Below are 57,671 nucleotides of genomic sequence, written 5' to 3'. Positions count from 1 at the left end.
TTAATATTGATGATGGTATTATTATTAATTTAGATATCGATAATTTAAAACTCAAGCTGAAAGAAATAAAGTCTAATACAGATTTGTTGAAACTAAAACTAGAGTCATTAACAGAACTCTCTTCATGTATTAGTCGGTGTAATAATAAATTTAAAAATAAAACCTCTTATTTAGAAAAGAATGATAAAAAAATAGTTTGTGATTCAATGATAAAGGTTAAGGAAAAAACAAATGAAAGCTTATCATTATTAGATGGTTTTATAAAAAGAAAGGAGACGGGTTTTTTATCTAAAGTGTATAAGTTATTTTTTCCTAAAAAACATAATGAATCTTTGAATATATTAATTAATTATAAGAGTAAAATTAATAAGATATCATCTTATCTTGATGTTTATAAAGAAAAAAATAAATATTTCACTATCGGTGATATTTGTTTAATGGTTACATCAAAGTTATCTGAAATAAATTATCCTGAAAGTTTATTAGGTTATTTATATGGAGAAAAGAGTAAGTGGGATAATTTTAAACAATCTCTTTTTAAAAAGGATGAGTGAATTTATTCTCATTGAGAATGAATTGACAATATTATATGTTTGATGTTTAGTTGGTGAATTATCAAATAATATTAAGTGGGCTAAACATTATGGCTAAAATCGGCATTTTTGTAGGTACAGTTTATGGTAATGCATTAGCAGTTGCTGAAGAGGCACAGCGTATTTTACTTGAACATAAACATCAAGCTAATGTTTACGAAGACGGTACACTCGCAGATTGGGAAAAATATTCAACAGTGCTTGTGATAACGTCAAGTACTGGGCAAGGTGATTTACCTGATACCATTGCCCCCCTATTTCATGAACTACGTGATAACGTAGGATATCAGCCAAACCTAAGTTATGGCTTGATTGCCTTAGGTGATAGTAGCTATGACTATTTTTGTGGTGCAGGGATGAAATTTGATGAGTTGTTACAAGAGCATCAAGCAAAGCGTATTGGCGAAATATTAAAAATAGACGGTATGGATGTCGCGGAGCCAGAAGTATTTGCAATCGAGTGGCTTGAGAACTGGGTTAACCTATTAGATTAAATAGAAAATAATTTAATAGTTAATTGGTTAATAAAATAGTGGATCATATTATGTATTTTAAAACACCGCTTATTTCTGTTTTATGCAGTAAGTAAGCGGTGCTTTTTATAAAACGGACATACGTATCAGCTAAAATGGCTTGTTATTAGCGGCGAGTCAGTTTTTCTAAATCAGCTTCAATCTCAGCAATTTTATTTGCTACAACATGCTCAAGGTGGCGCAAGTCGTCTAGGATCTTGTGTTTTAAATCGACTTCTACTTGATCTTGTTGGCAAATTTGATCTAATTCTTCAATAACATAACGTAAGTTAGTATTGATTTCATTTACTTCTTTAAAACCTTGTCCTGATTGACCATCAGAAATTGTTTTACGTTGGCGTGGATATTTAAATTTTACGCTTTTTGCAAAGAATTCACCTTTATCTTTGCGAAAATAGATTTTTAAAATATCGTTGTTAGCTTCTTGGCGTAGAGTATAGCGGTCAATATCTTCAGGATGCGGGATCCCTAAATTTTTTAAATTATCGTACATATATTGGCACCTGATAGAAAGATGAGTGAAAGAATAGCGAACAGAATTAATTCTATCCGCTGTTCTTATATTAGTCGATAGCTCTTAACAATTCATTAATACCAACTTTTCCACGCGTTTTTGCGTCAACTTTTTTCACGATCACGGCACAGTAAAGACTGTAGCGTCCATCTTTAGAAGGTAAATTGCCTGACACAACAACAGAGCCAGCAGGAACTCGGCCATAATGTACTTCGCCTGTTTCTCTGTCATAAATTTTGGTACTTTGACCAATATAAACGCCCATTGAAATAACCGCGCCTTCTTCGACAATAACACCCTCAACAATTTCAGAGCGAGCGCCAATAAAGCAATTATCTTCAATAATGGTTGGATTTGCTTGTAGTGGTTCTAAAACGCCACCAATACCAACACCACCAGAGAGATGGACATTTTTCCCGATCTGAGCGCATGAACCTACTGTTGCCCATGTATCAACCATGCTACCTTCATCAACGTAAGCACCAATGTTGACATAAGATGGCATTAAAATAGTGTTGCGAGCGATGTAAGCCCCTTGTCTAACTGCTGCGGGAGGAACAACACGAAAACCTTCTTTTTCAAAACGTGCTTGGTCATAATCAGCGAATTTCATAGGCACTTTGTCAAAATAGCGACTTTCATTGCCATCTATCACTTGATTGTGATTAATACGAAAAGAAAGTAGAACCGCTTTTTTTAACCATTGATGAGTTATCCACTGACCGTCAATTTTTTCCGCGACACGCATTTTTCCGCTGTCTAGTAGTGCAATAACGCTATTAATGGCATCACGAATATGTGGCTCTACGTTATTTGGAGTGATATCAGCACAATGTTCGAAGGCGTTATCAATAATAGATTGTAATGCTTGCATTAATAGTATTTCCTATATGTATTGTCGTGGGTTCCTATATTTTATCCTTTGAAACGAGGGCTTTTGTCAACCTTTCTACGACTTCATCCTTCATTTTTTGGTTTAACGCATTATTTTCGCTATCGGTTAATACGAAGAAATCCTCAACACGTTCACCTATTGTGGTTATTCTTGCGCCATGTAATGAAAGTGAAAGATCAGCAAAAACTTTACCTATAATGGCTAATAATCCCGGGCGATCTCGTGCAAATAGCTCCATATAAGTACGCTTATTATGGTTAGAAGCGATAAAGTTAATTTTCGTCGGAACATCAAAATGACGTAATTTGGCTGGTAATGAGCGTGTTTTTGCATTGGCATTATAAGGGGCTGATACAACTTGGATCAGTGCGTTACGGATTGCATTATATCTATCAATCGCCAAAGGTTTACCATTAGGCTCTAATACAATAAAGGTATCCATCGCCATATTATCGCGGTTAGTAAAAATTTGAGCGTTATGGATACTTAAATTACGTCTATCTAATTCACCTGCAACAGATGCAAAAAGGGAAGGTCTATCAGCACACCAAATAAAGATTTCAGTGCCGCCATGTTCAGTTTGTTGGCTGATTAACACCATAGGTTCAGCACTATTATGCTCAATTAATGCTAGCGCATGCCATGCAATTTGTTCGGGAGTGTGTCGTAAAAAATAGTCAGCATGGCAACGTCCCCAAATTGCTTGCAATTTATCTTCATCAACCTGTTCCATTCGTAAAATAGTTAGTGCTTGCAAACGATGATGGCGAATACGTTCACGTAAATCAGGAATAGAGTGCATACCTTGGCGTAACTGGTTTTCTGTTGATAGAAAAAGTTCACGTAATAGGCTCTGTTTCCAGCTATTCCATAGGCTGCTATTGGTTGCGCAGATATCCGCAACCGTTAAGCATAAAAGATAACGTAATCGGCTTTCGTTTTTTACTTCTGATGCAAACTGAAAAATAATGTCAGGATCTTGAATATCACGTCGTTGCGCTGTAACCGACATAAGTAAGTGATGACTAACAAGCCATTCAACTAATGCCGATTCTCTTTGGTTTAAGCCATGCTGCTGAGCAAAATGAGCAACATCTTTGGCTCCTAATATGGAGTGATCGCCATGGCGACCTTTGGCAATATCATGAAAAAGTGCAGCTAAACGTAGTAATTCAAGTTGAGGAAGTTTGGGATAAATATCAACACAAAGCGGATGTTGTTCGTGGTTTTCATAAGAATCAAAACTTTCAAGTTTTTGTAAAACACGAATGGTATGTTCATCAACGGTATAGGCATGGAATAAATCAAACTGCATTTGACCCACAATATTATTCCATTGTGGGAAGTAAGCCGCTAATACACTGTGTTTGTGCATGGGAACGAAAGCACCAGAAACTGCGCGAGGATGGCGCAAGATCTGCATAAAAACTTGACGAGCTAGTGGGTACTCACATAACGGCTGAACTAAATGCCGACGAGCGTAACGTAAATGGCGGAGAGTTGTTGAATAAATTCCTGTGATCTCTTTATGTTCTGCCATACGTAAAAAGAGGCGCATAATAGCGATAGGATCATCAAGGAAGCAACTGTCATCAACAACATCAATTAAGGAGCCTCTTAGTTGAAATTCATTGTCTAAAGGTCGTGGTTTTACATTAGGTTGCAGAGCAAGAATAGCTTCGTCAAAGAGTTGAAGTAACATATCGTTTAACTCACTCACGCGACGAGTTACGCGATAATAATCCTTCATCATTTTTTCAACGGGCTGATTGCCTTCACCTTCATAATTTAAAAGTTGAGCAACGCTGAGTTGTCTATCAAACAATAGGCGATTGTCATAACGAGAAAGTACAAGATGGAGAGCAAAACGAATTTTCCATAGCGTGTATTGGCACTCTAATAGCTCTTGTCCTTCTGCCGGTGTTAAAAAGCCAAAGTTGACCATTTCAGACACTGATGCGGCACCAAAATGGCGATGTGCGACCCAAATTAGGGTGTGAATATCGCGCAGTCCACCAGGGCTACTTTTAATGTCCGGCTCTAGATTATAACTAGTGCTATGATATCGCTGATGTCTTTGTTTTTGTTCTTCAATTTTTGCAGCAAAAAAATCAGGTGATGGCCAAAACCCTTGGCTAAAAATATGGTTAATTAATTGCTGATAAAGTGAATTATTCCCACAAATAAGACGCGCTTCTAGTAAGTTTGTTGCAACCGTTAAATCTGAAAGACCTTCTAAAAGACATTCTTCCATTGTTCTAACACTGGCACCAATTTCAAGGCGTACATCCCACAGTAATGTTATGAGTTTGCTGACTTTATCTTCTGCTTCTGGTGATAAAGGTGTCTCACTTAAAAAGAGAAGATCAATATCAGAAAGTGGATGTAACTCTTGCCTGCCATAACCACCGACAGCAATGATACTAAGGTCTGGATAATCGGATAGTTGTGTATAGCGCCACAATTGCGTTAAGAGTTGATCAATGAAATGGCTACGGGCTTGAAGTAATAAAGCGACATCAACATCATGATGGAAAGCATCTGTTAACCAAGACTGAAATTGCTCGATTGATTGCTTAAGTTCAGCACAATTTTGGGTATTTTCTGTCAGCAAAAAAGGGGAAGGGGGCGGAGTTTGAAATGCGTTTTTATGAGTCATTGTTCGTCTTCTTTCTCAATGTTTGCTTATGACATTAAGACTAATGTTAAAACGATAACCTGACTAGTGATTCTGCTGTTTCGTAGCAAATAAAATAAAAAAAGCGACACATCTCGAAAAAATATGTCGCTTTTACATTTTTAGCTAAAAAAGAAGTTTATTCGTTAACTAATACTGCAGAAATAAACGGTTCTTCTTCTTTACGTAATGTCATGATTTCACAGCCATTATCGGTAACGACTAACGTATGTTCGTATTGCGCAGACCAACCTCTGTCTTTCGTTTTAACAGTCCAGCCATCTTTCATTGTACGAATACGGTAATCACCTGTGTTTACCATTGGCTCAATGGTGAATGCCATGCCTTTTTGTAGCACAACACCGCTATCATCTGCATCGTAGTGTAAAACTTGAGGTTCTTCATGGAAGCCTTCACCAATACCGTGACCACAATATTCGCGGACAACAGAATAGTCATGATCTTCAACAAACTTTTGAATTGCTTTGCCAAGCTCACGTAAGCGAATACCCGGTTTAACCATTTTAATGGCAAGGTAGAGGCTTTCTTGGGTGATACGGCATAAACGTTCACCTTGTATTGTTGGTTTACCTACGATAAACATTTTTGAAGTATCGCCATGAAAACCATCTTTAATGACAGTGACATCAATATTAACGATATCGCCATCTTTAAGGATTTTCTCTTCGCTAGGAATGCCGTGGCAAATAACATCGTTAACCGAAATACAAACTGATTTAGGGAAACCATGATAGTTAAGACAAGCAGGAATAGCCTGTTGTGCGTTAACAATATGTTCATGGCAAATACGGTCTAATTCAGCGGTGTTTACGCCAGGTTTTACGAACGGTGCGATAATTTCAAGAACTTCTGCCGCAAGACGACCTGCGACGCGCATTTTTTGAATATCTTCTTCTGTCTTGATTACAATAGCCATTTGAGTTCTTCGTCTAGATTAAAAGCCACAATACGAATTAGATAACACACTTTGTTGCATTCATATTTTGTATTGCAGGTTAAATGAATGATGATGAGAAATAATTCTGATTACCATTTATGATATCAGCAGAAAGTAGGTGTGCCAATAAAGAGGATATGTGCAATCTGTCTGATATCGAGAATAATGACGAACATTACGCCTTCTTAATCTGATTGTCTTTACATATTGCGCTTTTCTATTTGGTGTTTTCTAGCAAATTGATATTAGAGTAATATTTGTCATCATTGCGGTAATCTTGCTTTTTTCTTTGTTCAAATGATGTGTTTTTATGCCAAATAAGCCCGTGGTAAACATAAGTAATGGTGGTTTCTTGAGGTTATTTATGGTATAAAGCGCGCCGGAGTTCTGTTATTGCATCACACTGTGAGTAATGGCAGTAAATCTGAAACATTCAATTGTGTTAATTACACACACAAATCGGCACATAACGCCGGGGTGCTCTTATGTAAAGGTCAAATCTTTACAGCTGATGAGTCGGTCGTATGGGATTTGTGGACGAAATAACCCCAAATTTAAATTTATAGAGGTCTAAAATGGCAACTGTTTCAATGCGCGATATGCTGCAAGCCGGTGTTCACTTCGGTCACCAAACTCGTTACTGGAATCCAAAAATGAAACCATTCATCTTTGGTGCGCGTAACAAAGTTCATATCATTAACTTGGAAAAAACTGTTCCAATGTTCAATGAAGCTCTGGTTGAACTGAACAAAATTGCTTCTCGTAAAGGCAAAATCCTGTTTGTTGGTACTAAGCGCTCTGCCGTTGAAGCTGTTAAAGAAGCAGCAGAAAGCTGTGACCAGTTTTATGTAAACCACCGCTGGTTAGGCGGTATGCTGACTAACTGGAAAACTGTTCGTCAGTCAATCAAACGCCTGAAAGATTTAGAATCACAATCTCAGGACGGTACTTTTGACAAACTGACCAAGAAAGAAGCGTTAATGCGTTCTCGTGAACTTGGTAAGTTAGAAAACAGCCTGGGTGGTATCAAAGACATGGGCGGTTTACCTGACGCTCTGTTTGTTATCGATGCTGAACACGAACACATTGCTATCAAAGAAGCAAACAACCTGGGTATTCCAGTATTTGCTATCGTTGATACTAACTCTGATCCAGATGGTATCGACTTCATTATCCCTGGTAATGACGATGCAATCCGTGCGGTTAAATTATATCTGACCGCTGCAGCTACAGCTGTTCGTGAAGGTCGTTCTCAAGATCTGGCTGTTCAGGCTGAAGAAGGCTTAGTCGAAGCTGAATAATAAGGCATGCTCGTAAGAGCCCTTATTTAACCAGGTATTGCTATATATTGGTTAGGGGGCCTCAATTGGCCCCCTTTACACATCTGCTATGAGAACATCTATGGCTAGCCCATAGAAAAGTCGAGGAAGAAACAAATGTCTGGAATTACCGCTGCATTGGTAAAAGAACTGCGTGAACGTACTGGCGCAGGCATGATGGAATGTAAAAAAGCGCTGGTTGAAGCTAATGGTGATATCGAATTAGCAATCGACAACATGCGTAAATCAGGTCAAGCTAAAGCGGCTAAAAAAGCAGGCCGTGTTGCTGCTGAAGGTATCATCCTTGCAGAAGTTGCTGCTGATGGTAAATTCGGTGCGCTGGTTGAACTGAACTGTGAAACAGACTTCGTTGCTAAAGATGCTGGTTTCATCGCTTTCGGTAAAGAAGTTATGGCTACTGTATTAGCAGACAAAACTGATGATATCGATGCTCTGAAAGCTAAATTCGAAGAAGCACGTACTGCATTAGTTGCTAAAATCGGTGAAAACATCAACATTCGTCGTGTTGCTGTATTAGAAGCTGAAGAATTAGGTACTTACCTACACGGCGCTCGCATCGGTGTTTTAGTTTCAGCTAAAGGCGCTAACGAAGAGCTGATCAAACATATTGCTATGCACGTTGCTGCAAGCAAACCAGAATATGTTCGTCCTGAAGATGTTCCTGCTGATGTTGTTGAACATGAGCACCAAATTCAGATGGATATCGCAATGCAATCAGGTAAACCACGCGAAATCGCAGAAAAAATGGTTATCGGTCGCATGAACAAATTCACCGGTGAGATTTCTCTGACTGGTCAGCATTTCGTAATGGACCCAAGCAAAACTGTTGGTGAACTGCTGAAAGAAAACAATGCTGATGTTATCAACTTCGTTCGTTTCGAAGTTGGTGAAGGTATTGAGAAAGTTGAAGCTGATTTCGCAGCAGAAGTTGCTGCAATGAGCAAATAATAACGCTTAGCGTTAACAGAACCGCCTAATGGCGGTTCTGTTTTGTTGTAATCTCCACTGGCTGTTTGCTTTTTTTTGTTAAAAAGAGAAGCTATCTAAAACCTCCAATTAACTAATCTGCTTAGGACAGAACACCATGGCTACCAATGCAAAACCTGTATATCAGCGAATTTTATTAAAGCTGAGTGGCGAAGCCCTGCAAGGCGCAGAAGGTTTCGGTATCGATGCGAGCGTACTTGATCGCATGGCTCAGGAAATCAAAGAACTCGTTGAATTAGGTATACAAGTCGGTGTCGTAATTGGCGGTGGTAACTTGTTCCGTGGCGCAGGTCTTGCTGCGGCAGGTATGAACCGTGTTGTGGGTGACCACATGGGAATGCTCGCGACAGTAATGAATGGTTTAGCAATGCGTGATTCATTGCACCGTGCTTATGTAAACGCACGCCTTATGTCTGCATTTCCACTGAATGGTGTCTGCGATAACTATAGTTGGGCAGAAGCAATTAGCTTATTACGTCACGGTCGAGTCGTTATTTTCTCGGCTGGTACAGGTAACCCATTCTTTACTACCGATTCAGCTGCGTGCTTACGCGGTATTGAAATTGAAGCTGACGTTGTATTAAAAGCAACGAAAGTGGACGGCGTTTATTCTGCCGATCCAACCAAAGATCCTGATGCAGTACTTTATGAAACGCTGACTTATCAGGATGTATTAGAACGTGAATTGAAAGTCATGGATCTTGCTGCATTCACATTAGCCCGAGATCATAATTTACCTATCCGCGTATTCAATATGAATAAACCGGGTGCATTACGTCGGGTTGTAATGGGTGAAAGTGAAGGAACTTTGATTTCTCACGCTTAATACACAGAGACAACGGTATAATTTGGCGTTAACATCTAGGTACGCCAATTCATTTATGTCGGTATGATTTCATATCGACTGGAAGATAACCAGTTCCCAAGGGTTTATAACGTGATTAATGAAATCAAAAAAGATGCTCAAGAACGCATGGATAAAAGCGTTGAAGCACTAAAAAGCCAGATTAATAAAGTTCGTACTGGTCGTGCGTCTCCTAGCCTTTTAGATGGCATTGTAGTTGAATACTACGGAGCGCCAACGCCATTAAACCAAGTTGCTAACGTTGTCGCAGAAGATGGCCGTACACTGGCAATCACTGTATTCGACCGTACTTTAGCACCGGCTGTTGAAAAAGCGATTATGGCATCAGATTTAGGCTTAAATCCTTCATCTGCTGGCACCATTATCCGTGTTCCACTGCCTCCATTAACTGAAGAACGTCGTAAAGATCTAATCAAAGTTGTTCGTGGTGATGCAGAACAAGGTCGCGTTTCTGTTCGTAATATCCGTCGTGATGCTAACGATAAAGTAAAAGCATTACTGAAAGATAAAGAAATCAGCGAAGATGATGAACGCCGTTCACAAGATGACATTCAGAAGTTAACTGATATGTTCATTAAAAAAATTGATGATGCATTAGCGCTGAAAGAAGCAGAGTTAATGGAATTCTAATTTTTATATCTTTTTTCGATAATGCCGCTTTTTAGCGGCATTATTTTTAATTATTTATTTGAAAATTCGTGCTTAATACCTTCTTTTGTCACATTATTTATTAAAGTTTTCATCTTTAATCCTCATTTACCTTGCCATACTGATATAATTCTCTTTAATTAAAACGTTGTAGACATACTGATTGATTAATAAATGAAACAAATAACTATATTAGGCTCCACAGGGTCTATCGGAACTAGCACTCTTTCCGTAATTGAAAATAATCCTGATGAGTATCAAGTCCTTGCTCTAGCCGCAGGAAAAAATGCAGACAAAATGGCGCAGCAGTGCCTTGCTTTCCAGCCTAAATATGCTGTGATGTCTGATGAAAAAAGTGCAATCCAACTTAAGCAGTTACTCGCTAATACATCTTGTAAAACAGAAATTCTATCTGGCTCTCATGCGATCAATGAAATTGCGGCTCTTGATGAAGCTGATCAAGTTATGTCTGCTATCACTGGTGTTGCGGGATTAAAACCGACACTTGCAGCTATTGAAAAAGGCAAAAGAATTCTGTTAGCAAATAAAGAATCACTGATAACGAGTGGGCGTCTTTTCTTTGATGCGGTGGCTAAATATGGCGCGACAATTTTACCCATTGATAGCGAACATAATGCAATTTATCAAAGCTTACCTAAAGCAATTCAAGAAAACCTAGGTCATGCATCTTTAGCCAATGAAGGTGTAACAAGCATTTTGTTAACAGGCTCTGGCGGACCATTTCGTTATACGCCATTAGAAGCACTGGAAGCAATGACGCCAGATCAAGCATGTGCGCATCCAAATTGGTCTATGGGGCGTAAAATTTCGGTTGATTCTGCAACAATGATGAATAAAGGGCTTGAGTATATTGAAGCTCGTTATTTCTTTAATGCTTCTGAAGAAGAAATGGAAGTTATTATTCATCCACAATCTGTCATTCACTCAATGGTTCGCTATCGTGATGGCAGTATTATTGCTCAAATTGGTGAGCCAGATATGAGAACACCAATTGCATACTCAATGGCTTATCCTCATCGCACTCAATCTGGTGCAAAAGCATTAGATTTCTTTGAGATTCAATCTCTCGAGTTTATTCGTCCAGATTATCAACGTTACCCTTGTTTAGCACTTGCTATTGAAGCATCAAAACGTGGACAAGCGGCAACCACAGTGTTAAATGCAGCTAATGAAGTAGTTGTTGATGCATTTTTACACGAAAAAGTGAAATTTACTGATATTGCTAAAATTAATCGCAAAGTTGTTGAACATTTTGACTTATCAGAGCCTCAAAGCATTAATGATGTCCTAGAAATTGATAAATTAGCAAGATTAGAAACTCATCAGATAATCACTCAATTTGTATAATGGTGATTATATTTAATATAGGGTGTTTGTTCGTCTTTCTGGCTAATGGTATAGTTGCCGAATCACTAAAGACAATAATGAAAATTAACAGTTCATTACTAAGGCTATTGCTTTAGCAACTTTGAGGCTTTGCCAAAGGCCGTGGGTGACACGGTTTTTTTTTGTGCATAGGTTATCCGAAGAGGACTGTCTGTATTAGTATCAGATTAGCAAAGGGTTAAATTGAGTGAACTTATCCAGTGACGATTCATCCGCATCAAAACCAAAGCATGTTGCTATCATTATGGATGGCAATGGACGCTGGGCTAAAAAGCAAGGGAAACTCCGAGTAACGGGGCATCGCGCGGGAATTAAAGCAGTTCGGGATGCGGTTAGCTTTTCCGTAAAACACAAAATTGAATCACTAACGTTATATGCATTTAGTAGCGAAAATTGGAATAGACCAGAGCAGGAAGTCAGTTCTCTCATGGAGTTATTTGTTTTTGCTTTAGATAACGAAGTGAAAAGCCTGCATAAACATAATGTTAAATTGACTGTCATTGGTGATATCAGCCGTTTTAGTCGTCGTTTACAAGATCGAATTAAAAGTTCTGTGGCACTCACTGCGAATAATACAGGGCTTAATTTAAATATTGCAGCTAATTATGGCGGTCGATGGGATATTACTCAAAGCGTAAAACAATTAGCAACATCCCTCGCAAAAGGGGAAATTAGTCTCGACGATATTAATGAAAATACAATATCTTCACATCTTTGTTTGCAGGATCAGCCTGATGTCGATCTTGTTATTCGTACAGGTGGCGAGCATCGTATAAGTAATTTTCTTATTTGGCAGATTGCTTATGCTGAGCTGTATTTTACACAGGTTTTATGGCCTGATTTTGATGAACAAGTTTTTCAGAATGCATTAGATGCTTTTGCTAAACGGGAAAGACGTTTCGGTGGTACTACATCAGAAACAGATACTATAAATCTGGGAGGATAACTTGCTTAAGTATCGTGTCATCACTGCATTAATTTTAATCCCTATTGTTATTGCTGCACTATTTCTACTTCCTCCAGCAGGTTTTGGATTGGTCATTATCGCAATATCAGGTTTAGCGGGTTGGGAATGGGCGCAATTTATTGGCTGGCATTCTCAAGGTAAACGTATTGCGACAGGGATCGGTTTTGCTGCATTGTTAGTGATTATGCAGTTTTCTTTACCTAATTTTGACCACCTACTAGACACTCCAATGATAAAAAATGGTTTGTGGGCGGGTTTAATTTGGTGGGTAGCAGCAATTTTATTAGTTGTAAGTTATCCTAATTCAGCCAATATGTGGAAAAATTCAGTTTTTATTAAGCTATTGTTCGGTATATTGACGATTGTTCCTTTTTATTGTGGCATGATGGCGCTGCGTATGTTGGGTTATAACACTGACACTTATACAGGCGCATGGTGGTTACTGTATGTCATGTTATTAGTTTGGGCTGCTGACTCTGGTGCTTATGCTTTCGGGCGTTTAATCGGAAAACATAAAATGGCACCTAAAGTATCCCCAGGTAAAACCCTTGAAGGGTTAGTTGGTGGGTTGATTACGGCAGGTATTGCATCGTGGTTATTTACTTATTTTGCACCTGTGACTGAAGTCCCCAATAACTTGTTATTAATATCTGGCGTTGTTGTCATAGTATCCGTATTTGGCGACCTAGCAGAAAGCATGTTTAAACGTGTTTCAGGCATTAAAGACAGTAGCCAATTGATACCGGGGCATGGCGGTGTGCTTGATAGAATTGATAGTTTGACTGCGGCTATCCCAGTCTTTGCAGGATTGGTCTTTCTGATTTCTTCTGGCTTTAAACTATAAAGGTAAGTAATGGGTATCCTGTGGAATCTTGCCGCGTTTATTATCGTTTTAGGTATTTTAATTACGGTACATGAATTTGGGCATTTTTGGGTAGCTAGGCGCTGTGGTATTTATGTTGAGCGTTTTTCTATTGGCTTTGGAAAAGCAATTTGGCGCAAAATAGATAAACATGGCACTGAATTTGTTATCGCATGGATACCTTTGGGTGGCTATGTAAAAATGTTAGATGAAAGAGTTGCTGAGGTTGCACCTGAGCGCCGTCATCTTGCATTTAATAATAAAACAGTTGGCCAACGAGCTGCGGTTGTTGCCGCAGGACCTATTGCCAATTTTTTGTTAGCGATAGTCGCCTATTGGATAGTTTTTATGATAGGTGTTCCTGCATTAAAACCTATAATTGCAGACATTCGTCCGAATTCTATCGCAGAACAAGCAAAATTAACGCCCGGAATGGAACTAAAATCCGTTGCAGGTATCGAAACGCCTGATCAGAATGCAGTTCGTTTAGCGTTAGTTGGTCAAATTGGTGCCAAAGAGGTTTCATTCGTTGTTTCAGATCCAAATTCTCTTTCTGAGAGTGAGAATATACTGAATTTACAACAATGGAGTTTTGACCCCGAAAAACAAGATCCTATCTTGTCTCTAGGGATAATGCCTGTTGGCGCACGATTAGACTCAAAGATTATTGAAGTTACGGAAGGCTCCGCTGCTGAAAAAGCGGGTTTACAGGCAGGGGATCGTATCGTTAAAGTTGACGGTCAGCCAATTGATACATGGCATCCATTTACTTATTTTGTTCGACAAAGTCCAAATAAGGTCTTGGAGCTTCTTGTTGAACGTAACGGCTCCTCGTTGATGTTAAATATTACACCGACAGCTGTTGCACTGAAAGATGGTACTGAAGTTGGGCAAGTTGGTGCGCAATTGCAAATATTACCTCCTGATGAGCAATATTTGATAATGCAGCAATACAACCCATTTTCAGCTCTCTATGAAGCATCTGATAAAACATGGCAGTTGATGGGTTTAACTGTCAAAATGATTGGCAAGTTAGTCGTAGGTGACGTCAAATTAACTAACCTTAGTGGACCTGTTTCTATCGCGAAAGGCGCAGGAATGTCTGCTGATTCTGGTTTTATTTATTATTTGATGTTTATGGCGCTTATCAGTGTCAATTTGGGGATCATTAACTTGTTTCCCCTGCCTGTCCTAGATGGCGGGCACCTGCTTTTCCTGGTTATCGAGAAGATAAAGGGAGGGCCGGTATCTGAGCGTGTACAAGATTTCTGTTATCGTATTGGTATTATGGCACTGATGCTTTTAATGGGACTTGCACTTTTCAATGATTTCTCTCGCTTATAATTGGTAAGCAGGGACCGGTTAGGAAAACACAAAACAACGATGGCGATGAAAAAGTTGCTTATAGCGTCGCTGCTGCTGGGCAGCGCCACTGCATACGGTTCAGACGGATTCGTAGTTCAGGACATTCAATTTGAAGGTCTTCAACGCGTCGCCGTTGGTGCAGCATTACTGAACATGCCTGTCCGGGTTGGAGACTCGGTCGGTAATGATGATATCAGCCGAACTATCCGTTCATTATTTGCGACAGGAAACTTTGATGATGTTCGTGTCCTGCGTGACGGAAATACTCTGATTGTTCAAGTAAAAGAGCGTCCAACTATTGCCAGCATTACTTTCTCTGGTAACAAAGCAATCAAGGAAGAGATGCTAAAACAGAACCTTGATGCTTCTAACATTCGTATTGGTGAAACGCTTGACCGTACAATGCTAGCGAATATCGAGAAAGGGCTTGAAGATTTCTATTATAGTGTTGGTAAATATAATGCAACTGTAAAAGTGGTTGTTACACCTCTTCCTCGTAATCGTGTTGACTTAAAACTCGTGTTTGCAGAGGGTGTTTCAGCAACTATTCAGCAAATCAACATTGTTGGTAATAAAGCATTTTCTACGGCTGAGCTAGTTAACCGCTTCCAATTACGTGATGATGTTCCTTGGTGGAACTTAGCGGCTGATGAAAAATATCAGAAGCAAAAATTGGCTGGTGACTTAGAAACATTAAGAAGTTTCTATCTTGATCGTGGTTATGCACGTTTTGATATTGAATCGACGAATGTCAGTTTAACGCCAGACAAAAAAGGAATTTACATTACCATTAACCTGAAAGAAGGTGATAAATACACAGTAGAAAATACTGAGGTCAATGGTAATACAGCGGGTTACACTAAACAAATTGAAGAGCTTATCGAAATTGCACCTGGCTCTCTTTATAATGGCGCGCAAGTCACTAAAACAGAAAATGATATTAAAAATCTGTTAGGTCGTTATGGATATGCTTATCCTCGCGTTATGACAAACCCTGAAATTAATGATGAAAATAAAACCGTGAAACTGCATGTAAACGTAGATGCAGGAAACCGCTTCTATGTTCGTCAAGTCCGTTTCGCTGGTAATGACATCACTAAAGACTCTGTTTTACGTCGTGAAATGCGTCAAATGGAAGGTGCATGGTTAGGTAGCGATTTAGTTGAACAAGGTAAAGAGCGTTTAAATCGTTTAGGTTATTTTGAAACGGTTGAAACAGAAACTCAGCGTATTCCTGGTTCTCCTGATCAGGTTGATATCGTTTACCGCGTAAAAGAGCGTAACACAGGCTCCCTTAACTTTGGTGTCGGTTTCGGTACTGAAAGTGGTGTGAGCTTCCAAGTGGGTGTTACTCAAGATAACTGGTTAGGTACAGGTAACGCAGTTGCTATTAATGCGAGTAAAAATGATTACTCAACTTATGCAGAATTATCTGTGACTGACCCATACTTTACCGTTAATGGTGTGAGTTTAGGCGGTCGAGTTTTCTATAATGACTTCCGCGCTAATGATGCTGATTTATCAGGTTATACCAATAAATCTTATGGTCTAGATGGTACATTAGGCTTCCCAATTAATGAATATAACTCGGCACGTCTTGGCTTAGGCTATACTCATAATGGTCTGTCACGTATGGAACCGCAGGTTGCTATGTGGCGCTACCTAGAAAGTATGGGTGAAAATCCTGGCTTTGATAAACGTGAATCGTTTAACGCTGATGACTATACGGTCAGTCTGGGCTGGACATTTAATAACTTAAACAAAGGTTTCTTCCCAACCTCAGGTGCGAGAAGTAACTTAAGTGGACGTGTGACTATACCTGGCTCTGACAACAAGTACTATAAAGTTACTTGGGACGGTATGTACTATTACCCAATTAATGAGAAAGAGTCTTGGGTAACCTTACTTAAAGGGCGTTTAGGCTACGGCGATGGTTTAGGTGGTAAAGAATTACCATTCTATGAAAACTTCTATGCAGGTGGTTCTGGTACAGTTCGTGGTTTCCGTTCAAATAATATCGGCCCTAAAGCGATTTATTTGCAGAAAAAAGACGGTGTAGTATCACCAAAACCGGGTGAGCCATCTAGCGATGCTATCGGTGGTAACGCAATGGCGGTGGCAAGTTTTGAGCTGATCACTCCAACGCCATTTGTAGATGATAAATACTCATCTTCAGTCAGAACGTCTCTGTTTGTTGATGCAGGTACGGTGTGGGATACTAAGTGGAGTAGCACTAACTCAGCTTGGACAGCAGGTATGCCTGATTATAGCCGTGCAAGTGATATACGTGTTTCAACCGGTGTTGCGTTACAATGGTTATCTCCTTTAGGTCCGTTAGTATTCTCTTATGCTAAGCCAATAAAAGATTACGAAGGCGATAAATCAGAGCAATTCCAGTTTAATATTGGTAGAACGTGGTAGCGATGTAAGTAAAGTTGATGCCTGATTCACAATGCTGAAAAAGGCATCCGATTTCTGACAAAAAATTATTTTTGGTTTTAAGGAGTTTAATCGTGAAAAAATTGTTATGTGCCGCTGCCCTAGGAATGGCATTGACCATGTCAGCAGGTGTTCAAGCCGCAGATAAAGTAGGTGTTGTGAACATCGGTCAAGTTCTCCAACAAATTCCTAACCGTGATGCGGTAGAGAAACAATTGGAAAATGAATTCAAATCACGTGACACTGAATTGCAGAATTTAGGTAAATCATTACAGACAGCTGTTGAGAAATATCAAAAAGACGCACCAACGATGAATGCAACACAACGTGCAAATACAGAGAAAGATCTGGTTGCTAAACGTGAAGCATATGCACAAAAAGCACAAGCTTTTGAGCAAGACTTTAGCCGTCGTCAAGCTGAAGAACGCAATAAAATCATGAAACGTGTATTAGACGCTGTTGATGCAGTAGCGAAGAAAGAAGGCTATGATGTGATCCTTGATGCTAACACTGTACCTTATTTCGCAGATGGTAAAGATATTACTGCTCAGGTTCAAAAACAGGTTAAATAATAGATGTTTTCAATTCGATTAGCTGATCTTGCTCAGCAGTTGAATGCACAGTTACACGGCGATGGTGATATCACTATCGCCGGTCTTGCTTCAATGAGCCTAGCAAATAGCGAACAAATTACATTTCTTTCTGATAGTCGCTATCGTGAAAAATTAAGTGAATGTCAGGCTGCTGCCGTTGTATTAACAGAGGCTGATCTTCCGTTTTGTCCCGTTGCCGCACTTGTGGTGAAAAACCCGTATCTTGCCTATGCTCAAATGGCGCAGATTATGGATACAACACCGCAGCCAGCACAGGATATTCACCCAAGTGCTGTTATTTCTCCTGATGCTAAATTAGGAAAAAATGTATCAGTGGGTGCAAATGCCGTTATCGAATCTGATGTTATTCTTGGTGATAATGTTGTGATTGGTGCCGGTTGTTTTGTGGGTAAAAAAGCACATATTGGTGATAATAGCCGTTTATGGGCAAATGTATCTGTTTATCATGAAGTTATCATTGGTAAAGATTGTTTGGTTCAATCAGGTACTGTGATTGGTTCAGATGGTTTTGGTTATGCTAATGAACGTGGTAATTGGATCAAAATTCCACAATTAGGTTCAGTGGTGATTGGTGATCGCGTTGAAATCGGTGCATGTACTACAATTGACCGAGGCGCATTAGATAACACAGTTATCGGTAATGGTGTTATCATTGATAACCAGTGCCAAATCGCACATAACGTCATTATTGGTGATAATACCGCTGTTGCGGGTGGTGTCATCATGGCGGGCAGCCTGAAAATAGGTCGCTATTGTATGATTGGTGGAGCAAGTGTTATCAATGGTCACATGGAAATCTGTGATAAAGTCACGGTAACAGGTATGGGCATGGTAATGCGTCCTATCACTGAGCCGGGTGTTTATTCTTCAGGAATTCCACTGCAATCGAATAAAGCATGGCGTAAAACCGCAGCACTTGTGTTGCGAATTGATGAAATGCAAAAAAGGCTCAAGTCGCTTGAACGTCAAGTAGAAAGTAGCGACAAGTAACAATATACGTCATTGACGAATGTTACCCATTTTGCGACCTGCGGGTTAACTCACTTTTGAGTCACAGCAGGTCGTGTCATTATTAATTAGACTCAGTTTTATTAGACAGGAAGAGTATTGCAATGAGTGAGAATCATACTCTGCAAATCGAAGAAATTTTAGATTTACTTCCACACCGTTACCCATTCTTATTGGTTGATCGTGTCCTTGATTTTGAAGAAAAGAAATTTCTAAGAGCAGTAAAAAATGTATCTTTTAATGAGCCTTTCTTTCAAGGTCACTTTCCAGGGAAACCAATTTTCCCGGGCGTATTGATCCTCGAAGCCATGGCACAGGCAACGGGTATTTTAGCATTCAAAAGCGTAGGAAAGCTGGAACCTGGTGAACTCTACTATTTTGCTGCTATTGACGGTGCTCGCTTTAAACGTCCTGTCTTACCTGGGGATCAAATGATCCTAGAGGTAGAATTCATTAAAGAACGTCGTGGTGTTGCTCGCTTTAAAGGCGTCGCTAAAGTTGATGGGGAAATTGCTTGCGAAGCTGAAATGATGTGCGCTCGCCGCCGTGAGGTCTAGCCTATGATAGATAAATCCGCAGTAATTCACCCTTCCTCAATTATTGAAGAGGGTGCGGTAATTGGTGCTAATGTTCGCATTGGCCCTTTTTGCGTCATTGGTGCTAATGTTGAGATTGGTGAAGGTACTGATATTAAATCTCACGTTGTTATCAATGGGCATACTCGCATTGGCCGAGATAATCAGATTTATCAATTTACTTCTATCGGTGAAGTTAATCAGGATCTGAAATATCGTGGTGAACCAACACAAGTCATTATTGGTGATCGAAACCTTATTCGTGAAAGTGTGACTATCCACCGTGGAACCACCCAAGGCGGCAATATCACAAAAATTGGTAACGATAATCTGCTGATGATTAATACCCACGTCGCACATGATTGTATCATTGGTGATCGTTGTATTATTGCAAATAACGGCACACTAGGTGGTCACGTCACTTTAGGTGATTTTGTGATTATCGGTGGTATGAGCGCTGTTCATCAGTTTTGCCAAATTGGCTCTCATGTGATGGTCGGTGGATGTTCAGGCGTGGCACAAGATGTTCCTCCTTTTGTTATTGCACAAGGAAACCACGCGACGCCTTATGGGCTGAATATTGAAGGATTAAAGCGCAGAGGTTTTGCTAAAGAAGATCTTCATGCAATTCGTAATGCTTACAAAGTACTTTACCGTAATGGTAAAACACTGGAAGAAGCGCGTGAAGAGATTGAACAATTGGTTGCTGATAATAATAATCCGCATGTCAAACTGTTCAGTGATTTTCTGGAAAACTCAGCAAAATCTAACCGCGGTATCATTCGCTAATTAGGATATGACCTTGTCAGGCCAATTATCTACTACTCAGAGTCCGTTAGTTATCGGCTTAGTTGCTGGTGAAACGTCTGGTGATATCTTGGGCGCGGGATTAATCCGCGCTCTAAAACAAATGCATCCCAATGTTCGCTTTGTTGGCGTTGCTGGACCTCTTATGCAAGCTGAAGGTTGTGAAGCTTGGTATGAGATGGAAGAGCTTGCCGTCATGGGGATCGTTGAAGTTCTTGAACGATTACCTCGCTTATTAAAGATCAGAAAAGATCTCACCCAACGATTCTCAGAATTAAAACCTGATGTTTTCGTGGGGATCGACGCACCTGATTTTAATATCACTCTTGAAGGTCGCTTAAAGCAAAAAGGGATCAAAACTATCCACTATGTCAGTCCATCTGTGTGGGCTTGGCGTCAAAAACGTGTTTTCAAAATTGCTAAAGCGACAGATCTTGTCTTAGCTTTTCTACCTTTTGAAAAAGCGTTTTATGATAAGTATCAGGTTCCTTGTCGTTTTATTGGTCATACAATGGCTGATGCCATACCTTTAAATCCAGATAAAAAGGCTGCTCGTGAACATCTAGGGATAGCTGAAGAAACCCCTTGTTTAGCACTTCTTCCCGGTAGTCGTCATGCTGAAGTTGAAATGCTAAGTGCTGATTTTATAAAAACAGCGCAGTTACTAAAACAGCAGATCCCCACTCTTCATATTGTTGTGCCATTAGTTAATGCTAAGCGGCGAACTCAATTTGAACAGATATATCAAAATGTGGCACCAGAACTTGAAATACAACTTCTTAATGGGCAAGCAAGAGAAGCAATGATAGCCAGTGATGCGACATTGTTAGCATCTGGTACGGCTGCATTAGAATGCATGTTAACGAAATGCCCGATGGTTGTTGGCTATCGCATGAAGCCATTTACTTTCTGGTTAGCAAAAAGGTTAGTTAAAACGCCTTATGTCTCGTTACCTAATTTGTTAGCTGGCCGAGAAATTATCAAAGAACTATTGCAAGAAGAGTGTGAACCCTCAGCATTAGCACAACAACTTTTACCTCTTTTAACCGATGAAGAAAAAGTACGTCAATTAAAAGAGATATTTTTACAGCTACATAGTGACATTCGTTGTAATGCGGATGAACAAGCAGCAAATGCAGTATTAGAATTGGCAGAGAAATAATGGAATTTGTATATCCAAAAGCAAAGTTTATTGCTGGAGTTGATGAGGTTGGTCGAGGTCCATTAGTCGGCGCAGTCGTTACCGCTGCCGTTATTCTTGACCCAGCAAATCCAATTAAAGGATTAGCAGACTCCAAAAAGCTAACAGAAAAAAAACGTAATGCGCTTTATGACGAAATAAAAGAAAAAGCATTATGCTGGGCGATAGGCCGTGCAGAGCCTGAAGAAATTGATGAATTAAATATTCTTTGGGCAACCATGAAAGCAATGGAACGTGCTGTTGCGGGATTATCAATAACACCTGATATGGTCTTAATTGATGGTAATCGTTGCCCTAAATTACCGATGTCCTCTCAAGCAGTTATAAAAGGTGATAGTTTAGTTCAAGAAATTAGTGCAGCTTCTATTCTTGCTAAAGTGACTCGTGATAGAGAAATGGAAGAGTTAGATAAGCTTTACCCTGAATATGGTTTTGCTAAACATAAAGGGTATCCAACTGTTTTCCATATGGAAAAACTAGCCTTATTAGGGGCAACACCCTATCATCGAAAAAGTTTTGCGCCTGTAAAACGTGCTTTAAATTTAAAGTAATCCACAGAGTAATTAGACACTATGGCAGATCCTCGTTTTATCCATCTTAGGGTACACAGCGATTATTCAATGATCGATGGATTGGCAAAAACAGGGCCTCTTGTGAAGAAAGTGGCTTCGCTGGGAATGCCTGCTTTTGCGATTACTGATTTCACTAACTTATGTGGGTTAGTGAAATTTTATGGTGCTGCACATGGTGCTGGCATTAAACCTATCATTGGTGCTGATGTTTACCTTGAAACTGAATTATTAGGTGACGAATATGCTCATCTGACTATTCTTGCCCGTAATAATGTAGGCTACCAAAACCTCACTTTACTGATTTCAGAAGCTTATAAACACGGTTATGGTGCTGTTGGCCCGACAATTAAACAAGAGTGGTTAACAACCTATAAAGAAGGGCTATTGTTGCTTTCTGGCGGCAGAATGGGGGATGTGGGTAAATTTCTACTTCGTGGAAATCGCGCTTTAGTTGATCAGTGCCTTGAGTATTACCAAACTCATTTTCCCGATAGTTATTATCTAGAACTTATTCGTACCGGTCGTGCTGATGAGGAAACTTATCTTCATGAAGCAGTCGCTCTGGCTTCTGAAAAAGGTTTGCCTGTCGTTGCAACCAATGATGTCTGTTTTCTCGACAGTGATGATTTTGACGCACATGAAATTCGTGTCGCCATTCATGATGGTTTTACGTTATCTGATCCCAAACGCCCTAAGAATTATAGCCCTCAGCAATATATGCGCACAGAAGAAGAAATGTGTGAATTATTTGCTGATATACCTGAAGCATTAGAAAACAGTGTTGAAATCGCTAAACGCTGTAATGTCACGATCCGTTTAGGGGAATATTTTCTTCCACAATTCCCAACAGGGGATATGAGTACAGAAGATTTCCTTGTTAAAAAATCACAAGAAGGTTTAGAAGAACGTTTAGCCTTTTTATTTCCAGATCCTGAAGAACGACAAAAAAGACGCCCTGAATATGATGAACGTCTTGATATCGAGCTGAAAGTAATTAACCAGATGGGATTCCCTGGTTACTTCCTTATCGTGATGGAGTTTATTCAGTGGTCTAAAGATAACGGTGTTCCTGTTGGTCCGGGGCGAGGTTCTGGTGCGGGTTCACTAGTAGCTTATTCGCTGAAAATCACAGATCTTGATCCTCTTGAATTTGACTTACTTTTCGAACGTTTTCTTAATCCTGAACGTGTTTCGATGCCTGACTTTGACGTCGATTTCTGTATGGAAAAACGCGATAGAGTTATCGACCACGTTGCTGAAATGTATGGACGGGATGCAGTATCTCAGATCATTACATTTGGTACGATGGCGGCAAAAGCCGTTATTCGCGATGTTGGACGTGTTTTAGGGCACCCTTACGGTTTTGTTGATAGAATTTCAAAACTCGTTCCTCCTGATCCGGGGATGACGCTAGAAAAAGCGTTTGCAGCGGAACCTCAATTACCCGAAATTTATGAAGCCGACGAAGAGGTTAAATCTCTTATTGATATGGCTCGTAAATTGGAAGGGGTAACACGTAATGCGGGTAAGCACGCCGGTGGTGTCGTTATTTCACCAACGAAAATCACCGATTTTGCGCCACTTTATTGTGATGCAGAGGGAAATAACCCCGTTACACAATTTGATAAGAACGACGTTGAATACGCAGGTCTTGTTAAATTCGACTTCTTAGGTTTAAGAACACTAACCATCATTAACTGGGCATTAGAGATGATTAATGCCCGACGTGCTAAAAAATCACTCGAACCTGTTGATATTTCGGCGATCCCATTAACGGATCAGCGCAGTTTTGACATGTTGCAGCGTTCAGAAACAACCGCGGTATTCCAGTTGGAATCTCGTGGTATGAAAGATCTCATCAAACGCCTACGTCCTGACTGTTTTGAAGATATGATTGCACTTGTTGCCCTATTTCGTCCGGGGCCATTGCAGTCAGGCATGGTAGATAACTTTATTGACCGTAAACACGGTGTTGAAGAGATTTCATATCCTGATGTTAAGTGGCAGCATGAAAGTTTACAGCCAGTTCTAGAACCAACCTATGGTGTTATCCTATACCAAGAACAAGTTATGCAAATTGCACAGGTTCTTGCGGGATATACGCTAGGTGGCGCGGATATGTTACGACGCGCAATGGGTAAGAAAAAACCTGAAGAAATGGCAAAGCAACGCTCTGTTTTTGAAGAAGGTGCTATTAAAAACGGTGTCGATGGTGAGCTTGCTATGAGGATCTTTGACTTGGTGGAGAAATTCGCCGGTTATGGATTTAACAAATCACACTCAGCAGCGTATGCATTAGTTTCTTATCAAACATTATGGTTGAAAGCCCACTATCCAGCTGAATTTATGGCTGCTGTAATGACGGCAGATATGGATAACACTGAAAAAGTGGTGGGATTGGTTGATGAATGTTGGAGAATGGGCTTAAAGGTTCTTCCTCCTGATATTAATAGCGGTCTTTATCATTTCCACGTAAATGATGAAGGTGAAATCGTTTATGGTATTGGTGCCATTAAAGGTGTGGGTGAAGGGCCGATTGAAGCGATTGTAGAGGCGCGTCAGCAAGGCGGTCATTTTAAAGATATTTTTGATCTCTGTGCTAGAACAGAAACGAAAAAATTGAATCGCCGAGTGATGGAAAAACTGATAATGTCAGGCGCATTCGATAAGCTAGGGCCTCATCGTGCTGCTTTAATGTCTTCATTAGAAGATGCGTTAAAAGCCGCAGACCAACATGCCAAGGCTGAAGCAATAGGGCAATCGGATATGTTTGGTGTGTTAGCTGAAGCACCTGAGCAAGTTGAGCGTTCTTATGCCAATATACCTAAATGGTCAGACCAAGTTGTTTTAGAAGGTGAGCGAGAGACGCTAGGTTTATATTTAACTGGTCATCCGATCACACGTTATTTAAAAGAAATTGAACGATATGCGGCAGGAACACGTCTAAAAGATTTAGTGCCAACACCTCGTGGCCAAATGGTGAAGGTTGCAGGCTTAGTACTTGCTTCTAAAGTATTTACAACGAAACGTGGAAATCGGATCGGCGTTTGTACCTTAGATGATCGTTCAGGTCGCTTAGAAATTATGTTATTTTCTGATGCATTGGATAAATACCAACATTTATTAGAACAAGACAAGATTTTAATTGCTACTGGGCAGGTCAGCTTTGATGATTTCAATGGTGGGCTTAAAATGACAGTCCGCGAACTTATGGATATCAACGAAGCCCGTGAAAAATATGCACGAGGACTTGCTATCTCATTATCAGACAGGCAAATTAATGAGCAATTATTAAATCGTCTTCGCGGCGTTTTAGAACCTCATCGTTCAGGCACGATACCGGTTCATCTTTATTTTGAAAAGCATGATGCCTGCGCACGTTTACGATTTGGTGCGACTTGGCGTGTAACGCCAACAGATATGCTTTTAACGGATCTGCGAACTCTGCTGGGTAATGAGCAGGTAGAATTAGAATTTGACTAAAATAGGAATGTTATGAGTCTTAATTTTCTGGATTTTGAACAGCCAATTGCCGAGTTAGAAGCGAAAATTGATTCGCTAACCGCAGTTAGCCAACATGATGAAAAAATTGATATTAATATCGATGAAGAAGTTTCACGCTTAAGAGAAAAAAGCCTAGAGCTAACGCGTAAGATTTTTTCTGATCTTGGTGCATGGCAAGTAGCACAACTTGCACGTCATCCATTAAGACCTTACACACTGGATTATATTCATCGTATCTTTACTGATTTCCAAGAATTAGCAGGCGACCGTGCTTATGCTGATGATAAAGCCATTGTTGGTGGTATCGCTCGTTTAGATGGTCGTCCAGTGATGGTTATTGGGCACCAAAAAGGGCGTGAAACGAAAGAGAAAATCCGCCGTAACTTTGGTATGCCAGCGCCAGAAGGCTATCGCAAAGCGCTTCGTTTAATGGATATGGCGCAACGTTTTAATCTTCCTATTATCACTTTTATTGATACTCCAGGTGCTTATCCTGGTGTTGGTGCTGAAGAGCGCGGTCAATCAGAAGCGATTGCACGTAACTTACGTGAAATGTCACGCTTTGGTGTGCCAATCATCTGTACTGTTATTGGCGAAGGTGGTTCTGGTGGCGCTCTAGCGATTGGTGTTGGTGATAAAGTCAATATGCTGCAATACAGCACCTATTCTGTTATTTCACCAGAAGGTTGTGCATCTATTCTTTGGAAAAGCGCTGATAAAGCACCATTAGCTGCAGAAGCGATGGGTATCACTGCAAACCGTTTAAAAGAGCTTAAGCTGATTGATACGGTTATTCCTGAGCCTTTAGGTGGCGCGCATCGTCACTATGATGAAATTGCAGCATCTTTAAAAGCACAAATTAAAGCTGATTTAGACGAGTTAGATGCATTTGAATCAGAAGAACTAACAAATCGTCGCTACCAACGTTTAATGGAATACGGTTACTGCTGATAGCGTCATTTGATTCAAAAAATAAAAGAAAGCCTCATGTTGATAACATGAGGTTTTTTTTGTCTCTAAAAACTATCATTATTGAGACAATAAAATGAGGTTATATTAACTATAATATATTAAATATCAATACGTTAAGTTGATCTCAAAAACAATATTAATTCGCTTTTTTACTAAAAGAATAATCAACCCTATCTATTATTTTATAGAGTCATTTACTTCTTTTGTGAGGAAAAAGCGATGATATCGTTTAAAGATAAAGTTGGGATAATTACAGGTGGTAATAGCGGGATTGGATTAGCTTCTGCGGAAAAGTTTTTATCCTTAGGTGCATCAGTTGTTATCACTGGCAGTAATTTAACGCGAGGGCAAAAAGCAGAAAAATACCTAAAAGAAAAAGGGCTTTCGGGTGAATTTATTCAAATGGATGTGAAAAGTGAAAAAGAGAACGAACAACTCATTGATTATGTGGTAAATAAATATGGGCGGCTGGATTTCATCTTTGCTAATGCGGGTGTTTTAACTGATAACATCGCAGATAAATTAGAATATGAAAAATGGAAAGGGGTATTAGACGTTAATCTTAATGGGCTTTTTCTGATTAACCGTGCAGCAATTCAATATTGGCTGAAAAATGAACTATCAGGCGCAATTGTTAATTGTAGCTCGATTTGTTCCTTTGTTGGTCAACACGCGTTTCCCGCTTATTGTGCATCAAAAGGGGGAATTAAATTACTGACACAAACACTTGCTATTGATTATGCAAGCAAAGGTATTCGTGTTAATGCGGTTTGTCCCGGGTATATTGATACCCCTTTATTAGATGGACGTGAACTAGATAAGCAAAAATTGACGGCATTGCACCCGATTGGTCGTCTTGGTACACCAGAAGAAGTGGCTAATGTTGTGGTATTTTTGGCTAGTGATGCCGCTTCGTTTGTCACTGGAGCTTCTTATTTGGTCGATGGTGGTTTTACGGCATAAATCATGTTTATTTAAGGCAGAATGATGTTTATTCTGCCTTATTTTCCTTCATTAGTGATACAACGTCTTAAATCTCGCATTCATTTTTCAGGATCGCGTTGTATTCGTGCAAAATCGGGTAGAAAGGCTTAACATAATCATCTGAATTCACTGATAAATGACCATACAATGAAACAGGAATACAACTTACTCCTTAAAGAAATCAAACAACAAATTGATCCTTACACTAAAATTTTGGTGGGTTTTAGTGGCGGTGTAGATTCCACTGTTTTATTACAAGGGCTTGTACGTTTACGTGATGAATACCAATTACCTTTAGAATTAACGGCTATCTATATTCATCATGGATTAAATATCAAAGCAGATGATTGGCTTGCCCACTGTGAACAATGCTGTCAGCAATGGCATGTCGATTTTATCAGTGAAAAAGTGAACGTAGATCCTAAAGCGGGAGGGCTTGAAAATGGTGCAAGAGAGGCGCGTTATCAAGCTTTTCGCCGATATTTACAGCCACAACAAGTGTTAGTGACAGCTCAACACCAAGATGATCAAGCTGAAACTTTTTTACTGGCTTTAAAGCGAGGCAGTGGTCCTGCGGGGCTTTCTTCAATGCCTGCCAAAATGGTGTTTGAGAAGAGTTATTTACTGCGCCCATTACTCAATATTACTCGTGAGCAAATTGAATTTTATGCTACTGAACAAGGACTTGACTGGATAGAAGACGATAGTAATCAAGATGATCGTTATGATCGCAATTTTTTACGATTACGTGTTATGCCCTTGCTCGCTCAACGTTGGCCTCACTTTTCACAAGCGGTAACTCGAAGTGCTGCATTGTGTGGTGAACAAGAAGCACTATTAGATGAACTATTAGATTCTGAACTTAATGCCTTAATGGACAGTGAGCGCAGCTTAGATATTAATCAACTTACCCATTGTAGTGTTATAAAGCGCAATGCTTTACTGAGGCGCTGGTTTGCTAAACACAATAAAACCATGCCATCAAGGCAGCAAATTTTACGATTATGGCAAGAAGTTGTTTTAGCAAAAGAAGATGCAGAGCCTCGATTACAATTTTATCAAGATGAAGTTAGACGTTATAAACAGCGCCTTTATCTAGTTCCAATCATTAAAGAGCCTGTTGATCATGCTATTGAGTGGTCGCTCAAGGAGCCTTTATGTTTACCTAATGGATTAGGCGTTTTATCACTTGTCTCCGAAACAGGCAAAAACACTGTCAGAAAGCCTTCGCGTGATGAAAAAGTCACAGTACGTTTTGGTTTAACACAAGCATCTTTGCGTATTGTAGGGCGAGCGCGCGCTCGACATAGTAAAAAGATTTGGCAAGAGCTTGACGTTGCACCTTGGCGTAGAACTCGGATTCCTTTGATTTATTATAATGATACGTTGATTGCAGCTATTGATACATTTGTTACTTTTGAGGGAAAAGCAACATCAGAACACGCTATTACTATTGAGTGGCGAAAGGCTCATGAATGAACAACCGCCGGTTGGCGGTTGTTCTTTATTCGGTTATTCCGATTTTATAATGATTGTCCCAAGTTCGGGATGAGAAAAACTGGCAATAACATCCAGTCGTAAATCTTTAGAGCCTTCAGACGTTTTGACTTTTAGGTATTCAACTTTTTTGCTTAAGAAAAGATCATCCGCGACACCTTCAATAAGCTCACCATCATGGAGTTCTATATGGAGCGTTAAACCACGCTGGCATGCTAACTCCAGATATTCGTAATCATCACAGTTAATTGGTTGATATTCTGTATTTGTTGACATATTCCCTCACCACTCTTTCGTGGCGGTGTTGCCGCCAGTGAATAATTCAGAATAAAATCATTATGCTGTTATTCGATGTGAGCACAATAGTTATTGTAATAATTTTCTGAAATAGTTCTTTATTCGAAGTGATTTAAGAAATAATTAACAATTATGGGTGCATTTATCTTAAAGCTTGTTTTATTGCCCCTTTTTATTTTAAAAAATGTTAGAATCAAATAGAGAATGATTTATTAAAAAGTACCCAGAATGTAGGGAGTCGATGATGGGGAAAAAATTTTTATTTGCAGCCGTTGCTGCTGGGTTATTTGTATTGTCAGGTTGCCAAAATAATATTGGCTTATCACTTGATGGAAAAATTGTAGACCAAACTTACAACAGTATTCTGCCTTGTGCCGATTGCTCTGGTATCGACACGACAATTCTTGTTAATCAAGATGGCTCTTATGTTATGGAGCAAAGCTATCAAGGTTCACCTGATGATAAACGTAGTTTCTTTGAATCAGGAACTTGGGTATTAGGTAAAGATAAGCTGACGTTGACTAATAGCTATGGTGAGAAGAGCTATTATTTACCTCACGAAGATAAATTAGTTATGCTTGATATTGATGGCAACGTTATTAATTCAGAACTAAATTATACTTTAGCTAAGGTTCAGCCTAAGCAACTTGCTGGTGAATTTACCTATTTTGCCGATGCTGGTACGTTTAAAGATTGCCAATCAGGGCGTGTTTACGCAGCCAGTGGTATTGAATTGGAAAAAGGCTATTTTTTAACCGGCGTTGATGGTGGAACACCTGTTTACCTCGAAGTTAATGGCTATTACAGTATTCGTCCTTCAATGGAAGATGGTCAATATGACCAAGCATTAGTGGTTACAGATGATAAACCGCGCTTTAATCGCCATGGCTCTTGTGCAAATCATCGTGGTGGCAGAAGCTAAGTTTTAGTTATCCTATTACTAATAAAAAAACCCGCTTTTGCGGGTTTTTTGTTGCTCAATGAAGCCTCTTAACATCAAGAGGCCTAATGATTAAGCGAGTTGCTCTTTGATAAAGGCAACAACATCGTCAACATTAATCAGTGATTTATCATCACTACGACGCGCTTTATATTCGATTTGGTTGTTGTCTAAGTTACGATCACCAATCACGATCGTGTGTGGAATACCGATAAGTTCCATATCAGCAAACATCACACCCGGACGTTCTTTACGATCATCAAACAGCACATCAATACCGTGAGCGCGTAATTCGTCATAAAGTTTGTCAGCGACTTCTTTAACACGATAAGAACGATGCATATTCATTGGTAAAATAGCAACTTGGAAAGGTGCAATCGCATCTGGCCAAATAATACCGCGAGCATCATGGTTTTGTTCAATAGCGGCAGCAACAATACGCGTTACACCGATACCATAACAACCCATAGTAACGATTTGGTTATGACCTTCTTCGTTTTGTACGGTTGCTTTTAATGCTTCTGAATATTTTGTGCCAAGTTGGAAGATATGACCAACTTCAATACCACGCTTGATTAACAACGTTCCTTTACCGTCTGGGCTTGGATCGCCTTCAACAACATTACGGATGTCAGCAATTTCAGCAACCGGTAGGTCACGCTCCCAATTGATACCAAAATAGTGTTTACCATCAACGTTTGCGCCTGCACCGAAATCACTCATTACAGAGACAGAACGATCCATAATAACTGGCAGTGGCAGATTAACAGGGCCTAATGAACCAGGACCAGCATTGACAGCTTGGCGAATTTCAGCTTCGGTTGCGAAAGTTAAAGGTGCTGCAACGATAGCGCATTTTTCTGCTTTAACTTCATTCAGTTCGTGATCGCCACGGACTAATAATGCAACTAATGGGTAACCGCTTTCTTTTGTACCATGAACAATCAGTGTTTTAACTGTTTTTTCAATTGGTAGATTGAATTGTTCAACTAATTCAGCAATCGTTTTAGCGTTTGGAGTATCTACTAAACGTAATTCTTCTGTTGCAGCAGCTCGTGGAGTTGCAGGCATTACTGCTTCTGCTAATTCGATATTGGCTGCATAGTCAGAGCCAGTAGAGAAAACGATATCATCTTCACCGCTGTCTGCTAAAACTTGGAACTCATGAGAGGCATTACCACCGATAGAGCCTGTATCTGCAAGGACTGGACGGAAATCTAAACCAATACGTGAGAAAATTTTGCTGTAAGCTTCGTACATTCTGTCGTAAGTCTCTTGTAAAGACTCTTGAGAGATATGGAAAGAGTAAGCATCTTTCATGATAAATTCACGAGAACGCATAACACCAAAACGAGGGCGTACTTCGTCGCGGAATTTAGTTTGAATTTGATATAAGTTCAGTGGAAGTTGTTTGTAAGAGGTAATTTCATTACGAACAATATCAGTAACAACTTCTTCATGAGTGGGGCCTAAAACAAATGGGCGCTCGCCTCTGTCTGAAAAACGCAGTAATTCAGGGCCATACTGTTCCCAACGACCACTTTCTAGCCATAAGTCAGCGGGTTGAACAACGGGCATTGAAATCTCAAGTGATCCCGCATTGTCCATCTCTTCACGAACAATTTTTTCAATTTTTCTTAGAACACGAACCCCTGTCGGCATCCAATCATAAAGACCAGAAGCGAGTTTACGGATCATGCCTGCGCGAAGCATAAGTTGATGGCTGACAATTTCTGCATCAGCAGGTGTCTCTTTTAAAGTAGAGAGCAAATAGTGGCTAGTACGCATTATTAGGTTCCATTAGAACAAAAATACTTAGGCTGACTGTCACGCCAGTCTACATCAATATAATTAGAGAAAGACTCTAGAGCGTGTTGATCTTTGCTGCTTATTTTTACAGCAAAAGAAATTTATAAAACAAGCAACATATTCAACTATTTTGGGTTTGGGCATTGATTGATATTAACAATGACCACTTAAAAATAAAAACAGCCTTACGGGTTCGATTAAAAGACATTTCACTCATTTTATTCTGCGTTGAGAGGCGCTAGCCTAGTTCACTAGGCGGCGAGCCTCTCTCCTTGCCTAAAATGCTTTTAATTCGAATAAAAATCGACCATCAAAGGTCAACACGCTCTAGTCTACCAGTGACTTAGGTCTGCCAAAAGGGGCAAAGCATTTTTTTCAATCTGATTTGTCTAAAGACATGAGAATGACTCTCAGATTAGATTATTCATGATAGCAATATCAATGAAGATAATAGCAAGTTACCGCGGTTCTACACTAAGAACAAGTGTCTGTTGCCCATTGACTTGCCAGCGAACATTAAATTCGAGTAAGTGTACCGCATAAATTCTATCACTTTGTTCTCCCTTTTTATAAGCAGGACGAGGATCTTGCTGTAATACTTGGGTAATAAAGCGTGAAAGATGAGGGTATTCACTTGCATGCTGTTGCAGTTGTTCTGATGCAATCTGTGAAAAGAAAACAGGCATTTCGTTATTAGGAGCTTCTTGTGCAAACCCTGCAATCGCATTTGGGCGAGACTCTGCAAACGGTAAATAAGGTTTGATATCAAGAATAGGAGTGCCATCCACTAAATCAAGGCTACCTAATTCTAAAATGACAGACTGATCCGCGGTATTTACTTTTTTCAATTCAACCAATGACATACCAATTGGATTGGGGCGAAAAGTTGAACGAGTTGCAAAGACACCCATTTTGGCGTTTCCGCCTAATCTTGGGGGGCGAACGAGAGGGCGCCAACCTTGTTGTGCTGTTTGATGGAAAACAAAGATCAACCAAAGGTGACTAAATTGCTCTAAGCCTCGAACGGCATCAGGGTGATTATAAGGTGTGTGCAGAATAAGTTGACCGCCGCCATCCTGGATTAATCCAGGTTGGCGTGGAACGGCAAATTTTTCTTTATAAGGGCTAGAAATATACCCTATAGGATTCATTTGGTAGGTATTCATTTTGTAATGAGTAGCGCTGTGCCTTCACAAATAGCAGATTGATAGCAGCCTAAGCCTGTGACAATTTGGCATTCATGCAACAAAACGGCATTCGCATTTTTGTAAGCTGCTTTTGTTGCCATTCTTTTTTTAGCAATAGGTAAACTTGCTGGTGGATCTTGTAATGTTTGACGACAAGACTCGCCAGCGACAATACCAAGATCTTTAAAAGGCGCACCTAAAAGGTCTTCTGTTTTTTCAACAATACGCACTGAAGGTAAAGTCTGTGATCTTGGTTTTTGTGGTTGTCCTGGTTTATTTAAACGCATATCCGTAAACTTAGACTGATCAACATCAGATGATTTCTGCATTGAACAGCCTGTCATAAACAGCGCCATGATGCCAAGAAGTAGCAAGCGCATGTGCATGGGTTATATCCTCTTTATTATTGTCTATATATACAAAATTTAAACGGCACTAATTTAATGCAATTTAGCCAAGTAAAAAAGAGAAAGGCGAACATTTGTTCGCCTTTTTTATGATTAAGCTAAATATTAGCGTATTACCAACCTTTAACTGCACCACCGTTGAAGATTTTATTTGCTGCGCTATCCACTTCATCTGTTTGATAGGCTTGGATAAACTTCTTCACATTCTCGCTGTCTTTATTATCTTCACGAGCAACAATGATATTTACGTAAGGTGAGTCTTTATCTTCAACAAAAATACCATCTTTTGCAGGCGTTAAGTTAACTTGGCTTGCATAAGTGGTGTTGATTACCGCTAAATAGATTTTCTGATCATCTAATGAACGTGGTAGCTGAGGTGCTTCTAATTCTACTAATTTTAGATTTTTAGGATTTTCAATAATATCTAAAGATGTCGGTAATAAGCCTACACCGTCTTTTAATTTAATTAATCCTACTTTTTCTAATAACAGCAGTGAACGACCTAAGTTAGTTGGATCGTTAGGGATGGCCACTTGAGCGCCATCAGGTAAATCAGCTAAATCAGTAATTTTTTTAGAGTAACCCGCGATAGGATAAATAAACGTATTTCCTACAGCAGTAATCTTGAAATTACGATCTTTAATTTGCTGATCCAAATAAGGTTTGTGTTGAAATGCGTTAAGATCGATATCCCCGCGGCTTAATGATTCATTAGGCATTACGAAGTCATTGAAAGTAACGAGTTCTACATCAAGACCATATTTATCTTTAGCAACTTGTTTTGCTACTTCAGCAACTTGTTGCTCAGAGCCAGAAATAACACCAACACGAATATGGTTTGGATCTTTTTCTTTTTCACCACAACCCGCTAATGCTAATGCACCAATTAAAGCACTTACGACTGCGAGCGATTTAAATTTCAATGACATACATTTACCCTTATTTGATCTGTTAATTAAAAGGTTTCGATTTAATAATTGAAACCTTTAATCTAATTATTTATGTGTTGTCAGCTTCACTAAGCGATCGCCGAAAAACTGAATGATGAAAACAAGAATAACGAGTAGAACAATCACAATATTCATTACAGTTGCATTATAGCCAACGTAACCATATTGATAGCCAATTTGACCTAAACCACCTGCACCAACTGCACCACCCATTGCCGAGTAACCCACTAATGTAATTAGTGTAATGGTTGCAGCGTTAATCAAGCCTGGTAAAGATTCTGGTAATAAAATTTTCTTAATAATTTGCATTGGTGTTGCACCCATAGAACGAGATGCTTCAATTAATCCTTGTGGGATTTCCAATAGTGTATTTTCGACCATACGGGCAATAAAAGGTGCTGCGGCAACAGTTAATGGCACGATGGCTGCTTGCAAACCAATAGATGTTCCTACAACCAAGCGGGTGAAAGGGATCATCCATACAAGTAAGATAATAAAAGGGATAGCCCTAAAAATATTCACAAGTGCTGAAATAACACGATAGGCAGGTGGATTTGCCATAATTTGTTCAGGACGAGTGACATAAAGTAAAACACCAAGTGGTAGCCCGATAACAAAACCAAAGAAGCCTGAAACGAAGGTCATGACTAAGGTTTCCCAGATCCCACTAATTAATAAATAAACCATTCCTTCAGACATAACCGAGAACCTCTACTTTCACATGATGCTCTTCTAAAAACGCAATCGACTTTTCAGTATTACCATTCTTACCGTGTAACTCAGCTAACATCACGCCAAACTTCACACCGCCGGCATAGTCCATTTGTGAACTTAATATATTAATATCTGCGTCAAAACGACGAGCAACAATGGACATTAATGGTGCATCAACGGATTGACCGTTAAATTCAAGTTTCAATAATGGGAATAAACCTTCTTCCCACTCTGGCTTCAGACATTCTTTGTAATCTTCAGGAATATCCAATTGTAATGTTGATTGGATAAAAGCCTGAGAAACAGGTGTTTTTGGATGAGAGAAAACTTCACTCACTGCATCACTTTCAACTAATTCACCACCACTTATTACTGCAACCTGATCACAAATGCGTTTTACAACGTCCATTTCATGAGTGATTAATAAAATGGTAAGACCTAAACGACGGTTAATGTCTTTGAGTAATTCTAAAATAGAACGTGTTGTTGCTGGATCAAGAGCGCTCGTTGCTTCATCACACAATAAAACGTTTGGTGAATTTGCTAATGCGCGTGCAATTGCAACACGTTGCTTTTGCCCACCAGATAAGTTTGCTGGGTAATACTCTTTCTTATCTGACAAACCAACTAATTCAAGTAATTCATTAACGCGCTTATTAATTTCAGCGCGAGGTGTACTATCCAGTTCTAATGGCAGTGCCACATTATCAAACACTGTACGAGAAGACAGTAGGTTGAAATGTTGGAAAATCATACCAATGCCACGACGTGCTTTTGTTAATTCTTTATCAGATAACTTAGTTAGATCACGACCATCAACAAGCACTTCTCCTGAAGTTGGTTTTTCTAACATGTTCACACAACGTATAAGTGTACTTTTACCCGCTCCTGACGATCCGATAACACCAAAAATCTGCCCTTGTGGCACATGCAGGTTAATGTTTGATAGCGCTTGTATGGAACGCTCTCCCTGCTTAAACACTTTGTTTATATTCGTCAGTTTAATCATGTTTTTCTTTATATAAGTAGATATGGGACATAAAGACTATTCTGCCCGAGTTAAAATAGATGTTAAGGCGTCTAGACGTCTAAGTCAATAAAAAAGAGTTGAAGAGTAATAAAGAAAGAAAGCCGTGGATATCATTCTCTATATAAGAAAAAACATGCGATACTAATAAAAATATCTAAATGGAGTAATGCTGTGAGCAAGGGGATTTCTGCGATTTTTTTAGATCGCGATGGAACTATTAATATAGACCATGGTTATGTGTCTGAAATTGATAACTTTGAATTTATCGATGGCGTGATTGAGGCAATGGCTGAATTAAAAGCTATGGGATATGCCTTGGTACTTGTGACTAATCAATCGGGCATTGGTCGTGGTTATTATAGTGAGGATCAATTTTTACATCTAACAGAGTGGATGGATTGGTCTTTGGCAGATAGAGGTGTTGATTTAGATGGTATCTATTATTGTCCTCATCATCCTGATGCTACTGTAGAAGAATATAAGAAAGAATGTGATTGTCGCAAACCAGCCTCAGGTATGTTTATGGATGCAAAAGCACAATTAAACATCGATATGGCTTCTTCTTATATGGTTGGTGATAAAAAAGAAGATATGTTGGCAGCAAAAACTGCGGGAGTGGGTCATAAAATTCTTGTTCGCACTGGAAAAGAGATAACTGAAGAGGCACAACAGTGTGCAGATTTTGTTCTCGATAGCCTTGCAGACTTGCCAAAATGGCTAAAAAACCACAAAAAATAGGCACTTCGTTTAATTTACCAACAAACGAATATTTTTTTTAAAAAAAACTATTGCCAGCCTCAGAAAACTCCCTATAATGCGTCCTCGTTGTCACGGCACAGGGCGCTAAGCGAACTGACTGAGACAACGAAGAGAAAAGAAAAAAGTTTGAAAAAACTCTTGACTCTTCAGAGGAATAACGTAATATACGCCTCCTCGCAACAACGCAGAAGACCGGAAACGGCAGCGAAAGTTGCACTGCTCTTTAACAAATTATCAGACAATCTGTGTGGGCACTCGCAGAGACGATATCTTCTAAAATATTAGATGTATCAAGTCTTGAAGAGTGAACAACAAAAGTAAATTCATTTATGAATAGCTAAGTTTTCGATTTCTTTGAGCATCAAACACTTTTAATTGAAGAGTTTGATCATGGCTCAGATTGAACGCTGGCGGCAGGCCTAACACATGCAAGTCGAGCGGTAACAGGAGAAAGCTTGCTTTCTTGCTGACGAGCGGCGGACGGGTGAGTAATGTATGGGGATCTGCCCGATAGAGGGGGATAACTACTGGAAACGGTAGCTAATACCGCATGACGTCTACGGACCAAAGCAGGGGCTCTTCGGACCTTGCGCTATCGGATGAACCCATATGGGATTAGCTAGTAGGTGAGGTAATGGCTCACCTAGGCGACGATCTCTAGCTGGTCTGAGAGGATGATCAGCCACACTGGGACTGAGACACGGCCCAGACTCCTACGGGAGGCAGCAGTGGGGAATATTGCACAATGGGCGCAAGCCTGATGCAGCCATGCCGCGTGTATGAAGAAGGCCTTAGGGTTGTAAAGTACTTTCAGCGGGGAGGAAGGTGATAAAGTTAATACCTTTATCAATTGACGTTACCCGCAGAAGAAGCACCGGCTAACTCCGTGCCAGCAGCCGCGGTAATACGGAGGGTGCAAGCGTTAATCGGAATTACTGGGCGTAAAGCGCACGCAGGCGGTCAATTAAGTCAGATGTGAAAGCCCCGAGCTTAACTTGGGAATTGCATCTGAAACTGGTTGGCTAGAGTCTTGTAGAGGGGGGTAGAATTCCACGTGTAGCGGTGAAATGCGTAGAGATGTGGAGGAATACCGGTGGCGAAGGCGGCCCCCTGGACAAAGACTGACGCTCAGGTGCGAAAGCGTGGGGAGCAAACAGGATTAGATACCCTGGTAGTCCACGCTGTAAACGATGTCGATTTAGAGGTTGTGGTCTTGAACCGTGGCTTCTGGAGCTAACGCGTTAAATCGACCGCCTGGGGAGTACGGCCGCAAGGTTAAAACTCAAATGAATTGACGGGGGCCCGCACAAGCGGTGGAGCATGTGGTTTAATTCGATGCAACGCGAAGAACCTTACCTACTCTTGACATCCAGAGAATCCTTTAGAGATAGAGGAGTGCCTTCGGGAACTCTGAGACAGGTGCTGCATGGCTGTCGTCAGCTCGTGTTGTGAAATGTTGGGTTAAGTCCCGCAACGAGCGCAACCCTTATCCTTTGTTGCCAGCACGTAATGGTGGGAACTCAAAGGAGACTGCCGGTGATAAACCGGAGGAAGGTGGGGATGACGTCAAGTCATCATGGCCCTTACGAGTAGGGCTACACACGTGCTACAATGGCAGATACAAAGAGAAGCGACCTCGCGAGAGCAAGCGGAACTCATAAAGTCTGTCGTAGTCCGGATTGGAGTCTGCAACTCGACTCCATGAAGTCGGAATCGCTAGTAATCGTAGATCAGAATGCTACGGTGAATACGTTCCCGGGCCTTGTACACACCGCCCGTCACACCATGGGAGTGGGTTGCAAAAGAAGTAGGTAGCTTAACCTTCGGGAGGGCGCTTACCACTTTGTGATTCATGACTGGGGTGAAGTCGTAACAAGGTAACCGTAGGGGAACCTGCGGTTGGATCACCTCCTTACCTAAGAGATACGTGTTATGTGTAGTGCTCACACAGATTGTCTGATGAAGAACGAGCAAAAGCGCGTCTGCGAAGCTGACTGAAGTCCCCTTCGTCTAGAGGCCTAGGACACCGCCCTTTCACGGCGGTAACAGGGGTTCGAATCCCCTAGGGGACGCCAATTGCGCGGTATGAGTGAAAGGCGTACCACACTATAGTCTGATGAGAATCAGAGAATAGTTAAGATAATTCGTGTGAGTTATTTTACCTATTATGCTCTTTAACAATCTGGAACAAGCTGAAAAATTGAAAACAAATCAATATATCACCGAGGTATATTGATGAGTCTCTCAAAATCTCAAATCTGAATGTAATCTTCAGAAGAAGGATATGCGAGCCAAATGATTTCAAGGCGGACAGCGCACAGCAAGCGCAGCATACATTAGTATGTGAGCATTGCGAGCACTGCCCAACACAGAAATCATGAAGCGTAGCAATCCGTTTTAGAAGACACCTTCGGGTTGTGAGGTTAAGCGAATAAGCGTACACGGTGGATGCCTAGGCAATCAGAGGCGATGAAGGACGTGCTAATCTGCGATAAGCGTCGGTAAGGTGATATGAACCGTTATACCCGACGATTTCCGAATGGGGAAACCCAATATCCAATGGATATTATCATTAACTGAATACATAGGTTAATGAAGCGAACCGGGAGAACTGAAACATCTCAGTACCCCGAGGAAAAGAAATCAACCGAGATTCCCCTAGTAGCGGCGAGCGAACGGGGAACAGCCCAGAGTCTTAATCAATAGCAGCATCAGGAGAACGGTCTGGAAAGTCCGGCAGTAAAGGGTGATAGCCCCGTATCTGAAGATGCTGTTATTGTGAACTCGACGAGTAGGGCGGGACACGTGTTATCCTGTCTGAATATGGGGGGACCATCCTCCAAGGCTAAATACTCCTGATTGACCGATAGTGAACCAGTACCGTGAGGGAAAGGCGAAAAGAACCCCGGCGAGGGGAGTGAAAAAGAACCTGAAACCGTGTACGTACAAGCAGTAGGAGCCTCTTCGTGAGGTGACTGCGTACCTTTTGTATAATGGGTCAGCGACTTATATTCTGTAGCAAGGTTAACCGTATAGGGGAGCCGTAGGGAAACCGAGTCTTAACTGGGCGAATGAGTTGCAGGGTATAGACCCGAAACCCGGTGATCTATCCATGGGCAGGTTGAAGGTTGGGTAACACTAACTGGAGGACCGAACCGACTAATGTTGAAAAATTAGCGGATGACTTGTGGATGGGGGTGAAAGGCCAATCAAACCGGGAGATAGCTGGTTCTCCCCGAAAGCTATTTAGGTAGCGCCTCGTGAACTCATCTTCGGGGGTAGAGCACTGTTTCGACTAGGGGGTCATCCCGACTTACCAACTCGATGCAAACTGCGAATACCGAAGAATGTTATCACGGGAGACACACGGCGGGTGCTAACGTCCGTCGTGAAGAGGGAAACAACCCAGACCGCCAGCTAAGGTCCCAAAGTCATGGTTAAGTGGGAAACGAAGTGGGAAGGCTCAGACAGCCAGGATGTTGGCTTAGAAGCAGCCATCATTTAAAGAAAGCGTAATAGCTCACTGGTCGAGTCGGCCCGCGCGGAAGATGTAACGGGGCTAAACCATGCACCGAAGCTGCGGCAGCGACACTATGTGTTGTTGGGTAGGGGAGCGTTCTGTAAGCCTGCGAAGGTGTACTGTGAGGTATGCTGGAGGTATCAGAAGTGCGAATGCTGACATAAGTAACGATAATGCGGGTGAAAAACCCGCACGCCGGAAGACCAAGGGTTCCTGTCCAACGTTAATCGGGGCAGGGTGAGTCGACCCCTAAGGCGAGGCTGAAAAGCGTAGTCGATGGGAAACGGGTTAATATTCCCGTACTGGTGGTAACTGCGATGGGGGAACGGAGAAGGCTAGGTTGTCCGGGCGACGGTCGTCCCGGTTCAAGCATGTAGGCAGAGTGATTAGGCAAATCCGGTCACTTAATGCTGAGGTGTGATGACGAGCCACTAAGGTGGTGAAGCAATTGATGCCCTGCTTCCAGGAAAAGCCTCTAAGCTTCAGGTTACCAACAATCGTACCCCAAACCGACACAGGTGGTCAGGTAGAGAATACTCAGGCGCTTGAGAGAACTCGGGTGAAGGAACTAGGCAAAATGGTGCCGTAACTTCGGGAGAAGGCACGCTGGCGGTAAGTGAAGTCCCTTGCGGACGGAGCCGAAGCCAGTCGAAGATACCAGCTGGCTGCAACTGTTTATTAAAAACACAGCACTGTGCAAACACGAAAGTGGACGTATACGGTGTGACGCCTGCCCGGTGCTGGAAGGTTAATTGATGGGGTTATCCTTAGGGAGAAGCTCTTGATCGAAGCCCCAGTAAACGGCGGCCGTAACTATAACGGTCCTAAGGTAGCGAAATTCCTTGTCGGGTAAGTTCCGACCTGCACGAATGGCGTAATGATGGCCAGGCTGTCTCCACCCGAGACTCAGTGAAATTGAACTCGCTGTGAAGATGCAGTGTACCCGCGGCAAGACGGAAAGACCCCGTGAACCTTTACTATAGCTTGACACTGAACATTGAGCCTTGATGTGTAGGATAGGTGGGAGACTATGAAGTGTGGACGCCAGTCTGCATGGAGTCAACCTTGAAATACCACCCTTTAACGTTTGATGTTCTAACCTAGGTCCATAATCTGGATCGGGGACCGTGTCTGGTGGGTAGTTTGACTGGGGCGGTCTCCTCCTAAAGAGTAACGGAGGAGCACGAAGGTTGGCTAAGCATGGTCGGACATCATGCGGTTAGTGCAAAGGCATAAGCCAGCTTGACTGTGAGAGTGACGGCTCGAGCAGGTACGAAAGTAGGTCTTAGTGATCCGGTGGTTCTGAATGGAAGGGCCATCGCTCAACGGATAAAAGGTACTCCGGGGATAACAGGCTGATACCGCCCAAGAGTTCATATCGACGGCGGTGTTTGGCACCTCGATGTCGGCTCATCACATCCTGGGGCTGAAGTAGGTCCCAAGGGTATGGCTGTTCGCCATTTAAAGTGGTACGCGAGCTGGGTTTAGAACGTCGTGAGACAGTTCGGTCCCTATCTGCCGTGGGCGTTGGAAGATTGAGAGGGGTTGCTCCTAGTACGAGAGGACCGGAGTGAACGCACCACTGGTGTTCGGGTTGTCATGCCAATGGCATTGCCCGGTAGCTAAGTGCGGAAGAGATAACCGCTGAAAGCATCTAAGCGGGAAACTTGCCTCGAGATGAGTCTTCCCTGTCACCTAGAGTGACCTAAAGGAACGTTTAAGACTAAGACGTTGATAGGCTGGGTGTGTAAGCGTAGCGATACGTTGAGCTAACCAGTACTAATGAACCGTGAGGCTTAACCTGACAACACCGAAGGTGTTTTGTCTGAGAGACGAACAGTAGATGAAGTAAGCTTGTTTAAGATTGAAATTGCTGGTTACTGAGAAAGAAACGACAGTAACGGGTAATAAAACCGAATTTGCTTGGCGGCCATAGCGCAGCGGACCCACCTGAATCCATGCCGAACTCAGAAGTGAAACGTTGTAGCGCCGATGGTAGTGTGGGGTCTCCCCATGTGAGAGTAGGGAACTGCCAGGCATCAATTAAAGCGTTAGTGTTAAATAACATTAATCGCGCAAAGAATACGCGGAGCGGTAGTTCAGTTGGTTAGAATACCTGCCTGTCACGCAGGGGGTCGCGGGTTCGAGTCCCGTCCGTTCCGCCAACATTAAGAAGCCTAAGTCTAACGACTTAGGTTTTTTTTTGCTTAAAATTTAGAATTGAGCATAAATTAATCGGATAATTTTAGGTAAACATAACTATTATGTACAAAAATAATTACTTTTGTTGATAATGGTGTCCTTTTAGAGGGTGAGAGCGAAGCTTGGCTTTGGTATACTTTAGTTATAGCAAGATATCTTGCTGTTTATCTGAGGTTGCTAATGGCGAAAAAACCGAATTATTCAGTGCGTTTTGTGGCAGGTCAACCTGTAGAGAGGATTGAGCCTAGCCCGCCTTTAAGTGAAAGAAAGGATACTCTACCTATTGGAATGCCCCTTTACACAGAAGGCACTCTAAAAATTGCGGTTTGGAATATCTATAAACAGCAACGACTCAATTGGCGTAATATGTTGGAAACGCTCTCAACAGATACGCATTTGCTTTTGTTACAAGAAGCGCAAACTACACCTGAGCTTGTGCGTTTTGCTGGAATTCATCATTTAATTGCAGACCAAGTCCCTGCCTTGGCTTTTCAACAACACCCTGCAGGCGTGATGACATTATCAAGTTCCCATCCTATCTATTGCTGTCCTCTCAGAGAGAAAGAGCCTTTTTTACGGCTACCCAAATCAGCATTAATCACGGTATATCCATTAATTACGGGTGATCATTTAATGGTCATTAATGTACATGCGATTAATTTTAGTTTTGGTGTTGATGTTTATCAGCGTCAGTTGAGCAATTTATCTGTTCACATCATGAATCATAAAGGACCTGTGATTTTAGCGGGTGATTTTAATGCGTGGAGTCGCCCAAGAGTCAATGTATTAAAACGTTTTGCAAGAACGTTAAGACTCAAAGAGGTTATTTTTGATAATGATTGGCGTACAAAAGCCTTTGGTAAACCTTTGGATTATATTTTTTATCGGGGGTTATCGTTGAATAAAGCCGAAGTCTTAATTACAGATGCATCCGACCATCATCCTTTAATTGCGACATTTTATTAGCAAGTAATTATAACACAAGTTAATATTTAATTTTTTATATTTAAATTAAATATGATTATATCATCTATCAATTAGAAATATTATTTTGTAGATAATTTATCTATCTATTTAATCTATTTGTTATATTAACGCCCTTTACTATACTTTTTTTGTCTATCTAATATCACTAGATATAGGAAATAAAATGCCAACAAAAAATATAGTTATTATTGGTGGTGGTACTGGCGGAACTATTCTTGCTAATATCCTAGCTAAAAAATTAAATGACGAAATCTTTTCAAATAAAATTAAAATCACGCTTATTTCAGATAATCCTAATCATTATTACAAACCTGCATTTATGTATATTGCATTTAATCTTTTTTTAAAAGAAGAGCTAATGCGATCAGAAAGAAGTTTATTAAGACCTGAAATTGAATTTGTTATCGATAAAGCAGAACGTTTTGACTTTAATAATAAAGTTATTTATTGCGAGTCAAATAAAAAATATAACTATGATTTTTTAGTATTAGCAACAGGTTGCGTTCCTAGCCCTCATAGAATTGAAGGCTTAAAAGAAGCGGGAAATCATTTTTACCAATATGAAGCTGCCAGAACACTTGCTGATAAATTAGCTAAAATTGAAAAAGGCCGTGTATTTATTACGGTTAGCTTCCCTGAAACACCTAATGTACCTCATCAATGTGGTATTGCCCCTATGGAGACAACATTGATGCTGGATGAACTTCTTCGCCAGCGTCGGGTAAGAAATAATATAGAAATTGTTTATACCTATCCTACGGTTGCCCAACTTCTAAGAAACTGTCTGTTTATGCAACAAGAAGTTTGTGAAGTGCTTCCAGCAGTATTCTCTGAGCGAGATATTAAAGCTAAGCGAGGCTTTACGTTGAGCCATGTTGATCCTGATAAGAAAATAGCTTACTCAAAAGAGGGCGAGGAAGAGCCATTTGATATCCTGATGAGTACACCGCCGATTACTGCCGTTGAGGCAATACGTAATACTGGTTTGAGTGAACATAATAATGGTGAAGGCTGGTTACCGACTGATCCTGAAACATTGCAAGTCTATGGATTAAATCAAGTGTATGTTCTTGGTGATACGGTTGATTTACCGATTAGTAAAGCTGGCGGTAGTTGTCATAACCAAGCTGGCGTAATTGCAAATAACATCTGTGGTGAACTTCGCTACGGTTATCCTGCTGCGATTTATGATGGCCGTGTGCAAGCGGTCGCACAAATGGGATTATCAGCAGGTATGCCATTACAGTATGACTATAAACATGACGTAATTCCTACACCACCAACAAAGCTAGGTGGATTACTGCGTAATAGTTATAACAGAGGTTTATATTGGGCAACCGTTAGAGGATTATTATAGGGGATACAATAATGAGTGAAAATAACTTAAGCCCAGCAGATATTCAGCTATTATCTGATGAAGATAAATTACATCTTCAACATTTATTAGAAAAAGCAAGACCATTATTAGCATTAAAACGTTTTGATAATATTGTCGATTTATTATCTTTAATTTCTGACTCAATAGATATTATGGATAATGCAACGGTTGAAAAACTTTCTGTTGCGTTTGAAGAAACATTAATTCCAGTATGGGAGTTAAGTGCTGCTTATAATATGGCAAAAAAAGAATCTATTTATCAAGATAGAAAATATACATTAGGTTCAACTTTTTCGTTATTAAAAAATCCTGATACGCTTAAAGGAATTTCGATTATTCTAAGAACAGTTCAAATTATCGGGGAAAATAACCAAAGAATAGAAAATTAATTAATAGCTAGGAGATATAATGACGCAAAGTAATAAACATTTTAATACTCAAGCAATACATTATGGTTATTCTCCGTTAGATTTTCAGGGGGCATTAGTGCCTCCTGTTTTTCAAACATCCACTTTTGTTTTTCCAACGGCACAATATGGTGCTGATTGCTTTGCGGGAAAACAAAAAGGGCATTTTTATTCTCGGATCTCAAACCCTACTTTAGAATTGTTAGAAAGGCGCTTAGCACAATTAGAATATGGTGAAGGTGCCGTTGTTTTTTCTTCAGGAATAGGGGCAATTACGTCTAGTTGCTGGTCGTTACTTCAGCCTGGTGATGAACTTATTGCTGATATGACGCTTTATGGCTGCACTTTTACGTTTTTCAATCAGGGGCTTGCTAAATTTGGTGTTAAAATAAAACATGTTGATTTAACTAACCTTGAAAAACTAAAAGAAGCAATCACAGAGAAAACAAAATTAATTTTTTTTGAAACTCCGGCTAATCCTAATATGCGAGTGAGTGATATTGCAAAAATATCAGAAATTGCGCATCAACATCATATTTTAGTGATGGTCGATAGTACTTATTGCTCGCCTTATTTACAGCAACCTTTAAAACTTGGTGCTGATATCGTTGTGCATTCTATGACCAAATATTTATCAGGTCATGGGGATGTCACTGCGGGAGCAATTATTACCACGCACGCCTTAGCGGATAAAATACGTGTTGAAGGTTTAAAGGATATGACGGGGGCTTGTTTATCTCCTCATGATGCCTCGTTAATATTACGAGGAGTAAAAACACTGAGCATAAGGATGGAGCAGATCTGCCAAAATGCGCAGCGTATTGCACAATATCTTGAAGATAATCCTAAAGTCGAAACTATTCATTATCCAGGGCTAGTTTCTTTTCCTCAATATGAACTCGCCAAACGCCAGATGCGTTTACCCGGTGGCATGATAGCTATTGAACTAAAAGGAGGCATAAAAGCCGGTAGAGAATTTCTCAATCGTTTAGATCTTTTTAGTAGAGCCGTGAGTTTAGGAGACTGCGAATCTTTAGCGCAACATCCTGCCACAATGACCCATGCCACTTATAGTGCAGAAGAACGACAAAGACATGGAATTAGTGATGGTTTAATTCGACTATCAATTGGTCTTGAAGATGTGGAAGATTTAATTGCGGATTTAAAACAAGCTTTGGCTTAATGAAAATCGCATAATTTATAATAAAGAAAAAGGCTGTGAATTAATCCACAGCCTTTATTGTTTGGCTAGAAATTGTCTAATTCAGAAATGTGATTTATTTCTGAGTCATTCTCGGCTTGATACCCACATAATAGCCAACAGTTAAAATAGCTACCCATACCATACCGACAACCAATGCCATTCTGGTTGATTCAAAATAGCCTAAGATTGCGATAACAAACGCCATAAAGACGATAGTCAATGCTGGTGCAACAGGCCATAGTGGTACTGGAAATTTAAGCGTTTTCACTTCATCTGCGCTCATCTTACGGCGCATAGCAACTTGAGAAAGTAAAATCATTAACCACACCCAAACTGTTGCAAATGTCGCAATAGAAGCGATTAAAACAAAGATTTGCTCTGGAATAAGGTAGTTAAGTACTACGCCTAGCAACAATACGACAGACATCACAAGCACCGTCATCCAAGGCACACCATTGCGGGTGAGTTTCATAAAGGATTTTGGTGCTTGTCCTTCTTGAGCCATACCGTACATCATACGACCGGCACCGAAGATATCACTGTTTATCGCAGAAATTGCTGCTGTGATAACCACAAGGTTTAAGATATTTGCTGCTGAATTGATCCCTAGATTTGAGAAAATCTGTACAAATGGGCTACCGTTATGACCAATTTGTTGCCAAGGGAAAATGCACATTAGAATGAAAATCGTCAGTACATAGAATAATAAGATACGAAACGGTACGGCATTGATAGCTTTAGGAATGGTTTTTTCAGGATCTTTAGCTTCACTGGCAGTAATACCAATGACTTCAATCCCACCAAACGCAAACATCACAATGGCAAGTGAGGCTATTACGCCTTCTATGCCATTTGGCATAAAGCCGCCGAACTCCCATAAGTTAGAGATCCCAATAGGGTGTTCAGTTTGTTGACCAAAACCATACATCATAATGACAACACCACCAATGATCATGGCGATAATAGCGGTCACTTTAACAATAGAAAGCCAAAATTCCATTTCACCAAATATTTTCACATGGCAAAGGTTTAAGGCACCAATAAAGCAAACTATTCCTAAAACCCATATCCACTGATCAACATCTGGGAACCAGAGTTTCATATAAAAGCCAAATGCTGTGACGTCAGCAAGACATACAATCAGCATTTCAAAAACGTAGTTCCAGCCAGTTAAGAAGCCAGCTAAAGGTCCCATATAATGGCTTGCATATTGTGAAAAAGAGCCTGCAACAGGATGATGAACTGCCATTTCACCTAATGCACGCATAACCATAAATACTGCTGCACCACCAATAAGGTAAGCAAGTAATACAGCCGGTCCCGCTTTCTCAATGGCTGCGGCAGAGCCATAAAATAAACCTGTACCGATTGCAGAGCCAAGCGCCATGAAACGAATGTGCCGCCCTGATAATCCTCGTGAAAGTTGATTCTCTTTTTGCATCTAAAGTATTCCCATCTCTGTCCAACGGAGGAACTCTATCCTCTTTTTCAGTGTCTTCTCGCACGTTAGCTATTCAAAACAAACCATGTACCTTATCATAAAGCCTCTTACGGTGAGATAGTTATCTGTAATAATCATCAGCATTCATTGGATATCAGAGTTTCTTATGCAATACCCCATTAATGAAGTGTTTCAAACCTTACAGGGTGAAGGTGTTTTTACTGGCGTTCCTGCACTTTTTGTTCGATTACAGGGTTGCCCTGTCGGTTGTAGTTGGTGTGATACCAAACATACTTGGGAAAAAGAAGACGATAAAAAAGTTCCTCTTGGCGACATTCCTATTAAAACGCAAGAAAGTGATACGTGGGGAGAAGCTAGCGTCGCTCAGATTTTATCACTTTTCCAACAGCAAGGTTATAGTGCAAAACATGTGGTTATCACGGGAGGCGAGCCTTGCTTATATGATTTGCGCCCTTTAACAGAAGGACTAGAGCAAGCTGGTTTTGCCTGTCAGATAGAAACCAGTGGTACTCACGATATTTTATGTAGTGAGAAAACATGGGTGACACTTTCCCCAAAAGTAGGCATGAAAGGGGGATTTACGGTATTACCCAGCGCTATCAATCGCGCTAATGAGATAAAACATCCCGTTGGGCGTGCGAAAGATATTGAAGCGTTAGATGCCTTACTGACATTACGCACAGAACACCCTGTACCTGTTGTTGCCTTACAGCCTATTAGTTGTAAAGAGAGTGCGACAGCATTATGTATTAAAACCTGTATTGAACGTAATTGGCGTTTCTCGATGCAAACGCATAAGTATTTAAATATTGCTTGATTGCGTTTTTAATATAAAAAAATCAGCCAATAAAAGGCTGATTTTCTTTTTAGGTGATAACGGTTTAATGTTAAACCCGATTTACTCACCGCGATAAATACATCCTGCTGTACACGTCTCTTTCACCATCACCGCAGATAATAATGGTAATGACGGTTTTACTTGTTGCCAAATCCATTTTGCCAGCACTTCGCTGGTCGGATTTTCTAGCCCTTCAATTTCATTAAGATAGTAGTGATCTAAACGCTCAAGAGTAGGTTTAAATGCGGCTTTTACATCAGCAAAATCAATAAGCCAACCTGAATGCGCATCAACTTCACCTGTTAGTTCTAATCTAACAAGGAAAGAGTGCCCATGAAGACGTCCACATTTGTGGCCTTCAGGAACATGAGGTAAATGGTGGGCAGCTTCAAACTGAAAATCTTTAAAGATGGTGGTTGTCATCAAAACTCTCTTGACTTAATTAGTAAAAAAGAAACAGATAGAACGAACGCTATCAGTGTAGCCGATTTAGCGTATCACACCTAATCTCCGTTAATCTTAATCACTTATTAGCTTCCTTTATGCTTATCTATTATATCGATAAAGGAAACCAATAAATAAATTTAGCATTTAAGGTTATTAGATAGAGCCAACAGGTCTTTAATTCACCTTCTAGTCGTGAGATACCCTCTCAACATTAGAAATATTATCAAAGAACAATAAAGCACAGATAAGTGCTTCGCTTTTTTAAGGCAGGATAAATGAGCAATCAACCTCCATTATTATCAATGCTTCCATTAACGCCGGAGCAATTGAATAAATTACAGGACGCAACAAAAGATCTCTCAACAGCGCAAATTGCATGGTTATCAGGCTATTTGTGGGGGCAACTTAATCCTTCTGTGGTATCCACATCGACAACGGCTACTTCAGTGCAAGTGCCAGAGCCAGAAACCATTACATTGATCTCTGCTTCTCAAACGGGTAATGCGCGTCACCTTGCAGAACAGTTGCGAGATAATCTGGTTGCTCACAAATTGAACGTAGAACTCTATTCCGCAGGCGAATATAAGTTTAAGCAGATCCATAAAACCACCACCTTGATCATCATTGCATCGACGCAAGGTGAGGGTGATCCTCCTGAAGAAGCGATAGCTTTTTATAAATACCTGAACTCTAAAAAAGCCGCTGAAATGAAAGAAACGGCTTATGCAGTATTGAGCTTAGGTGATACCTCGTATGAGCATTTCTGTAAGGCAGGAAAAGACTTTGATGAGCGCATAGCACAACTGGGTGCAACACGTTTATTACCAAGAGTTGATGCTGATGTTGAATATCAATCTGTTGCGGATGAATGGATAAAACAGCTTACAGAACTCTTAACAGCAAGAGTGCCGGCACAAAGTACGCAAGTCTTACAACAAACACAGTCAGGCACGACAGATACGGTTAATGCCTCTATCTATCATAGAGATGCACCTTTTACTGCCACATTACTGACAAATCAAAAAATCACAGGCAGAAATTCAGATAGAGATATTCGCCATATTGAAATCAGCCTTGAAGGCTCTGATCTACAATATCAACCGGGTGATGCGCTGGGAGTTTGGTTTAATAACTCATCTGAAAAAGTTGATGAACTTATTGCTTTATTGTGGCTAAAGGGTGATGAAGCTGTCACGTTAAAATCTCAAACATTCACCTTAAAAGAAGCGTTACTGCACCATTGTGAGCTAACTCAAAATAGCGCACCTATCGTAAAAGCCTATGCCCAATTGACGCGTCATGAAGATCTATTGTCATTGGTGGCGGATAAAACCAAGCTTCAGCAATATGCAGACAAACACCCTATTAATGAGATGGTACGCGAATATTGCGCTCAACCTACGGCACAAGATTTTGTGGATATTTTACGTCCACTTACACCTCGCCTTTACTCTATTGCATCGTCACAACAAGAAGTAGAAGACGAAGTACACCTTACTTTAGGGGTTGTACGTTACGACGTTAACTCGCGTGCTTATACCGGCGGAGCCTCTGGTTTTTTAGCTGATGGCTTAAAAGAAGGCGATAGCGTCAATATTTTTATCGAAAAAAATGCACATTTTCGTCTCCCTGAAGATAACACTGCACCTGTCATTATGATTGGCCCAGGTACAGGCATTGCACCTTTTAGAAGTTTTATGCAGCAGCGCGAAAATGACGCGGCAACAGGTAAAAATTGGTTATTTTTTGGTAATCCTCATTTTGTAGAAGATTTTCTCTATCAAGTGGAATGGCAACGTTATGTCAAAAGCGGTCTGTTAACTCATATCGATTTGGCATGGTCACGAGATCAAGCACATAAAATTTATGTACAAGATAAATTGCGTGAACGTGGCAATGAGATTTGGCAATGGTTACAGCAAGGTGCTTATCTTTATGTCTGTGGTGATGCGTCACGAATGGCAAAAGATGTTGAACAGGCGTTGTTAGATATTGTGATGGAGTATGGCAATAAAAATATTGAAGAAGCAGATGAATATTTAAGTGAGCTACGTCTAGAAAGGCGTTATCAGAGGGATGTCTATTAAATGAAATCACACACTCAAGCGCCCTTAGTGGTTGAAGGGAAACTGGCTGATAGTGAACGCATGAAAAAAGAGAGTCACTTTTTACGCGGCACTATTACAGAAGACTTACAAAATGGTTTAACCGGTGGCTTTGAAGGCGATAACTTTTTGTTAATTCGCTTTCATGGCATGTATCAACAAGATGACAGAGATATTCGAGCAGAACGTGCAGAGCAAATGCTAGAACCTCGCCATGCGATGATGCTACGTTGTCGTTTACCCGGTGGCATTATTTCGCCTAAACAGTGGCTTAGCATTGATAAGTTTGCGACGGAAAATACGCTTTATGGCAGTATTCGTATTACTAATCGTCAAACATTTCAATTTCATGGCATTTTAAAAGGCAATGTAAAACCTGCACATCAAATGCTTGCAGCAACAGGACTGGATTCTCTAGCTACTGCGAATGATGTTAACCGTAATGTCCTATGTACTTCAAATCCAGTGCAATCTTCATTACATCAAGAAGCGTATGAGTGGGCGAAAAAAATATCAGAACACTTATTACCTCGCACTCATGCTTATGCGGAAATTTGGTTAGATAAAGAGAAAGTTGCAACTACAGACGAAGAGCCTATTTTGGGGGAAACCTACTTACCACGGAAATTTAAAACCTCAGTGGTGATCCCGCCTCATAATGATGTTGATCTGCATGCGAATGACATGAATTTTATTGCGATTGCTGAAAATGGGCATTTAGTCGGTTTTAATGTGCTTGTAGGGGGCGGTTTAGCCATGACACATGGCGATAAGAATACCTTTCCTCGCTTAGCCAGTGAGTTTGGTTATATCCCGATTGAGAATACATTGGCAATTGCAGAAGCGATTGTGACAACTCAGCGTGACTGGGGAAACCGAACTGAACGCAAAAATGCAAAAACAAAATACACATTAGAACGCGTTGGTGTAGAGACGTTTAAACAAGAGGTTGAACGCCGTTCAGGTGTCACTTTTGAGGCTATTCGACCTTATGAATTTACTCACCGAGGCGATCAAATTGGTTGGTTAAAAGGTGTGGATGATAAATGGCACCTGACTTTATTTATTGAAAGCGGACGGTTGATTGATATGCCTGATGCTCCATTAAAAACAGGTGTCGCTGAAATCGCTAAAATTCATCAAGGCGATTTCCGACTTACTGCCAATCAAAATTTGATTGTGGCAGGTGTACCAGAGAGTGAAAAAGCCAATATTGAAGCAATTGCTCGTCGATATGGTTTGATCAATAGCCAAGTTACACCACTACGTGAACATGCGATGGCGTGTGTTTCTTTCCCAACGTGCCCATTAGCGATGGCAGAAGCTGAGCGCTTTTTACCCTCATTCACCGACACACTTGATAGCTTAATGACAAAACATGGCGTCAGTGATGAGCACATTGTTGTGCGCGTAACTGGATGCCCAAATGGCTGTGGTCGAGCAATGCTTGCAGAAGTGGGGCTGGTGGGTAAAGCACCTGATCGCTACAACTTGCATTTAGGGGGCAATCGCATCGGAACACGTATCCCTAGAATGTATCGTGAAAATATTACTTCGCAAGAAATCATCGCAATACTTGATGCGCTGATTGGTGAATGGGCGTCTTCTCGCGATAATAATGAAGGTTTCGGCGATTTTCTTATTCGCACTAATGTGGTTAAACCTGTACTGAATTCAGCCATCGATTTTTATGAAGTGCAGGAGGCTGTATGAGTTTATTTCAGCTTGCTTCGCTAAAACAGTTACCTGTTGAAGAGCAGACACATGCTTTGAGCCAGATTAATCAGCAGTTAGAGCAATTAAGCGCCATTGAACGGGTTACTTGGGCATTAGATAATTTACCTAAAACCTATGTATTAAGCTCTAGTTTTGGTATTCAAGCTGCAGTATGTTTGCATTTAATCACTCAGCAATATTCTGATATCCCGGTGATCTTAACTGATACAGGTTACTTATTTCCTGAAACCTACCAATTTATTGATACGCTGACTCAGCAGTTACAACTTAACTTGAAGATCTATCGAGCTGAAATATCTTCATCTTGGCAAGAAGCGCGTTACGGTAAACTTTGGTTAGAAGGTATTGAAGGTATCGAGCGTTATAATCAGATAAATAAAGTAGAGCCAATGGAAAGAGCTTTACGTGAATTACAGGCTCAAACATGGTTTGCAGGTCTTCGTCGTCAGCAATCTAAAAGCCGTGAACATTTGCCTGTGCTTTCAATCGCAAAAGGGATCTTTAAGTTTCTACCCATCGTTGATTGGGATAATAAGAAAATTTATCAATATCTTAAAGAAAACGACTTACCTTATCACCCTTTATGGGAGCAAGGTTATCTCTCTGTGGGAGATACTCATACAACCCGAAAATGGGAAGAGGGGATGAGTGAAGAAGAAACACGATTTTTTGGCTTAAAACGTGAGTGTGGATTACACGAATAACGTCATTAACTACTAATAAGTAATGAGGGTAATAGAGCTTATCTATTGCCCTTTTTGTCGTATTTAAAATTATAACTGTTTGAAAATATTTTATTTTTCCTTATTCCTTTCTGTTCCATCACATAGCTTTTTGTCATTTCATAACCCCTAAAGCAACTTTTATAGTCGTTAGTTATAAAGTGAACAACGAAGGTGAAATGCGCGTATGGATTACCTACCCTTATTTGTGGAATTAAAAGAACGCCCAGTGTTATTGGTTGGTGGTGGTCATGTTGCTGCGCGTAAAGCTTTGCTGTTGTTAAGAGCTGGCGCTCGCTTAAGAGTGATTGCACCTCAGTTGTGTGATGAATTACATCTTGCTTATCAACAAGAAAAAATTGAATGGGTATCAGCCAAATATCAATCTGAACATCTATTAGGAATGATGCTTGTGATTGTGGCAACGGATGACAGTGAGCTTAATCAGCAAGTTTATCTTGATGCACAAGCGCGGCATATTTTTGTCAATGTTGTGGATTCACAACCTCAATGCTCATTTATTTTTCCAGCCATTATCGATAGAAATCCCATTTTGATTGCTATCTCATCGGCTGGGAAAGCCCCTGTTTTAGTGCGAATGATACGTGAAAAACTAGAAGCGTTACTGCCAAACTCATTAGGCGCAATGGCAACAATTGCCGGAAAATGGCGCAATAAAGTGAAGCTGCAATTAGGCTCGTTTCAAGCGCGTTGCCGTTTTTGGGAGCGAGCGTTTAGTGGCAAATTTGCCGCTTTAGTGGCGAGTGATCAACTGGCACAAGCAGAAGCCTTGCTTGCACAACAATTGACACAAAAAGAGATCCAACAAGGTGAACTAGCATTAGTTGGGGCAGGTCCCGGTGATGCAGGATTATTAACGCTGCGCGGTTTACAGGTTATTCAACAAGCGGAAGTCGTGCTCTATGACAGTTTAGTGAGTCCAGAGGTTTTAGAGCTTGTTCGTCGTGATGCTGACACTATTTGTGTAGGTAAAAGAGCGGGACACCATAGCGTTTCTCAAGAAGAAACGAATGCGTTGATCGTGAAATATGCGCAACTTGGTAAACGCGTTGTCCGATTAAAAGGCGGTGATCCCTTTATTTTTGGGCGAGGTGGCGAAGAATTAGAGGTTGCAGTACAACATGGTATTTCATTCCAAGTGATACCTGGGGTTACTGCGGCAAGTGGCGCAAGTGCATACGCGGGTATTCCATTAACGCATCGTCAATATGCACAAAGCGTCACCTTTATGACAGGGCATTGTAAACCTGACGGAATAGAACCTGATTGGGCTTCATTAGCGCAGGCGAATCATACGTTAGCTATTTATATGGGAACAACAAAAGCCGAGCTTATTAGCCAACGATTAATTGAGTTGGGGCGTTCGCCTTTAACGCCAATTGCTGTCATTAGTTGTGGTACACGCCATGATCAACAAGTTTTCACGGGAAATCTAACGCAACTCGCACAATTAGCAGAAAAAGCGCCAACTCCGGCTTTATTGATTGTAGGAGAAGTTGCCGCATTACATCACCAACTGGCGTGGTTTGGCGATAGACAATCCCAATCAACATCACCAATCCACTCACCTTTGGTTCATTTTGCCTAAAACGAGGTTGTTATGAATGAAACACAATTAACCCATCTTCAGCAATTAGAAGCAGAAAGTATTTATATTCTGCGCGAAGTTGTCGCTGAATTTGAAAATCCCGTCATGCTTTATTCAATAGGCAAAGATTCTTCGGTGATGTTGCATTTAGCGCGTAAAGCGTTTTATCCCGCTAAATTACCTTTTCCTTTGTTGCATGTTGATACTGGCTGGAAATTTCGAGAAATGTATGAGTTTCGAGATAAAACGGCTAAAGAATACGGTTTTGATCTTAAAGTCTATCGTAATCCACAAGGTGCAGAACTTGGCATTAACCCGTTTATTCATGGTAGTGCCAAACACACGGATATCATGAAAACAGAAGGGCTAAAGCAAGCCTTAGATAAATATGGCTTTGATGCGGCATTTGGCGGTGCGCGCCGTGATGAAGAAAAATCACGCGCCAAAGAGCGTATTTATTCATTTAGAGATAGAAAGCATCGCTGGGATCCGAAAAACCAACGACCTGAATTATGGAAAAACTATAACGGACAGATTAATAAAGGTGAAAGTATTCGTGTATTTCCGCTATCTAACTGGACAGAACTCGATATTTGGCAATATATCTATTTAGAGAATATCGACATAGTTCCTCTCTACTTTGCCAAAAATAGACCGGTTATTGAACGTGATGGCACCTTAATTATGGTAGATGACGATAGAATTGATCTAAAACCGGGTGAAGTGATCACACAGCAAAAAGTGAGATTTAGAACATTGGGTTGCTGGCCATTAACGGGGGCTATACCTTCACAAGCAGAAACTCTACCCGCCATTATTGAAGAAATGCTGATTTCCACCAGCAGCGAACGACAAGGGCGTTTAATTGACAGTGATCAGTCTGCCTCCATGGAACTGAAAAAGCGCCAAGGTTATTTTTAATCGGAGGAAATATGGGACTTTTAGCCGTAAAAACGAATCAACTTGTCGCGGGTGAAATCGCACAACAGGGCGGTGTAGATAGCTATCTTAAAACGCAACAGAATAAAGGGTTACTGCGATTTTTAACCTGTGGAAATGTCGATGATGGAAAAAGCACATTAATAGGACGTTTACTTCATGACACAAGACAGATCTATGAAGATCAGCTTTCTACATTGCAAAATGAAAGTAAAAAGATCGGTACTCAAGGTGAAAAGCTCGATCTTGCTTTGCTGGTGGATGGATTAGCCGCAGAAAGAGAGCAGGGGATCACGATTGATGTTGCTTACCGCTATTTTTCAACGTCAAAACGTAAGTTTATTATTGCTGATACGCCAGGACATGCTCAATATACTCGCAACATGGCGACAGGTGCATCAACAAGTTCACTTTCTATTCTGTTGATCGATGCTCGAAAAGGCGTACAAGAGCAAACAAGGCGACACAGTTTTATCAGCACGCTCCTTGGTATTCGCCATTTAATCGTTGCGATCAATAAAATGGATCTGGTGGATTATCAACAAGCGATATTTGATTCGATCCAACAAGATTATCTTAAATTTGCCGATCAACTCCCGACAGATCTCACGATTGAATTTGTCCCTATTTCCGCCCTTGATGGTGACAATGTGGTTTCACCCTCATTGAATATGCCTTGGTATCAAGGAAAAACATTACTTTCATTATTGGAAGATGCGCCAGTTAAGTTAGGCTCTAAGTCTCAATCACTGCGTTTCCCTGTGCAATATGTAAATCGTCCCGATTTAGATTTTAGAGGATACAGCGGTACGGTGTCTTCAGGCGTGCTTTATCAAGGGCAACAAATCAAAATATTACCTTCAGGAAAACATACAACAATCAAACGTATTGTTACTTTTGATGGTGATTTAACGCAAGCTAAAGCAGGGCAAGCAATCACACTGGTTCTGGCAGATGAAATTGATATTAGTCGTGGGGATATTATCGTTGATGATAATGATACAACTGCCAATATTAGCACTCATGCGTTAATTGATGTGGTGTGGATGTCAGAGCAACCTTTAGTACAAGGTCATACTTTGGATATCAAAATTGCAGGTAAAAAAAGCCGCGCCAAAATAGAGAATATTCATTATCAAGTGGATGTAAATAAACTCACTCAACAAGTCACAGATAACTTAAGTTTAAATGCGATTGGTAGTGTTGAAGTTTCATTTGAAGAGCCTTTGGTGCTGGA

The 57,671-nt window shown here is 40.6% G+C and carries 47 protein-coding genes, 2 tRNA genes and 3 rRNA genes (2 of these 52 only partly in view); 39 read left to right on the top strand and 13 right to left on the bottom strand.

Going from position 1 to position 57,671, the window contains the following annotated elements; all coding sequences use genetic code 11:
- A protein-coding gene (locus tag QQS39_RS15140) for a hypothetical protein (RefSeq protein WP_285804841.1) crosses the window boundary here: on the top strand, positions 1 to 554 show its 3' portion. It extends 928 nt beyond the left edge of the window; only the last 554 of its 1,482 coding nucleotides appear in the window; the start codon falls outside the window, past its left edge; it ends in the stop codon at positions 552 to 554.
- An 89-nt stretch (positions 555 to 643) separates the two neighbouring features.
- Positions 644 to 1,087, top strand: coding sequence for a flavodoxin (locus QQS39_RS15135; protein ID WP_285804840.1), 444 nt, complete (start codon positions 644 to 646; stop codon positions 1,085 to 1,087).
- 145 nt (positions 1,088 to 1,232) lie between these two features.
- Here QQS39_RS15135 and QQS39_RS15130 read toward each other — a convergent pair whose 3' ends face one another.
- From QQS39_RS15130 to map, 4 genes are all read right to left on the bottom strand, one after another.
- The gene (locus QQS39_RS15130) at positions 1,233 to 1,619 is read right to left on the bottom strand and encodes a DUF3461 family protein (RefSeq protein WP_006535910.1); all 387 of its coding nucleotides are present in this window, start codon (positions 1,617 to 1,619) and stop codon (positions 1,233 to 1,235) included.
- Between the two features lie 70 nt (positions 1,620 to 1,689).
- Positions 1,690 to 2,514, bottom strand: coding sequence for a 2,3,4,5-tetrahydropyridine-2,6-dicarboxylate N-succinyltransferase (dapD, locus tag QQS39_RS15125; protein ID WP_196734689.1), 825 nt, complete (start codon positions 2,512 to 2,514; stop codon positions 1,690 to 1,692).
- A 34-nt stretch (positions 2,515 to 2,548) separates the two neighbouring features.
- On the bottom strand, positions 2,549 to 5,194 hold the full coding sequence (glnD, locus tag QQS39_RS15120; RefSeq protein ID WP_285804839.1) for a bifunctional uridylyltransferase/uridylyl-removing protein GlnD: 2,646 nt from the start codon (positions 5,192 to 5,194) through the stop codon (positions 2,549 to 2,551).
- Between the two features lie 157 nt (positions 5,195 to 5,351).
- Positions 5,352 to 6,149: a type I methionyl aminopeptidase gene (gene map, locus QQS39_RS15115; RefSeq protein ID WP_159363554.1), complete on the bottom strand. Its 798-nt coding sequence runs from the start codon at positions 6,147 to 6,149 to the stop codon at positions 5,352 to 5,354.
- A 596-nt stretch (positions 6,150 to 6,745) separates the two neighbouring features.
- Here map and rpsB point away from each other — a divergent pair.
- The 19 genes from rpsB to tilS all read left to right on the top strand — a co-directional run bounded on the left by rpsB (position 6,746) and on the right by tilS (position 28,766).
- On the top strand, positions 6,746 to 7,471 hold the full coding sequence (rpsB, locus tag QQS39_RS15110) for a 30S ribosomal protein S2 (RefSeq protein WP_023582712.1): 726 nt from the start codon (positions 6,746 to 6,748) through the stop codon (positions 7,469 to 7,471).
- A 135-nt stretch (positions 7,472 to 7,606) separates the two neighbouring features.
- A complete protein-coding gene (tsf, locus tag QQS39_RS15105; RefSeq protein WP_072064261.1) occupies positions 7,607 to 8,458 on the top strand; it encodes a translation elongation factor Ts in 852 nt (283 codons plus the stop codon).
- A gap of 136 nt (positions 8,459 to 8,594) precedes the next feature.
- Positions 8,595 to 9,323: a UMP kinase gene (gene pyrH / locus QQS39_RS15100; protein WP_023582710.1), complete on the top strand. Its 729-nt coding sequence runs from the start codon at positions 8,595 to 8,597 to the stop codon at positions 9,321 to 9,323.
- 111 nt (positions 9,324 to 9,434) lie between these two features.
- On the top strand, positions 9,435 to 9,992 hold the full coding sequence (frr, locus tag QQS39_RS15095) for a ribosome recycling factor (RefSeq protein WP_099074409.1): 558 nt from the start codon (positions 9,435 to 9,437) through the stop codon (positions 9,990 to 9,992).
- Positions 9,993 to 10,184: 192 nt separating this feature from the next.
- Positions 10,185 to 11,378 carry a 1-deoxy-D-xylulose-5-phosphate reductoisomerase gene (ispC, locus tag QQS39_RS15090; RefSeq protein ID WP_151435975.1) on the top strand — a complete coding sequence of 398 codons (1,194 nt, stop codon included), beginning with the start codon at positions 10,185 to 10,187 and terminating at the stop codon, positions 11,376 to 11,378.
- Positions 11,379 to 11,661: 283 nt separating this feature from the next.
- The gene (gene uppS / locus QQS39_RS15085) at positions 11,662 to 12,363 is read left to right on the top strand and encodes a polyprenyl diphosphate synthase (protein WP_265576340.1); all 702 of its coding nucleotides are present in this window, start codon (positions 11,662 to 11,664) and stop codon (positions 12,361 to 12,363) included.
- Position 12,364: 1 nt separating this feature from the next.
- Entirely contained in the window at positions 12,365 to 13,228 is an 864-nt protein-coding gene (gene cdsA, locus QQS39_RS15080; protein WP_151435973.1) for a phosphatidate cytidylyltransferase, read from the top strand.
- Between the two features lie 9 nt (positions 13,229 to 13,237).
- Positions 13,238 to 14,590, top strand: a complete 1,353-nt coding sequence (gene rseP, locus QQS39_RS15075) for a sigma E protease regulator RseP (protein ID WP_151435972.1) — start codon at positions 13,238 to 13,240, stop codon at positions 14,588 to 14,590.
- Between the two features lie 39 nt (positions 14,591 to 14,629).
- Positions 14,630 to 17,032, top strand: coding sequence for an outer membrane protein assembly factor BamA (gene bamA, locus QQS39_RS15070; RefSeq protein WP_151435971.1), 2,403 nt, complete (start codon positions 14,630 to 14,632; stop codon positions 17,030 to 17,032).
- Positions 17,033 to 17,124: 92 nt separating this feature from the next.
- Positions 17,125 to 17,622 (top strand): OmpH family outer membrane protein, encoded by a 498-nt coding sequence (locus tag QQS39_RS15065; protein WP_151435970.1) that lies wholly within the window; start codon positions 17,125 to 17,127, stop codon positions 17,620 to 17,622.
- A gap of 3 nt (positions 17,623 to 17,625) precedes the next feature.
- Positions 17,626 to 18,654 carry a UDP-3-O-(3-hydroxymyristoyl)glucosamine N-acyltransferase gene (gene lpxD, locus QQS39_RS15060; protein ID WP_109420095.1) on the top strand — a complete coding sequence of 343 codons (1,029 nt, stop codon included), beginning with the start codon at positions 17,626 to 17,628 and terminating at the stop codon, positions 18,652 to 18,654.
- Positions 18,655 to 18,776: 122 nt separating this feature from the next.
- Entirely contained in the window at positions 18,777 to 19,229 is a 453-nt protein-coding gene (gene fabZ, locus QQS39_RS15055; RefSeq protein ID WP_006535887.1) for a 3-hydroxyacyl-ACP dehydratase FabZ, read from the top strand.
- Positions 19,230 to 19,232: 3 nt separating this feature from the next.
- On the top strand, positions 19,233 to 20,036 hold the full coding sequence (gene lpxA, locus QQS39_RS15050) for an acyl-ACP--UDP-N-acetylglucosamine O-acyltransferase (protein ID WP_151435969.1): 804 nt from the start codon (positions 19,233 to 19,235) through the stop codon (positions 20,034 to 20,036).
- A gap of 7 nt (positions 20,037 to 20,043) precedes the next feature.
- A complete protein-coding gene (gene lpxB, locus QQS39_RS15045; RefSeq protein WP_285804838.1) occupies positions 20,044 to 21,216 on the top strand; it encodes a lipid-A-disaccharide synthase in 1,173 nt (390 codons plus the stop codon).
- On the top strand, positions 21,216 to 21,806 hold the full coding sequence (rnhB, locus tag QQS39_RS15040; RefSeq protein ID WP_285804837.1) for a ribonuclease HII: 591 nt from the start codon (positions 21,216 to 21,218) through the stop codon (positions 21,804 to 21,806). Before lpxB ends, rnhB begins: the two co-directional genes overlap by 1 nt.
- Positions 21,807 to 21,827: 21 nt before the next feature.
- Positions 21,828 to 25,310 carry a DNA polymerase III subunit alpha gene (gene dnaE / locus QQS39_RS15035; protein WP_285804836.1) on the top strand — a complete coding sequence of 1,161 codons (3,483 nt, stop codon included), beginning with the start codon at positions 21,828 to 21,830 and terminating at the stop codon, positions 25,308 to 25,310.
- Between the two features lie 12 nt (positions 25,311 to 25,322).
- A complete protein-coding gene (gene accA, locus QQS39_RS15030; RefSeq protein ID WP_151435966.1) occupies positions 25,323 to 26,282 on the top strand; it encodes an acetyl-CoA carboxylase carboxyl transferase subunit alpha in 960 nt (319 codons plus the stop codon).
- Between the two features lie 240 nt (positions 26,283 to 26,522).
- Entirely contained in the window at positions 26,523 to 27,266 is a 744-nt protein-coding gene (locus QQS39_RS15025) for an SDR family NAD(P)-dependent oxidoreductase (RefSeq protein WP_151435965.1), read from the top strand.
- Positions 27,267 to 27,434: 168 nt separating this feature from the next.
- On the top strand, positions 27,435 to 28,766 hold the full coding sequence (tilS, locus tag QQS39_RS15020; RefSeq protein WP_285804835.1) for a tRNA lysidine(34) synthetase TilS: 1,332 nt from the start codon (positions 27,435 to 27,437) through the stop codon (positions 28,764 to 28,766).
- A gap of 33 nt (positions 28,767 to 28,799) precedes the next feature.
- On the opposite strand, the gene rof is transcribed toward tilS, so the two are convergent.
- Positions 28,800 to 29,060, bottom strand: coding sequence for a Rho-binding antiterminator (rof, locus tag QQS39_RS15015; RefSeq protein ID WP_151435963.1), 261 nt, complete (start codon positions 29,058 to 29,060; stop codon positions 28,800 to 28,802).
- A gap of 262 nt (positions 29,061 to 29,322) precedes the next feature.
- On the opposite strand from rof, the gene nlpE reads away from it, so the two are divergent.
- Positions 29,323 to 30,003, top strand: a complete 681-nt coding sequence (gene nlpE, locus QQS39_RS15010; protein ID WP_151435962.1) for an envelope stress response activation lipoprotein NlpE — start codon at positions 29,323 to 29,325, stop codon at positions 30,001 to 30,003.
- A gap of 90 nt (positions 30,004 to 30,093) precedes the next feature.
- Here the strand turns inward: nlpE and proS are convergent, their stop codons facing one another.
- From proS to metN, 6 genes are all read right to left on the bottom strand, one after another.
- Complete coding sequence (proS, locus tag QQS39_RS15005; RefSeq protein WP_285804834.1) at positions 30,094 to 31,809, bottom strand: proline--tRNA ligase; 1,716 nt, start codon at positions 31,807 to 31,809, stop codon at positions 30,094 to 30,096.
- A gap of 479 nt (positions 31,810 to 32,288) precedes the next feature.
- Complete coding sequence (tsaA, locus tag QQS39_RS15000) at positions 32,289 to 32,996, bottom strand: tRNA (N6-threonylcarbamoyladenosine(37)-N6)-methyltransferase TrmO (RefSeq protein WP_151435960.1); 708 nt, start codon at positions 32,994 to 32,996, stop codon at positions 32,289 to 32,291.
- Positions 32,993 to 33,403 (bottom strand): Rcs stress response system protein RcsF, encoded by a 411-nt coding sequence (gene rcsF, locus QQS39_RS14995; RefSeq protein ID WP_109373131.1) that lies wholly within the window; start codon positions 33,401 to 33,403, stop codon positions 32,993 to 32,995. Before rcsF ends, tsaA begins: the two co-directional genes overlap by 4 nt.
- 134 nt (positions 33,404 to 33,537) lie before the next feature.
- A complete protein-coding gene (locus QQS39_RS14990; protein WP_099074393.1) occupies positions 33,538 to 34,353 on the bottom strand; it encodes a MetQ/NlpA family lipoprotein in 816 nt (271 codons plus the stop codon).
- Positions 34,354 to 34,419: 66 nt separating this feature from the next.
- The gene (locus QQS39_RS14985) at positions 34,420 to 35,073 is read right to left on the bottom strand and encodes a methionine ABC transporter permease MetI (RefSeq protein WP_023582692.1); all 654 of its coding nucleotides are present in this window, start codon (positions 35,071 to 35,073) and stop codon (positions 34,420 to 34,422) included.
- Positions 35,066 to 36,097: a methionine ABC transporter ATP-binding protein MetN gene (metN, locus tag QQS39_RS14980; RefSeq protein ID WP_151435959.1), complete on the bottom strand. Its 1,032-nt coding sequence runs from the start codon at positions 36,095 to 36,097 to the stop codon at positions 35,066 to 35,068. The genes QQS39_RS14985 and metN overlap by 8 nt, the downstream gene beginning before the upstream one ends.
- A gap of 192 nt (positions 36,098 to 36,289) precedes the next feature.
- Here metN and gmhB point away from each other — a divergent pair, with 192 nt between their 5' ends.
- The 10 genes from gmhB (at position 36,290) to QQS39_RS14930 (ending at position 46,554) form a co-directional block, all read left to right on the top strand.
- Positions 36,290 to 36,856 (top strand): D-glycero-beta-D-manno-heptose 1,7-bisphosphate 7-phosphatase, encoded by a 567-nt coding sequence (gene gmhB, locus QQS39_RS14975; protein ID WP_285804833.1) that lies wholly within the window; start codon positions 36,290 to 36,292, stop codon positions 36,854 to 36,856.
- A 393-nt stretch (positions 36,857 to 37,249) separates the two neighbouring features.
- Positions 37,250 to 38,792: ribosomal RNA gene (locus tag QQS39_RS14970) — 16S ribosomal RNA — on the top strand.
- An 84-nt stretch (positions 38,793 to 38,876) separates the two neighbouring features.
- Positions 38,877 to 38,952, top strand: a tRNA-Glu gene (locus QQS39_RS14965).
- Positions 38,953 to 39,298: 346 nt separating this feature from the next.
- Positions 39,299 to 42,201: ribosomal RNA gene (locus QQS39_RS14960) — 23S ribosomal RNA — on the top strand.
- Between the two features lie 118 nt (positions 42,202 to 42,319).
- Positions 42,320 to 42,435: ribosomal RNA gene (gene rrf / locus QQS39_RS14955) — 5S ribosomal RNA — on the top strand.
- Together the 16S, 23S and 5S rRNA genes with 2 tRNA genes alongside form the textbook arrangement of a ribosomal RNA operon.
- 50 nt (positions 42,436 to 42,485) lie before the next feature.
- Positions 42,486 to 42,562: transfer RNA gene (locus QQS39_RS14950), tRNA-Asp, on the top strand.
- Positions 42,563 to 42,779: 217 nt separating this feature from the next.
- Complete coding sequence (locus tag QQS39_RS14945; RefSeq protein ID WP_151435957.1) at positions 42,780 to 43,565, top strand: endonuclease/exonuclease/phosphatase family protein; 786 nt, start codon at positions 42,780 to 42,782, stop codon at positions 43,563 to 43,565.
- Positions 43,566 to 43,749: 184 nt separating this feature from the next.
- On the top strand, positions 43,750 to 44,943 hold the full coding sequence (locus QQS39_RS14940; protein WP_109371461.1) for an NAD(P)/FAD-dependent oxidoreductase: 1,194 nt from the start codon (positions 43,750 to 43,752) through the stop codon (positions 44,941 to 44,943).
- 11 nt (positions 44,944 to 44,954) lie between these two features.
- Entirely contained in the window at positions 44,955 to 45,353 is a 399-nt protein-coding gene (locus tag QQS39_RS14935; protein ID WP_151435956.1) for a hypothetical protein, read from the top strand.
- 19 nt (positions 45,354 to 45,372) lie between these two features.
- Positions 45,373 to 46,554 (top strand): methionine gamma-lyase, encoded by a 1,182-nt coding sequence (locus QQS39_RS14930; protein ID WP_285804832.1) that lies wholly within the window; start codon positions 45,373 to 45,375, stop codon positions 46,552 to 46,554.
- Between the two features lie 94 nt (positions 46,555 to 46,648).
- Here QQS39_RS14930 and QQS39_RS14925 read toward each other — a convergent pair whose 3' ends face one another.
- Entirely contained in the window at positions 46,649 to 48,016 is a 1,368-nt protein-coding gene (locus QQS39_RS14925; RefSeq protein WP_151435954.1) for an amino acid permease, read from the bottom strand.
- 166 nt (positions 48,017 to 48,182) lie between these two features.
- Here QQS39_RS14925 and queE point away from each other — a divergent pair, with 166 nt between their 5' ends.
- Entirely contained in the window at positions 48,183 to 48,854 is a 672-nt protein-coding gene (queE, locus tag QQS39_RS14920) for a 7-carboxy-7-deazaguanine synthase QueE (protein WP_196735980.1), read from the top strand.
- A gap of 81 nt (positions 48,855 to 48,935) precedes the next feature.
- Here queE and queD read toward each other — a convergent pair whose 3' ends face one another.
- Entirely contained in the window at positions 48,936 to 49,301 is a 366-nt protein-coding gene (queD, locus tag QQS39_RS14915; protein ID WP_088494721.1) for a 6-carboxytetrahydropterin synthase QueD, read from the bottom strand.
- A 296-nt stretch (positions 49,302 to 49,597) separates the two neighbouring features.
- Between queD and cysJ the strand changes: the two genes are divergently transcribed.
- The 6 genes from cysJ to cysN form a co-directional block, all read left to right on the top strand.
- Positions 49,598 to 51,409, top strand: coding sequence for an NADPH-dependent assimilatory sulfite reductase flavoprotein subunit (gene cysJ / locus QQS39_RS14910; RefSeq protein WP_285804831.1), 1,812 nt, complete (start codon positions 49,598 to 49,600; stop codon positions 51,407 to 51,409).
- Entirely contained in the window at positions 51,410 to 53,140 is a 1,731-nt protein-coding gene (gene cysI / locus QQS39_RS14905; protein WP_285804830.1) for an assimilatory sulfite reductase (NADPH) hemoprotein subunit, read from the top strand.
- A complete protein-coding gene (locus QQS39_RS14900) occupies positions 53,137 to 53,868 on the top strand; it encodes a phosphoadenylyl-sulfate reductase (RefSeq protein WP_196735977.1) in 732 nt (243 codons plus the stop codon). The genes cysI and QQS39_RS14900 overlap by 4 nt, the downstream gene beginning before the upstream one ends.
- Before the next feature lie 205 nt (positions 53,869 to 54,073).
- A complete protein-coding gene (cysG, locus tag QQS39_RS14895; RefSeq protein ID WP_285804829.1) occupies positions 54,074 to 55,495 on the top strand; it encodes a siroheme synthase CysG in 1,422 nt (473 codons plus the stop codon).
- Between the two features lie 12 nt (positions 55,496 to 55,507).
- Positions 55,508 to 56,416, top strand: coding sequence for a sulfate adenylyltransferase subunit CysD (cysD, locus tag QQS39_RS14890; protein ID WP_285804828.1), 909 nt, complete (start codon positions 55,508 to 55,510; stop codon positions 56,414 to 56,416).
- 11 nt (positions 56,417 to 56,427) lie between these two features.
- A protein-coding gene (gene cysN, locus QQS39_RS14885) for a sulfate adenylyltransferase subunit CysN (protein ID WP_285804827.1) crosses the window boundary here: on the top strand, positions 56,428 to 57,671 show its 5' portion. The gene runs 208 nt beyond the window's last position; 1,244 of the gene's 1,452 nt are visible here — the first part of the coding sequence; it begins with the start codon at positions 56,428 to 56,430; the stop codon falls past the right edge of the window.

It is taken from the genome of Proteus appendicitidis (assembly GCF_030271835.1).
GTDB classification, from domain to species: Bacteria; Pseudomonadota; Gammaproteobacteria; order Enterobacterales; family Enterobacteriaceae; genus Proteus; species Proteus appendicitidis.
The sequence above is the reverse complement of the archived record's forward strand: the minus strand, read 5'-3'. Positions and strand labels throughout refer to the sequence as shown.

Coding starts and splice junctions, on each gene's coding strand:
- QQS39_RS15135 (WP_285804840.1), top strand. CDS start 644: ATGGCTAAAATCGGCATTTTTGTAGGTACAGTTTATGGTAATGCATTA.
- QQS39_RS15130 (WP_006535910.1), bottom strand. CDS start 1,619: ATGTACGATAATTTAAAAAATTTAGGGATCCCGCATCCTGAAGATATT.
- dapD (WP_196734689.1), bottom strand. CDS start 2,514: ATGCAAGCATTACAATCTATTATTGATAACGCCTTCGAACATTGTGCT.
- glnD (WP_285804839.1), bottom strand. CDS start 5,194: ATGACTCATAAAAACGCATTTCAAACTCCGCCCCCTTCCCCTTTTTTG.
- map (WP_159363554.1), bottom strand. CDS start 6,149: ATGGCTATTGTAATCAAGACAGAAGAAGATATTCAAAAAATGCGCGTC.
- rpsB (WP_023582712.1), top strand. CDS start 6,746: ATGGCAACTGTTTCAATGCGCGATATGCTGCAAGCCGGTGTTCACTTC.
- tsf (WP_072064261.1), top strand. CDS start 7,607: ATGTCTGGAATTACCGCTGCATTGGTAAAAGAACTGCGTGAACGTACT.
- pyrH (WP_023582710.1), top strand. CDS start 8,595: ATGGCTACCAATGCAAAACCTGTATATCAGCGAATTTTATTAAAGCTG.
- ispC (WP_151435975.1), top strand. CDS start 10,185: ATGAAACAAATAACTATATTAGGCTCCACAGGGTCTATCGGAACTAGC.
- uppS (WP_265576340.1), top strand. CDS start 11,662: ATGGATGGCAATGGACGCTGGGCTAAAAAGCAAGGGAAACTCCGAGTA.
- rseP (WP_151435972.1), top strand. CDS start 13,238: ATGGGTATCCTGTGGAATCTTGCCGCGTTTATTATCGTTTTAGGTATT.
- bamA (WP_151435971.1), top strand. CDS start 14,630: ATGGCGATGAAAAAGTTGCTTATAGCGTCGCTGCTGCTGGGCAGCGCC.
- lpxD (WP_109420095.1), top strand. CDS start 17,626: ATGTTTTCAATTCGATTAGCTGATCTTGCTCAGCAGTTGAATGCACAG.
- fabZ (WP_006535887.1), top strand. CDS start 18,777: ATGAGTGAGAATCATACTCTGCAAATCGAAGAAATTTTAGATTTACTT.
- lpxA (WP_151435969.1), top strand. CDS start 19,233: ATGATAGATAAATCCGCAGTAATTCACCCTTCCTCAATTATTGAAGAG.
- lpxB (WP_285804838.1), top strand. CDS start 20,044: ATGACCTTGTCAGGCCAATTATCTACTACTCAGAGTCCGTTAGTTATC.
- rnhB (WP_285804837.1), top strand. CDS start 21,216: ATGGAATTTGTATATCCAAAAGCAAAGTTTATTGCTGGAGTTGATGAG.
- dnaE (WP_285804836.1), top strand. CDS start 21,828: ATGGCAGATCCTCGTTTTATCCATCTTAGGGTACACAGCGATTATTCA.
- accA (WP_151435966.1), top strand. CDS start 25,323: ATGAGTCTTAATTTTCTGGATTTTGAACAGCCAATTGCCGAGTTAGAA.
- QQS39_RS15025 (WP_151435965.1), top strand. CDS start 26,523: ATGATATCGTTTAAAGATAAAGTTGGGATAATTACAGGTGGTAATAGC.
- tilS (WP_285804835.1), top strand. CDS start 27,435: ATGAAACAGGAATACAACTTACTCCTTAAAGAAATCAAACAACAAATT.
- rof (WP_151435963.1), bottom strand. CDS start 29,060: ATGTCAACAAATACAGAATATCAACCAATTAACTGTGATGATTACGAA.
- nlpE (WP_151435962.1), top strand. CDS start 29,323: ATGATGGGGAAAAAATTTTTATTTGCAGCCGTTGCTGCTGGGTTATTT.
- proS (WP_285804834.1), bottom strand. CDS start 31,809: ATGCGTACTAGCCACTATTTGCTCTCTACTTTAAAAGAGACACCTGCT.
- tsaA (WP_151435960.1), bottom strand. CDS start 32,996: ATGAATACCTACCAAATGAATCCTATAGGGTATATTTCTAGCCCTTAT.
- rcsF (WP_109373131.1), bottom strand. CDS start 33,403: ATGCACATGCGCTTGCTACTTCTTGGCATCATGGCGCTGTTTATGACA.
- QQS39_RS14990 (WP_099074393.1), bottom strand. CDS start 34,353: ATGTCATTGAAATTTAAATCGCTCGCAGTCGTAAGTGCTTTAATTGGT.
- QQS39_RS14985 (WP_023582692.1), bottom strand. CDS start 35,073: ATGTCTGAAGGAATGGTTTATTTATTAATTAGTGGGATCTGGGAAACC.
- metN (WP_151435959.1), bottom strand. CDS start 36,097: ATGATTAAACTGACGAATATAAACAAAGTGTTTAAGCAGGGAGAGCGT.
- QQS39_RS14945 (WP_151435957.1), top strand. CDS start 42,780: ATGGCGAAAAAACCGAATTATTCAGTGCGTTTTGTGGCAGGTCAACCT.
- QQS39_RS14940 (WP_109371461.1), top strand. CDS start 43,750: ATGCCAACAAAAAATATAGTTATTATTGGTGGTGGTACTGGCGGAACT.
- QQS39_RS14935 (WP_151435956.1), top strand. CDS start 44,955: ATGAGTGAAAATAACTTAAGCCCAGCAGATATTCAGCTATTATCTGAT.
- QQS39_RS14930 (WP_285804832.1), top strand. CDS start 45,373: ATGACGCAAAGTAATAAACATTTTAATACTCAAGCAATACATTATGGT.
- QQS39_RS14925 (WP_151435954.1), bottom strand. CDS start 48,016: ATGCAAAAAGAGAATCAACTTTCACGAGGATTATCAGGGCGGCACATT.
- queE (WP_196735980.1), top strand. CDS start 48,183: ATGCAATACCCCATTAATGAAGTGTTTCAAACCTTACAGGGTGAAGGT.
- cysJ (WP_285804831.1), top strand. CDS start 49,598: ATGAGCAATCAACCTCCATTATTATCAATGCTTCCATTAACGCCGGAG.
- cysI (WP_285804830.1), top strand. CDS start 51,410: ATGAAATCACACACTCAAGCGCCCTTAGTGGTTGAAGGGAAACTGGCT.
- QQS39_RS14900 (WP_196735977.1), top strand. CDS start 53,137: ATGAGTTTATTTCAGCTTGCTTCGCTAAAACAGTTACCTGTTGAAGAG.
- cysG (WP_285804829.1), top strand. CDS start 54,074: ATGGATTACCTACCCTTATTTGTGGAATTAAAAGAACGCCCAGTGTTA.
- cysD (WP_285804828.1), top strand. CDS start 55,508: ATGAATGAAACACAATTAACCCATCTTCAGCAATTAGAAGCAGAAAGT.